At 67.3% G+C, this 54,824-nt stretch carries 56 protein-coding genes and 2 pseudogenes (1 of these 58 running past the window's edge); 31 read left to right on the plus strand and 27 right to left on the minus strand.

The window, feature by feature from the left end:
* Positions 1–198: 198 nt before the first annotated feature.
* Positions 199–663, minus strand: a complete 465-nt coding sequence (locus AMS67_RS17365) for a hypothetical protein (protein ID WP_156316627.1) — start codon at positions 661–663, stop codon at positions 199–201.
* Positions 664–772: 109 nt separating this feature from the next.
* Here AMS67_RS17365 and AMS67_RS11370 point away from each other — a divergent pair, with 109 nt between their 5' ends.
* Positions 773–952, plus strand: a complete 180-nt coding sequence (locus AMS67_RS11370; protein ID WP_156316628.1) for a hypothetical protein — start codon at positions 773–775, stop codon at positions 950–952.
* A 362-nt stretch (positions 953–1,314) separates the two neighbouring features.
* Here AMS67_RS11370 and AMS67_RS11375 read toward each other — a convergent pair whose 3' ends face one another.
* Together AMS67_RS11375 and AMS67_RS11380 are read right to left on the minus strand one after the other, a co-directional pair.
* Positions 1,315–1,950: a hypothetical protein gene (locus tag AMS67_RS11375; protein WP_156316629.1), complete on the minus strand. Its 636-nt coding sequence runs from the start codon at positions 1,948–1,950 to the stop codon at positions 1,315–1,317.
* Between the two features lie 398 nt (positions 1,951–2,348).
* Complete coding sequence (locus AMS67_RS11380) at positions 2,349–2,804, minus strand: hypothetical protein (protein WP_053387500.1); 456 nt, start codon at positions 2,802–2,804, stop codon at positions 2,349–2,351.
* 40 nt (positions 2,805–2,844) lie between these two features.
* On the opposite strand from AMS67_RS11380, the gene AMS67_RS11385 reads away from it, so the two are divergent.
* The 3 genes and pseudogenes from AMS67_RS11385 (at position 2,845) to AMS67_RS11390 (ending at position 4,330) form a co-directional block, all read left to right on the plus strand.
* On the plus strand, positions 2,845–3,378 hold the full coding sequence (locus AMS67_RS11385) for a hypothetical protein (protein ID WP_156316630.1): 534 nt from the start codon (positions 2,845–2,847) through the stop codon (positions 3,376–3,378).
* A gap of 485 nt (positions 3,379–3,863) precedes the next feature.
* Positions 3,864–3,947 (plus strand): annotated as a pseudogene (locus AMS67_RS18255) (hypothetical protein); the annotation flags it as partial.
* A 125-nt stretch (positions 3,948–4,072) separates the two neighbouring features.
* Positions 4,073–4,330: a hypothetical protein gene (locus AMS67_RS11390; protein WP_156316631.1), complete on the plus strand. Its 258-nt coding sequence runs from the start codon at positions 4,073–4,075 to the stop codon at positions 4,328–4,330.
* Between the two features lie 9 nt (positions 4,331–4,339).
* Here AMS67_RS11390 and AMS67_RS11395 read toward each other — a convergent pair whose 3' ends face one another.
* Together AMS67_RS11395 and AMS67_RS11400 are read right to left on the minus strand one after the other, a co-directional pair.
* Entirely contained in the window at positions 4,340–4,879 is a 540-nt protein-coding gene (locus tag AMS67_RS11395; RefSeq protein WP_053387503.1) for a hypothetical protein, read from the minus strand.
* A 36-nt stretch (positions 4,880–4,915) separates the two neighbouring features.
* Complete coding sequence (locus AMS67_RS11400; protein WP_053387504.1) at positions 4,916–5,467, minus strand: hypothetical protein; 552 nt, start codon at positions 5,465–5,467, stop codon at positions 4,916–4,918.
* Positions 5,468–5,657: 190 nt separating this feature from the next.
* Between AMS67_RS11400 and AMS67_RS11405 the strand changes: the two genes are divergently transcribed.
* Both AMS67_RS11405 and AMS67_RS11410 read left to right on the plus strand, forming a co-directional pair.
* Complete coding sequence (locus AMS67_RS11405; RefSeq protein WP_053387505.1) at positions 5,658–5,918, plus strand: hypothetical protein; 261 nt, start codon at positions 5,658–5,660, stop codon at positions 5,916–5,918.
* Between the two features lie 3 nt (positions 5,919–5,921).
* Entirely contained in the window at positions 5,922–6,608 is a 687-nt protein-coding gene (locus AMS67_RS11410) for a terminase large subunit domain-containing protein (RefSeq protein ID WP_053387506.1), read from the plus strand.
* A 261-nt stretch (positions 6,609–6,869) separates the two neighbouring features.
* Here the strand turns inward: AMS67_RS11410 and AMS67_RS11415 are convergent, their stop codons facing one another.
* Genes AMS67_RS11415 through AMS67_RS11435 form a run of 5 tightly spaced genes read right to left on the minus strand, consistent with a single transcriptional unit; the run spans position 6,870 to position 11,044 of the window.
* A complete protein-coding gene (locus tag AMS67_RS11415; RefSeq protein ID WP_053387507.1) occupies positions 6,870–8,351 on the minus strand; it encodes an aldehyde dehydrogenase in 1,482 nt (493 codons plus the stop codon).
* Positions 8,348–9,100 carry an alpha/beta fold hydrolase gene (locus AMS67_RS11420; protein ID WP_053387508.1) on the minus strand — a complete coding sequence of 251 codons (753 nt, stop codon included), beginning with the start codon at positions 9,098–9,100 and terminating at the stop codon, positions 8,348–8,350. The genes AMS67_RS11415 and AMS67_RS11420 overlap by 4 nt, the downstream gene beginning before the upstream one ends.
* Position 9,101: 1 nt before the next feature.
* Positions 9,102–9,671 carry an amino acid synthesis family protein gene (locus AMS67_RS11425; protein ID WP_053387509.1) on the minus strand — a complete coding sequence of 190 codons (570 nt, stop codon included), beginning with the start codon at positions 9,669–9,671 and terminating at the stop codon, positions 9,102–9,104.
* The gene (locus AMS67_RS11430; RefSeq protein ID WP_082305482.1) at positions 9,668–10,351 is read right to left on the minus strand and encodes an amino acid synthesis family protein; all 684 of its coding nucleotides are present in this window, start codon (positions 10,349–10,351) and stop codon (positions 9,668–9,670) included. The genes AMS67_RS11425 and AMS67_RS11430 overlap by 4 nt, the downstream gene beginning before the upstream one ends.
* Before the next feature lie 36 nt (positions 10,352–10,387).
* Positions 10,388–11,044 carry a GntR family transcriptional regulator gene (locus tag AMS67_RS11435; RefSeq protein ID WP_053387510.1) on the minus strand — a complete coding sequence of 219 codons (657 nt, stop codon included), beginning with the start codon at positions 11,042–11,044 and terminating at the stop codon, positions 10,388–10,390.
* A 255-nt stretch (positions 11,045–11,299) separates the two neighbouring features.
* Here AMS67_RS11435 and AMS67_RS11440 point away from each other — a divergent pair, with 255 nt between their 5' ends.
* The 5 genes from AMS67_RS11440 to AMS67_RS11460 all read left to right on the plus strand — a co-directional run bounded on the left by AMS67_RS11440 (position 11,300) and on the right by AMS67_RS11460 (position 16,030).
* Positions 11,300–12,139: an ABC transporter ATP-binding protein gene (locus tag AMS67_RS11440; protein ID WP_075201361.1), complete on the plus strand. Its 840-nt coding sequence runs from the start codon at positions 11,300–11,302 to the stop codon at positions 12,137–12,139.
* The gene (locus AMS67_RS11445) at positions 12,136–12,978 is read left to right on the plus strand and encodes an ABC transporter permease (RefSeq protein ID WP_082305484.1); all 843 of its coding nucleotides are present in this window, start codon (positions 12,136–12,138) and stop codon (positions 12,976–12,978) included. The genes AMS67_RS11440 and AMS67_RS11445 overlap by 4 nt, the downstream gene beginning before the upstream one ends.
* A 49-nt stretch (positions 12,979–13,027) precedes the next feature.
* Entirely contained in the window at positions 13,028–14,059 is a 1,032-nt protein-coding gene (locus AMS67_RS11450; protein WP_053387512.1) for an ABC transporter substrate-binding protein, read from the plus strand.
* The gene (locus AMS67_RS11455) at positions 14,056–15,183 is read left to right on the plus strand and encodes a zinc-binding dehydrogenase (protein ID WP_053387513.1); all 1,128 of its coding nucleotides are present in this window, start codon (positions 14,056–14,058) and stop codon (positions 15,181–15,183) included. Before AMS67_RS11450 ends, AMS67_RS11455 begins: the two co-directional genes overlap by 4 nt.
* A gap of 67 nt (positions 15,184–15,250) precedes the next feature.
* Positions 15,251–16,030 carry an alpha/beta fold hydrolase gene (locus tag AMS67_RS11460; protein WP_053387514.1) on the plus strand — a complete coding sequence of 260 codons (780 nt, stop codon included), beginning with the start codon at positions 15,251–15,253 and terminating at the stop codon, positions 16,028–16,030.
* Between the two features lie 415 nt (positions 16,031–16,445).
* On the opposite strand, the gene AMS67_RS11465 is transcribed toward AMS67_RS11460, so the two are convergent.
* Genes AMS67_RS11465 through AMS67_RS11475 form a run of 3 tightly spaced genes read right to left on the minus strand, consistent with a single transcriptional unit; the run spans position 16,446 to position 20,577 of the window.
* On the minus strand, positions 16,446–18,596 hold the full coding sequence (locus AMS67_RS11465) for an iron ABC transporter permease (RefSeq protein WP_075201357.1): 2,151 nt from the start codon (positions 18,594–18,596) through the stop codon (positions 16,446–16,448).
* 17 nt (positions 18,597–18,613) lie between these two features.
* Positions 18,614–19,672 carry an iron-siderophore ABC transporter substrate-binding protein gene (locus tag AMS67_RS11470; RefSeq protein WP_053387515.1) on the minus strand — a complete coding sequence of 353 codons (1,059 nt, stop codon included), beginning with the start codon at positions 19,670–19,672 and terminating at the stop codon, positions 18,614–18,616.
* Complete coding sequence (locus AMS67_RS11475; protein ID WP_082305485.1) at positions 19,669–20,577, minus strand: ABC transporter ATP-binding protein; 909 nt, start codon at positions 20,575–20,577, stop codon at positions 19,669–19,671. Before AMS67_RS11475 ends, AMS67_RS11470 begins: the two co-directional genes overlap by 4 nt.
* Positions 20,578–20,955: 378 nt before the next feature.
* On the opposite strand from AMS67_RS11475, the gene AMS67_RS11480 reads away from it, so the two are divergent.
* A complete protein-coding gene (locus tag AMS67_RS11480; protein ID WP_053387516.1) occupies positions 20,956–21,351 on the plus strand; it encodes an MmcQ/YjbR family DNA-binding protein in 396 nt (131 codons plus the stop codon).
* Between the two features lie 145 nt (positions 21,352–21,496).
* Positions 21,497–21,871, plus strand: coding sequence for a VOC family protein (locus AMS67_RS11485; RefSeq protein WP_053387517.1), 375 nt, complete (start codon positions 21,497–21,499; stop codon positions 21,869–21,871).
* On the opposite strand, the gene AMS67_RS11490 is transcribed toward AMS67_RS11485, so the two are convergent.
* From AMS67_RS11490 to AMS67_RS11505, 4 genes are all read right to left on the minus strand, one after another.
* Positions 21,852–22,379: a hypothetical protein gene (locus tag AMS67_RS11490; protein WP_053387587.1), complete on the minus strand. Its 528-nt coding sequence runs from the start codon at positions 22,377–22,379 to the stop codon at positions 21,852–21,854. The genes AMS67_RS11485 and AMS67_RS11490 overlap by 20 nt on opposite strands.
* 115 nt (positions 22,380–22,494) lie before the next feature.
* Positions 22,495–24,666 (minus strand): HtaA domain-containing protein, encoded by a 2,172-nt coding sequence (locus tag AMS67_RS11495; RefSeq protein ID WP_053387518.1) that lies wholly within the window; start codon positions 24,664–24,666, stop codon positions 22,495–22,497.
* 334 nt (positions 24,667–25,000) lie between these two features.
* Positions 25,001–25,930 (minus strand): methyltransferase family protein, encoded by a 930-nt coding sequence (locus AMS67_RS11500; protein ID WP_241488063.1) that lies wholly within the window; start codon positions 25,928–25,930, stop codon positions 25,001–25,003.
* Between the two features lie 7 nt (positions 25,931–25,937).
* Positions 25,938–28,487, minus strand: coding sequence for a helix-turn-helix transcriptional regulator (locus AMS67_RS11505; protein ID WP_053387519.1), 2,550 nt, complete (start codon positions 28,485–28,487; stop codon positions 25,938–25,940).
* Positions 28,488–28,772: 285 nt separating this feature from the next.
* Here AMS67_RS11505 and AMS67_RS11510 point away from each other — a divergent pair, with 285 nt between their 5' ends.
* Genes AMS67_RS11510 through AMS67_RS11520 form a run of 3 tightly spaced genes read left to right on the plus strand, consistent with a single transcriptional unit; the run spans position 28,773 to position 31,488 of the window.
* Positions 28,773–29,672, plus strand: a complete 900-nt coding sequence (locus AMS67_RS11510) for an ABC transporter substrate-binding protein (RefSeq protein ID WP_053387520.1) — start codon at positions 28,773–28,775, stop codon at positions 29,670–29,672.
* A gap of 11 nt (positions 29,673–29,683) precedes the next feature.
* Positions 29,684–30,712, plus strand: coding sequence for an amino acid ABC transporter permease (locus AMS67_RS11515; protein WP_053387521.1), 1,029 nt, complete (start codon positions 29,684–29,686; stop codon positions 30,710–30,712).
* On the plus strand, positions 30,709–31,488 hold the full coding sequence (locus tag AMS67_RS11520; RefSeq protein ID WP_053387522.1) for an amino acid ABC transporter ATP-binding protein: 780 nt from the start codon (positions 30,709–30,711) through the stop codon (positions 31,486–31,488). The genes AMS67_RS11515 and AMS67_RS11520 overlap by 4 nt, the downstream gene beginning before the upstream one ends.
* Positions 31,489–31,702: 214 nt before the next feature.
* Here AMS67_RS11520 and tagD read toward each other — a convergent pair whose 3' ends face one another.
* From tagD to AMS67_RS11535, 3 genes are all read right to left on the minus strand, one after another.
* Positions 31,703–32,101 (minus strand): glycerol-3-phosphate cytidylyltransferase, encoded by a 399-nt coding sequence (gene tagD / locus AMS67_RS11525; RefSeq protein ID WP_053387523.1) that lies wholly within the window; start codon positions 32,099–32,101, stop codon positions 31,703–31,705.
* Between the two features lie 67 nt (positions 32,102–32,168).
* Positions 32,169–32,888 carry a GntR family transcriptional regulator gene (locus tag AMS67_RS11530; RefSeq protein WP_053387524.1) on the minus strand — a complete coding sequence of 240 codons (720 nt, stop codon included), beginning with the start codon at positions 32,886–32,888 and terminating at the stop codon, positions 32,169–32,171.
* 27 nt (positions 32,889–32,915) lie between these two features.
* On the minus strand, positions 32,916–33,605 hold the full coding sequence (locus AMS67_RS11535) for a GntR family transcriptional regulator (RefSeq protein ID WP_053387525.1): 690 nt from the start codon (positions 33,603–33,605) through the stop codon (positions 32,916–32,918).
* Between the two features lie 142 nt (positions 33,606–33,747).
* Between AMS67_RS11535 and AMS67_RS11540 the strand changes: the two genes are divergently transcribed.
* From AMS67_RS11540 to AMS67_RS17370, 5 genes are all read left to right on the plus strand, one after another.
* On the plus strand, positions 33,748–34,299 hold the full coding sequence (locus AMS67_RS11540; protein ID WP_053387526.1) for a hypothetical protein: 552 nt from the start codon (positions 33,748–33,750) through the stop codon (positions 34,297–34,299).
* A gap of 68 nt (positions 34,300–34,367) precedes the next feature.
* The gene (locus tag AMS67_RS11545; RefSeq protein WP_053387527.1) at positions 34,368–34,901 is read left to right on the plus strand and encodes a S26 family signal peptidase; all 534 of its coding nucleotides are present in this window, start codon (positions 34,368–34,370) and stop codon (positions 34,899–34,901) included.
* Positions 34,898–35,527: a hypothetical protein gene (locus tag AMS67_RS11550; protein WP_053387528.1), complete on the plus strand. Its 630-nt coding sequence runs from the start codon at positions 34,898–34,900 to the stop codon at positions 35,525–35,527. The genes AMS67_RS11545 and AMS67_RS11550 overlap by 4 nt, the downstream gene beginning before the upstream one ends.
* 127 nt (positions 35,528–35,654) lie before the next feature.
* A complete protein-coding gene (locus AMS67_RS11555; protein WP_162230852.1) occupies positions 35,655–37,688 on the plus strand; it encodes a hypothetical protein in 2,034 nt (677 codons plus the stop codon).
* Positions 37,685–37,849, plus strand: a complete 165-nt coding sequence (locus tag AMS67_RS17370; protein ID WP_156316633.1) for a hypothetical protein — start codon at positions 37,685–37,687, stop codon at positions 37,847–37,849. The genes AMS67_RS11555 and AMS67_RS17370 overlap by 4 nt, the downstream gene beginning before the upstream one ends.
* Positions 37,850–37,914: 65 nt before the next feature.
* Here AMS67_RS17370 and AMS67_RS11560 read toward each other — a convergent pair whose 3' ends face one another.
* Genes AMS67_RS11560 through AMS67_RS11570 form a run of 3 tightly spaced genes read right to left on the minus strand, consistent with a single transcriptional unit; the run spans position 37,915 to position 39,997 of the window.
* On the minus strand, positions 37,915–38,130 hold the full coding sequence (locus tag AMS67_RS11560) for an SCO4848 family membrane protein (RefSeq protein WP_053387530.1): 216 nt from the start codon (positions 38,128–38,130) through the stop codon (positions 37,915–37,917).
* Positions 38,131–38,139: 9 nt separating this feature from the next.
* The gene (locus AMS67_RS11565; protein WP_053387531.1) at positions 38,140–39,327 is read right to left on the minus strand and encodes an MFS transporter; all 1,188 of its coding nucleotides are present in this window, start codon (positions 39,325–39,327) and stop codon (positions 38,140–38,142) included.
* On the minus strand, positions 39,314–39,997 hold the full coding sequence (locus AMS67_RS11570; protein ID WP_053387532.1) for a FadR/GntR family transcriptional regulator: 684 nt from the start codon (positions 39,995–39,997) through the stop codon (positions 39,314–39,316). Before AMS67_RS11570 ends, AMS67_RS11565 begins: the two co-directional genes overlap by 14 nt.
* A 110-nt stretch (positions 39,998–40,107) precedes the next feature.
* Between AMS67_RS11570 and AMS67_RS11575 the strand changes: the two genes are divergently transcribed.
* The 7 genes and pseudogenes from AMS67_RS11575 to AMS67_RS11610 all read left to right on the plus strand — a co-directional run bounded on the left by AMS67_RS11575 (position 40,108) and on the right by AMS67_RS11610 (position 48,011).
* Positions 40,108–41,160 (plus strand): amidohydrolase family protein, encoded by a 1,053-nt coding sequence (locus tag AMS67_RS11575; protein ID WP_053387533.1) that lies wholly within the window; start codon positions 40,108–40,110, stop codon positions 41,158–41,160.
* A gap of 350 nt (positions 41,161–41,510) precedes the next feature.
* Positions 41,511–42,941: pseudogene (locus tag AMS67_RS18020) on the plus strand (ABC transporter substrate-binding protein).
* 4 nt (positions 42,942–42,945) lie between these two features.
* Positions 42,946–43,896, plus strand: a complete 951-nt coding sequence (locus AMS67_RS11590) for an ABC transporter permease (protein ID WP_239684063.1) — start codon at positions 42,946–42,948, stop codon at positions 43,894–43,896.
* On the plus strand, positions 43,893–44,777 hold the full coding sequence (locus AMS67_RS11595; protein WP_082305490.1) for an ABC transporter permease: 885 nt from the start codon (positions 43,893–43,895) through the stop codon (positions 44,775–44,777). The genes AMS67_RS11590 and AMS67_RS11595 overlap by 4 nt, the downstream gene beginning before the upstream one ends.
* The gene (locus AMS67_RS11600; protein WP_241488064.1) at positions 44,774–45,631 is read left to right on the plus strand and encodes an ABC transporter ATP-binding protein; all 858 of its coding nucleotides are present in this window, start codon (positions 44,774–44,776) and stop codon (positions 45,629–45,631) included. The genes AMS67_RS11595 and AMS67_RS11600 overlap by 4 nt, the downstream gene beginning before the upstream one ends.
* Positions 45,628–46,449: an ATP-binding cassette domain-containing protein gene (locus AMS67_RS11605; protein WP_053387536.1), complete on the plus strand. Its 822-nt coding sequence runs from the start codon at positions 45,628–45,630 to the stop codon at positions 46,447–46,449. Before AMS67_RS11600 ends, AMS67_RS11605 begins: the two co-directional genes overlap by 4 nt.
* Positions 46,446–48,011 (plus strand): chlorohydrolase family protein, encoded by a 1,566-nt coding sequence (locus AMS67_RS11610; RefSeq protein WP_241488065.1) that lies wholly within the window; start codon positions 46,446–46,448, stop codon positions 48,009–48,011. Before AMS67_RS11605 ends, AMS67_RS11610 begins: the two co-directional genes overlap by 4 nt.
* 37 nt (positions 48,012–48,048) lie before the next feature.
* On the opposite strand, the gene AMS67_RS11615 is transcribed toward AMS67_RS11610, so the two are convergent.
* Positions 48,049–49,470: an APC family permease gene (locus AMS67_RS11615; RefSeq protein WP_082305491.1), complete on the minus strand. Its 1,422-nt coding sequence runs from the start codon at positions 49,468–49,470 to the stop codon at positions 48,049–48,051.
* A gap of 246 nt (positions 49,471–49,716) precedes the next feature.
* Here AMS67_RS11615 and AMS67_RS11620 point away from each other — a divergent pair, with 246 nt between their 5' ends.
* On the plus strand, positions 49,717–50,400 hold the full coding sequence (locus AMS67_RS11620) for a GntR family transcriptional regulator (protein WP_053387537.1): 684 nt from the start codon (positions 49,717–49,719) through the stop codon (positions 50,398–50,400).
* Between the two features lie 30 nt (positions 50,401–50,430).
* A complete protein-coding gene (locus tag AMS67_RS11625) occupies positions 50,431–50,832 on the plus strand; it encodes an acyl-CoA thioesterase (RefSeq protein ID WP_053387538.1) in 402 nt (133 codons plus the stop codon).
* A 24-nt stretch (positions 50,833–50,856) separates the two neighbouring features.
* Here the strand turns inward: AMS67_RS11625 and AMS67_RS11630 are convergent, their stop codons facing one another.
* From AMS67_RS11630 to AMS67_RS11640, 3 genes are read right to left on the minus strand one after another with little or no spacing between them, the layout of a single operon-like run.
* Positions 50,857–51,300, minus strand: coding sequence for a GNAT family N-acetyltransferase (locus AMS67_RS11630; RefSeq protein ID WP_053387593.1), 444 nt, complete (start codon positions 51,298–51,300; stop codon positions 50,857–50,859).
* 5 nt (positions 51,301–51,305) lie between these two features.
* Positions 51,306–51,641: a cupin domain-containing protein gene (locus AMS67_RS11635; RefSeq protein WP_053387539.1), complete on the minus strand. Its 336-nt coding sequence runs from the start codon at positions 51,639–51,641 to the stop codon at positions 51,306–51,308.
* 57 nt (positions 51,642–51,698) lie between these two features.
* Entirely contained in the window at positions 51,699–52,901 is a 1,203-nt protein-coding gene (locus AMS67_RS11640) for a PucR family transcriptional regulator (RefSeq protein ID WP_082305492.1), read from the minus strand.
* Between the two features lie 176 nt (positions 52,902–53,077).
* Between AMS67_RS11640 and AMS67_RS11645 the strand changes: the two genes are divergently transcribed.
* Positions 53,078–54,824, plus strand: the 5' portion of a protein-coding gene (locus tag AMS67_RS11645) for a hydantoinase/oxoprolinase family protein (protein WP_053387540.1). 296 nt of this gene lie beyond the right edge of the window; the window shows 1,747 of its 2,043 coding nt (coding positions 1–1,747); the start codon lies at positions 53,078–53,080; its stop codon lies beyond the right edge, outside the window.

Consider the following 54,824-nt stretch of genomic DNA (forward strand, 5'->3'; position numbering starts at 1 on the left):
GGTGTTGACCCAGATGGTGCCCGCGTCATGACACCCCGCTTCCGGGCTCACCGTATCCCCCATTTACGACCACCGATCTGGGCGCTCTTGCCCGGTTCGGTTTGACCCCCCCGAGATCATGGCCGACCCGACCCTGATCGACGAAGACACTAACGAGAGAACGCCATGAACGCATCAACAGGGACTCGATTGCAAGGATTAAAGATCCAGGCCATTTCGCTTGCCAATTTCCTGGAATTCGGCGAACGCACGCGACCCTGAGTGCCCGCGGACGAACCATCCCATCAGAGCCTCTTGGGCGGTGCCGATCATTCTTCCTGTGGACTCCGAGCCGAGCGAGTTGGTCGTAGCGTTTGCGATCTTCTCAATGCCTTTCGCATCCCGCTTACTTGCTACCGCCACCAATTTGGCAGCCGCTACCGCCGAATCGACTTGGACACGAGACAACCCGGCGGGCTCTTCGATGTGCAACTTATAAGCGTCACCCCAAGCACGTATCGCTCCGACCAAGGCTTCGCCTTGAGCGGCCCGATTTTCCCTTCGTTGCTGCAGCGTAGACGTCAGCCAAACGCCAAACAAAGCCGACAAAGCACCAATTCCTCCGGCGATCAGAGGCGCGAATGGCTCGAAGGGACTAATCGATTCAACGACGACCAGATGCATGCATGCAATGTATCGCAACGGATTGGAATGCAAAGTGTCATCAAGTGAGGAATCTTGGTCCGGTTGGTTTAAGTGGCATCTTGAGCAGGCGCCGTTTCAGCTCATGCACATGCGCGAACTCGCGGAGCAATTCCTCGCAGCACAGGACACCTCCGCCATGATCGTTTCCGGGTCGAGCGAGAAAGCACGGTTATCGTGCCGGATCGATCCTGCCGACGCCGCCGACCTGCTCTACACGACACTTGTGATCTTCGGGCGGGAGGTCGAAGAGAAGATCGGTGGCGCCTAACCCCGTGCACTTCGTGAACGCATGTGGTCAGGGCGCGATGAGCTGCAGGGCCCACCGGTGTGCACGCCCTCGGAAGCGTTCGCGATGTCGAGCGAGATCATCCAATGGCTGGTCGCATGCTCGCACCAGATCGCGCACGATGGCAATCTGCACGACTCCCCTGATTCCCTCGTCGGCGTCGTGCGCGCCATGCGCGGCCGATATCCACGTGCCGAACCCAAGTTTCGGGCGTACAGCCTCCGACCGTGCCCTGGAGGTGGGGAACAAATGATACGTCCGCGATGGGGTGCAGACGGTCTCGCTGGAGCGACGTGCGACAAATGTGGCGAACGATGGGTCCGATCTTGATTGGAAGCGACACTTTACTTGTCGTCAAAGTATTCGACAAAGAGCTTATTCATGACCTGAATTGTCTCTTCTTGGTCGATAAGGATGGATGGGTCGTGTTGTCGCCTAGCGATGTAGTTAGACAGTGCCGACTTGATGCGATGCATCTCCGCGTTCTGATGTCTAGCGGTGTCAGGTGTTCCCTCAGTTCGCGGACCTACCCAGGCATTTCCGATATACCGGAGTCCATTCGATACGATTTGCGAGGTAATGGGGTCCGGAATCGAAAAGGTCTTCTGTTCCGCTGCGCGGAGTGCGTCACGATTCACTTCGAAATAGTCGTAGCCGCCCACATGAGTCCAGGTGGTTTGCAACACACCAAGAAGCTCAAGCAGCTCCATGGCCTTCTCCCGACCATTGGCATATACCGCGTCGTCACGCGCGATCTCGGATTGCACACGGAGCACTTCAATCGAATGATCACGATCAGCTTGGAGGCGCTCGTCGGCAAGCGTAATTTCACGATCCCTAAAGTCACGCGCTTGCTTACGCGTCCGCGATCCATTGAAAAGAAGGACGACGGCCGAAATGATCGCTGCTCCCAGCGCACCAGCGCCCCCCGCAAAAAGGGCGAGCGTCTTGAGCGTGTTTGGATCGATTTCGAAGTTCACCACCCGAACCTATATCCCACCTAGGCGCCGGCTCAATGCAACACTTATCGAGAAGCGTCACAACGGGTTCGTCGCTCCGTTTGCACAATGTAACGGCGGAGCCGAGAGGGTATGCCGATGTCGTTCGATCAATGGGGACAACGCATAGTCGATGAGCGGGTTATCCTTGCCGAGTGCCGAAAACGTCTCGCAGCAGACCTCGTACGCCAACAGCGGATCCGCTCGCGGGCGGGCGACACGCCGCCGGGCGAGCTTCTTGACCTGCTTTCGATGTCATCCCCTACATCGAGGGCTGAATAAGTGGGCCGGTACACGAAAGTGTCTTGGCCCTTTCTTGTTCCTTCTCCAGGGTGCGCGGCTCACGGCCAGTGAAGCCGCGCACACCAGCGAATCGGACCTTACTTCAATACAGGGTCCCAGATAGTTGGCAAGTCGGCGTCGCTACGCAGCCACGCGTACAAACGATCAATGCCGTCGTTCGCAATGGCGATCGCTTTCGCAGACACCTCGGCGTCACGCACGCTATTCACTAAAACACGAATGAAGTGAACAGCCTCCTGGTTTCCTGTACCCAGAGAGGCGATCAGTCCCGATGCAGCCTGATTGGCTCGTATGTAGTTTCCGCTGGCCCTGCTGCCGGCGTAGTAAGTCAAGGCCTCCATGAAGGAAAAGGCGCGCTCGTTGCGAAGGCGTTCCCATTCAATAGACGCGGCCCACTCTTGGTCTCGGCGGTCCGCACCCCGTCGCAGCCGTTCAACCAAGAGGGGCCCGAACACTGCGGATACGACACCCAGAGCCGCCACCAGTACCGTTGCGGTCGCGCTTATCAACGAAACAAGTCCCACGTCGCTCATGGGCACGAGCGTACTTCAATCACTCCGCTATCTTGTAGCTATGACCGACCCGAATTTTGCCCCAGAGGCGACGCAACCGTTTCGAGAGGCTTCGAGTCGTTCTCCAATGGTGCGCAGCAAGAAGCAAGCACTACTGATATGCCTCTGCCTTGGCATCGTTATCCTCATGAGTGCAATCGTCGGTGGCCTGTTCGCGCTCGATCATTACAACGAGAAACGAGCGCAGGACGTTGAACTCGCACTTATCGAGCGAAAGTATTTGTATACGGATGCGGCTCGGGCGTGCGAAGTGAACATAGAAGCAATCACCATTCTCGATGGAGGCGAAACACTGAGCATCGAGGGTGTCGGATTGGCCAGTGACTACCGACCGACAGTTTCCGGCGAAGGCGTCGTCTGCATGTTGAGCGAGCTTGGTGCTCCCGCCTCTGCAAGTGTGAAGATGGGCAACACGCGGTCACTAGATGGAACTCAAAGCACTTCTTGGGGTGACTACTCCGCCTCATGGACTTTCCACCCCGACGATGGACTTAATCTGTTGATCGAACGAACCAGCGAGCGGCCGCACCTATGACCGAACAAGTCACGACGGCGGCCGAGGTAACGGGCCCCACCTGGGCTATCCTCACCCTAGGAGCGAGACCACCGACATCACTCCCGAAGCCCGCGCCGCCGCACGAGAGAAGTACGGCACCGCCTCCAAGAAGCTCAAGAACAGTGCACTCTCCGCTCTCGGGTGGATCAGTCTCCTGGGCTTAGCCCTCGCGATCATCGGCCTGATCGTCACCACCAATGCCGAAACGATGGTCCCGTCACCGTATGGTCAAACTTCATCGGTGCCGGTATTACCGCAGGCTTCTTCGCACTCGTCGCCTACCTTGCAACCAAGGCAATCATCACGAGCCGCTAACCCGGCCGCACACTAACCCGAAAGGCCCGCATCCACTCCGAATGACGGGCCCATTCTCATATCCGGAAGCAACACCCAGCACACCATGAACGGGAGGACACCCGAACATGGCCAAAAATGCTGCCTGATGGGTCGCTGCCGAAACGCGCGCTCGCGTCGCTGAGCTACACGCTCAGGGGCTCTCTCCTAATGCGATCGCTCAGGCGATCGGCTGCTTGGGTTCGACAGTTTAGGCGCACGCTCGAGCGTGCGGCCTCAAGTTCGATCGGGCCGCGACGAAGGCGGCGACCGAAGTGAAGCTGACTGACCTCGGCGTGCGGCTCTCGTGGAATCGATGATGGATCTCGCTGAGGAGACCATGCGGGCAGTTAAGGGCGGGCAGGTTGAGCTCGTGCAGATTACGCAGGTTGGGAAAATCGTGCGCACGGAGGGTGACGCCGATATGACGGATCGACGAAATGCGATGACGATCGGCGGGATGGCTGTCGACAAGGCGACGAAACTGCTCGACCGCGACTCTGGCCTCGATGGGGCTAACTCGACACTCGACGCACTTGAGGCTGCGGTCGGAGCGGCTGCACGATTACTACTCGACGACGGTCAGACTAGCGAGTGACGCTCGAGGTCAAAGATTGCGTTCAGTCGTTTCGAGCCATGACGGTTCGTTCTCGTAGTGCCATTCGAACACGACTTTCTCTGGATCCCGACGCGCCCAAGCGCTCCACCAACGAATCGCGAAAGCGTCGCCATTCTCGACGCGGTGCGGGAGTACGGGCCCGTCGGTTCGCGTTGCGCTCTCGTCTGGCTCCACGGCGACACGGGTCACAAGAACGTGCTTGCCTGAGCTATTAGTGAACTTCACCGCGTTCTGGTCGATGTACTCGGCTTGAGACCATGCTGGAGGGGCATGAAGCTTGGCCAGTTCCTGAGAGCTCGAAAGAAGGGCGTTCGCCTCCTCTAGCGCGTTCGCCTGCCGGACGGCCGCTGATGCACTTTGTTGCGCCGCGACAACGGCAGCTTCACGAGCCGTCTCTGCGGCGGCTTGCGCCGCTTGTGCTTCCTCGCGTTCGGACACCGCGGTGGCGGCTTGGACCCACGCGAAGATCGCTCCGCCGACGCCACCTACTGCGCCGACGGCAGCGATGATAATCTCTCCGGGATTCATAGGCACCGACTTTACCGTTTGCGCGCATCGCGTCAGTCAGAGGTCAAGGCTGAACCAATCCGAGCCGTCCTCAATATCATCTTTTGTGCGTGAAAGAATCTGCATCGCCTCGAAGTAGGGGCCATCTTTGCCTGCCTGAATGAATCGCACTCTGCCCCTTGGAACGACCTCGAACGGCGGGTTCGGGATATCGAAACCCGATTCAGGTGCTCTGCGTGCCTCTCCTACAAATCCCACGAATCCACCACGCCCTTCGGGGTGGAGACGCATGCCCACGATCGTGACGACCTCATCGGTGAGGTTGATAATTTCGCGGACGTTTACCCCTTCGAATTTGATCCACTCAGGCTCGCTCCACCGCTTAGGTTTGGCGACACTGGCGGAGATCACATTTGCCAGTTCCAGTGCATCTGCCTGCCTTCCCGAATGCTCCGCCGACAGGCTTGCAGAAGAAGAGATCGATTCGAGCGCTTCTGCCGCCGCTTTGGCGTCGTCGGAAGACTCATTGGCCTTCCACCACGCGACTGCCGCACTGCCCGCCGTCGCAACGAAGATCCCGATTTGAATCCAAAGCATCGCCCAGTCCATAAATACAGACGATAGCCGCAAGGAGGAGGGTAGGCGCCTTGCCATCGAACGGCCTCTTCTCACCCGCCCAGATCCGATTCCTCGGATTGTGCTCGAAAGGCCCGATGCACACCATCCTCTCCGGCGCAGTGTCAGCCGGGAAGACTTTCATTAGCCTGGGGCGCTACTGCTCTACATCAAGTACATCCCCATGAGCTGGCAGATCATCCTGATCGGGCGCACACTCGGCACGCTCAACACGAACGTGATGCCGCTCCTCATGAGCGAGCAAATCTTCAGGCGTCTCGCTCGTCAGGTGCGGTACACGCCGGGTGCAAGGGCCGCGACCTTCCTTGGTCGCACGGTCTACCTCTACGGCGCGGGCGATGCGAACGCCGCAACGAAGATCCGAGGCGTGACGGGCGCCGTCGCCTGCGTTGACGAGGCGACGCTGCTCCCCGAGGCGTTCTAGAACATGCTGATCACCCGTCTGCGCGTGCCCGGAGCACGACGGCTCGCCACCACCAACCCGGGATCGCAGAACCATTGGCTGAGCACGAAGTGGATCAAAAAGGGCGGCAAGACGTCGACGGCGCATTGCACGTTCACCATGGACGACAACTCGTCACTTGAGGCCGAGTACATCGCGCTGCAGAAAACATCCTTCTCGGGCGTCTTTTACGACCGGTTCAATCTCGGTAAGTGGGTGGCCGTGGCCGGCGTCGTGTACTGCGAGTCCAACGAACGAAAGCACGTCATCGCGCACGACGACCTCCTGAAGCTCGAGCGGTGCATCTCGTTCGGCATCGATTACGGCACGACGAACACCACGGCGGCAGTGCTGCTCGCCCTCACCCGAGAGCATGTGCCGCGTCTCGTCGTGCCCGGGGGGGGGGGGCAACGCCGAGAACCACCACGGCGTCACACTCCCCGACAACGAACGCTCAAGGCGGCTGCGCGAGTGGATCGACGATTTCGGCGACAAGCTGAAGCACCACCCGCGAGCTTCGTCATCCTCGAGTTCTGGTTCCTCGATCCCCCGGCGGCGTCGATGCGGGCCCAGCTCAGGGCCGACGAACAGGTGACGTGGAAAGCCGACAACAAGCTGCTCGCGGCATCAGCGACGTCGCTAATGGCGCGAGCAGCCCGAGGTCTCGGGTAGATAAACGCCCGGCGGATGCCCGCGACAACGTGCAGGAGGCACAGCATGAAGAACAACACCTCGCAGGTTCAGGGCGTCGAGGCACTGCCCTGTTCGATGATCGGTCGCGCACCTCTCGCTCTCCGCGGCATCCGATTCGCCGAGGGTGGCAGCGGCGGGTTCACCAGCACCAACGACCCCGCCGCCCGCGCTCTTCCCGTGAGGTTGCCGAACGCGTCACATTCGGCAACGCGGAGAGCGGGGGCTGCGGGGAGCGGGGGGCTATCCGCGCATCACGAAGGGGTCGGCGACCGGGCCCTCGTCGGTGTTGATCCACACGCTCTTGAGTCGCGTGTACTCGTGCATCGATTCGAGGCCGTGCTCGATGCCGACGCCCGAGCTCTTGAACCCCTGGCGCGGTGACATCGGCGACATCGCCCGGTAGGTGTTGACCCAGATGGTGCCTGCGTCGAGTCGGCGGGCCAGGCGGTGCGCCCGAGCCAGCTGGTTGGTCCAGATGCCCGCGGCCAGCCCGTATTCGGTGTCGTTCGCGAGGCCGACGAGCTCATCCTCGGATTCGAAGGGGAGGATCGCGGCGACCGGTCCGAAGATCTCCTCGCGCACGACCCGCATGTCGTTGGTCACGTCGGTGAGCACGGTCGGCTCGTAGAAGTATCCGGGCAGTTCGAGCTGCGGACGCCCGCCGCCGGAGTGCACGGTGGCCCCCTCGGATGCGCCCAGTTCGACGTACGAGGCGACCTTGTCGAGCTGGTCGCCGAACGAGAGCGGGCCGAGCTCGGTCTCTGCAGCGAGCGGGTCACCGATGACGATGCTCTGAGCACGTGCGGTCACGCGCTCGAGCAGCTCGTCGTACACGGCCTTGTGCGCGAAGACGCGGCTGCCGGCGATGCAGGTCTGGCCGCCGGCGGCGTAGATGCCGGCGATGACCCCCATCGCCGCGTTTTCGACATTGGCGTCGTCGAACACGATGTTGGGGCTCTTGCCGCCGAGCTCAAGCGTGCAGCCGATGAATCGTGCCGCCGCGGTGGCCGCGATGCGCGATCCGGTCGCGGTCGAACCTGTGAACGAAATCTTCGCGAGCAGCGGGTGATCCACCAGGGGAGCGCCGGCGGCGGCACCGAAACCGGTCACCACATTGAAGACGCCGTCGGGGAACCCGGCCTCGGTCGCGAGCTGTGCGAGGCGCAGCGTGCTGCGCGACGTGTGTTCACTCGGCTTGACGACGACGGTGTTGCCGGCCGCCAGCGCGGGGGCGATCTTCGAGGTGGTCAGGGTGAGCGGCGAGTTCCAGGGCACGATCGCCCCGACCACGCCGAGCGGTTCGCGCTGCGTGTAGTTCAGAATGTCGAGATTCGTCGCCGGAATCTGCGACCCCTGCACTTTGTCGGCGAGACCGGCGTAGTAGTAGTAATACTCGGGGAGTGCGCGCATCTGCCCGCGCATCTCGCGCAGCAGCTTGCCGTTGTCGAGCGATTCCTGCAGCGCGAGCTCGTCGGCGTGCTCTCCGATGAGGTCGCCGAGCTTACGCAGCAGGTGGCCGCGCGCGGTCGCGGTGAGTCGCGACCAGGCATGGCCCTCGAACGCCGCGCGTGCCGAGCGCACGGCGCGGTCGATGTCGGGGGCGGTGCCGGCAGCTGCCTCGTAGAGGGTGTCGAGGGTTGCCGGGTTGGTGCTCGCGAAGTATTCGTCGGTGGCGGGTGCGACGAATGCGCCATCGATGTAGTGCCCGAAGCGTTCGGTCATGGTCGGCTTCCTTCCAAAGGGGTGATGAATGCGAGCAGCCGTTGCGCGAATTCGTGCGGTGCTTCGACGGGCAGCATGTGCCGCGCTCCGGTGACAATCTGCGATGCGCAGTTCGGGATCGCGCGCGCCAGCCGTACCGTCATGTCGGGCGTCGAACCCGGGTCGAGCTCTCCGGTGATGGCGAGCGCGGGTACGCGAATCGCGGGCAGCTCGGGGGCGATCTGCTGGTCGCCGCGCGCGAACACGGTGTAGGCGTGCACGAACGACTCGACATCGTTGCCGAGGAGCGTGTCGCGGGTCGCGGCGATCGTCTGCGGCGCCACCCGCGATCCTGCAGGGAACCACCGCTCGATCGACGCCGAGGCGCTCGCCGAGAAATCGGAAGTGGCCGTCGCGAGCCGGGACTCGACTGCCTCTTGCTCGGCGGGGGTGCGGTCGCAGACCGAACTCACCGCGGTGAGCGAGACGAGACGGTCAGGGGCGAAGCGCGCGATGTGCTGGGCGATGAGTGCCCCGAGCGAGAACCCGACGAGGTGCCCAGCGCCCTCGGGGAGCCGTTCGCGCACATCGTCGGCGAGCGTCTCGAGCGTCTGCGGTGCGCGCAGCGGCGGTCGCTCGCCGTGACCGGGGAGGTCGAGCGCAATCGTGCGGCGACCCGCGGCCTCGAGGAGCGCGACGACCGGCGCCCACATCGTGCGGTCGAGCCCCACGCCGTGCAGCAGCACGATCGGAGCGGCGCCGGTCGGCATGCTACTGCTCGGTCGAGAGGTCGGCGAGTCGCTGCTGCGGGCGACCCTGCGCGGCTCCGGCGAGGGCGATGACGATCTCGCCGGGGTGCGGGGCATCGGCGATGCGCACCTCGACGGTCTGATGGTGCGAGCGGATCGTCGCGTCGGTGAAGTGCTTCAGTGGGATGTCGAACACGATGCCTGCGGCGCCGCGCTTCTCGACCGCAGGAAGTAGCGTCGTCGCGTTCGCGGCGTCGCGGAAGTGATTGCCGAACTTGAGCGTGTGGATCAGTGCCGAGCCGTGCTCGATTTCGCCCTCGAGGCCGACGATCGCGGCCTTGCCGTACGCCTCGAGCGGGGCGTCGAGTGCCGCAATGACTCGGGGCGCCAGCAGCGCGCCGAGATCTGAGGCGACGGCATCGATGCCGGGGGCGAGGTCTGGGACGAAGCCCTGGCCGGCCCAGGGGTTCGGGATCACCGCGGCCACGATGGCGATGCGCGCGACGGGTGACACTGCGCGCCCGCCCTCCTGCGCGATCTCTTCGACGATGGTGATGATCTTGCGGGGGCTCAGGGGGCTCGGCTGGCTCATAGTGCGATCTCCTTCAGGATGTCGGTGGTAATCGGGGTATCGGTGGTGCGGTCGCCGATGCGCGCGTGGGGGCGCGGCCCCGTCGAAGCGACCGCGATGACCGCGATCTCATCGGCGCGCGGCGCATCGGCGAGATGCACCTCCAGCGTTTGGTAGTGGCTGCGGGTCGCCGCGGCGCTCTTGTGCCAGAGCGGCACACGAATGAGCTCTCCGGTGCCCGCGCGGCCGTCGACGAAGCAGAGAATCGACGTGCCCTCGAGTGCCTCGCGCACCAGATTGCCGAAGTAGGCGGTGTGAATCAGTGCGCTGGCGTGTTCGAGTTCACCGGCGGTGCCGACGAACGCCGCTTTGCCGAACGCCTCGACGGCATCGGCGCCGCCCAGAGCTTCGATGAGGCGGTCGCTGAGCAGCTTGGCAAGCAAGGGTGCCGCGAAATTGCTCTTCGCGGCGAGATCCTCCGTGGTTCCGGTTCCCAGCCACGGATTGCGAATCACGGCCGTCGCGCTGGCGCGGAGGATCGGGCGGCCGGCTCGATCCGGCACCTCCTCCGTGGCGACCGTGATCTTGCGCAGGGCGATCGCGCGCGCGATGTCGTCGAATTCGCGCAGCGTTGAGCGATCCGGCAGTGCGGTATCGGGCGCGCGATCGGTGTCGAGCTGCGGTAGGGAGAGAGTGGTCATCGAGATCGATCCAGTCTGTTGAAGGTGGGGAGAAGTTCAGGATTCGTCGAACGCGGCGATCGATGCCGACTGGCTCGACGTGGCGACGTGTCGCCGCGCGGCGAGTTCGGCGAGCAGCGGATCCTTCGCCTGGATGGCGTCGACGATGCCGCTGTGCTCGCCGAGGGAGTTCGCGAGGCGCCCCGGCTGCTGGAGCGTCTGGCGCACGATCCGGTGGTAGGCGAGTTGGTTCATGAGGAGGTCGTAGTGCTCGGCGAGCTTCTGGTTGTCAGCGCCGTCGATCAGCGTCTGGTGGAAGTCGTGCACGAGTTCGGCATACGCTTCGGAATCGCCGCGGCGCACGGCCTCCCGCTCGTCGGCGACGTTGCGGATGAGCTTGCGGAGTTCAGGGACGTCACCGCGCCGGGCGAGCAGGCCCGCGGCCAGCCCCTCGAGGCTCTCCTTGATCTGGAAGAGCTCCACGATCTCGCGCTGCGTGGGTTTGCGCACGAAGGTGCCGACGCGGGGGCGGATCTCGACGAGGCCCTCGATCTGCAGCTGCTTCAGCGCTTCGCGGATCGGAGTGCGACTCACCTGGAACTCCTCTGCCAGGCGGATCTCGGCGAGGAGCGCGCCGGGAGGGAATTCGCCGAGCACGATCCCGGATCGGATGCGATCGAGCACCGTGAGATCCGTCGTCTTCGATGACTGCATGCGTACTCCTTGAGGTGTCGCCACTGACTGACTGCGAGCGCTGTCTTGTATGGCAGCGTACACGATTTGAATCTGTTGTGTGCCACAGCTTGTGGCTACATCGGTATTGTTACGCACAAGTTTCGCGAAAACAAGCCGTTCTGATGTTGACAGTCGTCGAGTCGGTGGCTAATCTCGGTCGAGACATGCATACAACACGTGGGTATGGCGACCTCGGGAGCCCCACGGCGTATCGAGTTCGACGATTGGACAACGGTGACCACAGACACAGCACATTCCGCTCCGCGAGCGACCGTGGAGCTCGCAGACTGCACGATTACGTTCCCCGACCAGGGCTCCGGCGCCTACACCGCAGTGCGCAACGTATCGATCGCGGCCGAACCCGGCAAATTCACGTCCGTCGTCGGCCCGACGGGCTGCGGCAAGTCGACGATCCTCAACATGTCGGCCGGACTGCTCACCCCGTCGACGGGCACGGTGTACGCGCAGGGAGAGCCGCTTCGCGGGCTCAACCGCGACGCCGGCTACCTCTTCCAGCAGGATGCGCTGCTGCCGTGGCGCTCCGCGATCGATAACGTCGCGCTCGCGCTCGACTACCGAGGCGTCTCGAAGAGCGAATCGCGCAAGGAGGCGGCGGAGTGGCTCGAGCGCGTCGGGCTCAAGGGCTTCGAGAAGCGCTACCCCGCTCAGCTCAGCGGCGGCCAGCGCCGCCGCGTCGCCATGGCGCAGATGTGGATCACCAACCCCGGGTTGATCCTCATGGATGAACCGTTCTCAGCGCTCGACGTGCAGACCCGCCTCGTCATGGAGGGGGAACTGCTGAACCTGTGGGGCGCGAGCGGTGCAGCGACGCTCTTCGTCACCCACGATCTCGACGAGGCCGTGGCGCTCTCCGACGAGATCATCGTGCTCAGCGCGGGCCCGGCGAGCACCATCGTCGGTCGCTTCGAAGTGCCGCTCGAGCGCCCGCGCGATCTGTTGGAGATCAAGCGCGACCCGGTGTTCCAGCGCATCTACAGCGAGGTCTGGGACTGCCTCAAGGAAGAAGTCATGAAGACGTACCAGCTGAACCAGCCTGAGGAGGCCGCAGCATGACCACACTCGTAGCCTCCACCGAGGCGATCACCACGAAAGTGACCGAGCCCGTGAACCCGTCAGGGGCGATTCGGTCGCGCAAGCTCCGCATGATCGGGTATCAGGTCGCCCTCGGCGTGCTCTTCATCGGACTCTGGCAGGTCGGCGCGATGACCGGTGTGCTCGACCCGTTCTTCTTCAGCGAACCCAGCGCGGTCTTCGCTCGGATCGTGGAGTGGTTCACGACCGGGTCGATCTACCCGCACCTCCTCGCCACCACGCAGGCAACGCTGCTGGCCTTCGGTATCGGCGTCATCGGCGGTCTCGTGTTCGGCGTGCTCTTCGGGCGCATCGATTTCCTCGCGCAGCTCTTCGACCCGTTCATCAAGATGTTCAACGCGCTGCCCCGACTCGTGCTCGCGCCGATCTTCCTGCTCTGGTTCGGCATCGGCATCTGGTCGAAGGTCGCGCTGGGGTTCACGCTGGTGTTCTTCGTCGTGTTCTTCAACACGCTGGAAGGCATCCGCAGCGTGCCGCGCGTGCTGACGAACAACTCGCGCATGCTCGGCGGATCGCAGTCGCAGCTGCTCACCTCGGTGTACCTGCCGAGCGCGCTGAGCTGGATCTTCTCCAGCCTCCACACCAGCATCGGCTTCGCGATCATCGGTGCGGTCATCGGAGAGTACCTGGGCGCCTTCCGAGGCATCGGGTACGTCATCGCGCAGGCGCAGGGCACCTTCGACACGACGAGCGTGTTCGCCGGCATGGTGACGCTCATGATCTTCGTGCTCATCATCGAGTTCTTCATCACCCGTATCGAGAAGCATCTGCTGCGCTGGCGCAGCGCCGGCACGCACTGATTCCAACACCCCTCTCAACCTCGCACCACCTCACAACTCAGGAGTGAACATGTCAACGACGACGAAGCGACTGCTCTCGGGCGGTCTTCTCGCGGCCGCAACCATCGGACTGATCGGCTGCGCCAGCCCCGGCAACGCGGGCGGAGGCGACGACGGATCGCCGACGCTGATCGCCGTCGCGGGTCTCACCAACCTCCACAACATCCCGCTGGTGCTCGCCGATGAGCTCGGCTACTTCGAGGAGGAGGGCGTCAACGTGGAGCTCTCGGATCTACAGTCGGGCACGAAGGCGCTCGAAGCCGTCGAATCGGGATCGGCGCAGGCCGCGGCCAGCTTCTACGATCACACGCTGCGCATGCAGGCCAAGGGCCGCGACTACACCGCGTTCATCGTGCTCTCGGACAGCCCCGGTGCCGTGCTCGCCGTGCCGCCGGCGAGTGCGAAAGACATCACGAGCGTTGACGACCTCAAGGGGCAGCCGGTCGGCATCGCCGCGCCGGGCTCCGCTGAGGAGGCCTACTTCTCGGAGGCGCTGCAGCGCGCCGACCTGTCGCTGACCGACGTCAGCCTGGTCACCACCGGCACCGGCGCAAGTGCGGTCGCGGCCATGGAGGGCGGCCAGGTCGTCGCGGGGTGGATGTACGAGCCGGCCTTCTCGCAGTTCGAGGCGCGCAACGCGGGCACCGGCACGCTGATCGACACCCGCACCGCCGAGGGCTCGAAGGAGCTGTTCGGTGACGGCGGGTACGCAGCGGAGACGCTGTACACGAAGAACGAGTGGCTCGACGCGAACCCCGAGACGGCGCAGGGCATCGTGAATGCAACGGTGAAGGCGCTGAAGTGGATGCAGGATCACAGCGCCGAGGAGATCACCGAGGCGATGCCGGCGAACCTCGTCGGTGAAGATCCGAAGGCGTACGCCGATGTGCTCTCGAAGAACCTCGAGATCTACACCCAGGATGGCAAGATGCCCGAGAACGGGTACGAAGCGAACGTGCGCCTGCTCGAGTCGTCGCAGGGTCTCAGCGATCTGCGGCCTGAAGAGACGTTCACCAACGAATTCGCGGACAACGCGAAGTGACGTCCACCGCACTCCCCACGAGCACCCGTGCCGCGGTTATCCGCGAGCACGGGGCTCCGCTCTCCCTCGAAACCGTGCCGCTGCCCGAGCGCCTCGACGCCGGGGCGCTTCTCGTAGAGGTGCTCGCCTGTTCCGTGTGCGGCACCGACATTCACGGGTGGCTGGGGCACCTCACGATTCCGGCAGCGCTCCCCACCGTTCCCGGCCACGAAATGGTCGGCAGCATCATCGCGATGGGTGAGGGCGCCGACCGCGACTCCTTCGGTGAAGCGCTGCAGCCGGGCGACCGCGTGATCTGGTCGCACGCGCCGTGCGGATCGTGCGAGGGGTGCGCGACGCATCGCGACTCGGCGCTCTGCGAGCGGCCGCAGATGTACGGGTACCTCAACTGTGAAGAGCAGCCCTACGGCGCGGGTGGATTCGCGGATCACGCCGTCGTGCTGCCCCGTGCGGGCCGGGTGCGCGTGCCCGACGGGGTGTCTGACGAACTCGCGAGCATCGCCGCGTGCGCCGTGCGGTCGGCGGCCAACGCCGTCGAGACCCTGGGCCGCACGAAGCCGAGCGACACCATCGTGGTGCAGGGCAGCGGCCCGATCGGCCTGTTCGCCACGGCAATGCTTTCGCTCGGCAGTTTCCGCGACCTGATCGTCGTGGGCGGCCCGGACGACCGGCTGCGTCTGGCCGAATCGTACGGTGCCACGGCCGTCGTATCGGTCGAGGAGCATGCGACGCCCGAGGGGCGCGAGGCAGCGGTGCTGCGGGCGACCGGTGGCCGTCGCCCCACGAAGCTGCTCGAGATGTCGGGCGGCCGCACCGCGTTCGCGGAGGGGCTGCAGCTCGCAGCGAAGGGTGCCCGCTACGTGCTCATGGGCCAGGTCGCGGGGTGGGATGCCCCGAGCCCGCCCGGCCGCATCACCATGAAGAATCTGCAGGTGCTCGGAGCCTTCTCGGGGGCGATCGACCACTACCGTGAGGCCCTGCTGTTCCTGGAGCAGGCCGCAGATCGATTCGACTTCGGCGCGATCATCTCGAACCGGTACACGCTGGAACAGGTGAACGAGGCGTTCGAGAACATGCGGGCGATGCGCGACACGAAGGCGGTGATCCTGCCCCAACGCGGGTAGTCGCCCTCGCTCATTGCGGCCCCGGCTCATTTCGCCCCCGCTACCCTGAACCGAGAAGGGTGGGCGCATGGCAACCGTGAGCATCAACGGCATCGAACTGTACGAGCAGGTGTCGGGGTCGGGCGAACCCGTCGTGGTGCTCCACGGCGGGTTCTGCTCGCTCGAATCGCTCGCGCCGATCGCCGACGCGCTCGCAGCCGTGGCCCGGGTGCACGCGTACGAGCGGCCGGGCCACGGTCGCACCGCCGACCTGCCGGGCGACTACTCGTACGAGCGCAGCGTCGTCGAGGCGCTCGCCTATCTCGACGCGCACGGACTCGCCGATGCTCACATCGTCGGGTACAGCGACGGGGCGATCATCGGGCTCATGCTCGCCATGGCGCATCCCGGTCGGGTGCGCTCGCTCACCGCGATCAGCGCGAACCTCGATCCGTCGGCGTATGACCGCGATCTGCCCGCGAACGGGCCGGTGCTGCCTGAACTGCCGCGGCCGGTTGCGGTGGGCGATCCGGCGCCGGATCGCATCACCCCCGAGCGCCGCGCCTACGAGCGCCTGTCGCCCGACGGGCCCGAGCACGCCGACGTCGTCTTCGACAAGTGTCTGCGGCTGTGGACCTCTGAGCCTCACATCGCCGCCGCCGAACTCGCCCGCGCGACGTCGCCGACGCTGGTGGTCGGTGGTGACCGCGACACGGTGCGGCCCGCGCACTCGCTGCGCATCGCGGCGAGTCTGCCGAACGCGCGCCTCGCGATCGTGCCGGGAACCACGCACGGGCTCGTCGATCAGAAGCCCGAACTCATCACTGCGCTGATCCTCGACTTCTGGGCCGAGGTCGCGGAGGCCTGAGCGCGGGCACGGTGCCGCCGCGCCCGCCGCCTGCCCGCCGCCTGCCCGCCGCCCCGCGCCTGCCCTGCCCTGCCCTGCCCTGCGCCGCCCTACCGCGAGCGCACCCCTTTTGCGCGAGTGCACATCTATGTGAGGGGTGCTTTCGCGCAAAGGGGGTGCACTCGGGAGAGGGCGCCGTGCTGAGGTGGCGTATCGAGGGTCCCGCGGGAGAGACGGGACGCCGCGCGGGCTGGTGTAGTGCCCAGGACTGATCGTCGCTGACCTCGGCACCTCTGCCTCCCCGCGCGCTCCTCCCGAGTGCACCCCTTTCGCGCGAGTGCACATGTATGTGAGGGGTACTCTCGCGCAATAGGGGTGCGCTCGAGGGGAAATCGCCGCGGGGACGCCGCGCGAGCGCGCGCCCGGCAAGAACCCCCTACGCCGACCGGCGCAGCAGCCACACGAAGTAGGGCGCCCCGATCAGCGCGAGCATGAGCCCGGCGGGCAGCTGCGCGGGCGAGATCAGGGTGCGCCCGAGGGTGTCGGCGACGCAGACGAGCAGTCCGCCGAGCAGCATCGCGACCGGGATGATGCGCGCGTGCCGCGCTCCGACGATCGCGCGGGCGAGGTGCGGGGCGACGAGCCCCACGAATCCGATGACGCCGACGGCGACGACGCTGACGGCGGCGAGCACGGCCGCGATCGCGAGCATGGAGAAGCGCGTCTTCTCGAGCCCGATGCCGAGAATGCGGGGCGTGTCTTCGTCGATGGCGAGCAGGTCGAGGTGGCGGCGCAATCCGATGAGGATCGGCAGCGCGACGATCAGCGCGATCGCTACGGGCAGCACATCGGGCATCGACCGCCCGTAGGTGGTGCCCGAGAGCCAGGTCAGAATGCGGGGGGTGTTCCACGCGTCGGCGCGCAGCAGCAGGAATGTGGTGAGCGCGCTGAGCCCGTACCCGCAGCCGATGCCGATGAGCACGAAGCGGTCGGGCAGCATGCCGCCGCGCCACGACAGCAGTGCGATGAGCGCGAACGTGGCGAGTCCCATGGCAACGGCGAGGGTGATGAGCAGGGGGCGGCCGCCGCCCGACGTGACGGCGATGACCGCGCCGAGGCCGGCGCCCGCGGTGATGCCGAGCAGGCCCGGTTCGGCGAGCGGGTTGCGCACAGTCGACTGCACGACACTGCCCGAGAGGGCGAGCGCGGCGCCGGCGAGCACGGCTGCGGCGACCCGGGGCACGCGCTCGTCGATGGCGCGGGCGACGAGGTCGGGGGCGAGGCCGCGGGCCCAGAGCGCGAGGTCGCCGGTCTGCAGCCACAGGCTGCCCGCGAGCAGGCCGACGACGGCCGCCGCGATGAGCAGCACGGCGACGATCGCGAGGATCACGCCGAGGCGCAGCCGCGTGCGGCGGCCCGGTCGGGCCTGTGGCGGGGTGCGGACGCCGCCGGCGTCGCGCATGCGCAGGGCGAGCACGACGATGACGACGGCGCCGAGCAGCGCGGTGGGAATGCCGGTGGGGACGGAGGTGGCGCCCTCGGCGGTGAGCAAGGCGCGGAGGCCGGCATCGGCGAGCAGGATCAGCAGCGCGCCCAGCAGCCCCGACACCGGAATCAGCAGCAGGTGTCGGGTGACTGGGCGCACGCGTGATGCGATGAGGCGCGCGAGCACGGGGGCGCCGAGCCCGACGAACGCGATCGGCCCGGCGAGCATGACGGCGGTGCTCGTGAGCACGACGGCGCAGACCACGGCGATGAGGCGGGTGGAGCGGATCGGCACGCCGAGCGTCGAGGCGGTGTCGTCGCCGAGCCCAAGCACGTCGAGGCGGCGGGTGAGGAGCATCGCCGCGAGGAGGGCGACGACGATGAGGGGGAGCGCGCGCAGCGAGGCGTCGATGTTGAGCTGCGCCAGTGATCCGGAACCCCAGGCGAAGAGCCCGGTCGTGTTCTCCTTGAACAGGATCAGCAGCATCGCCGTGCCCGCGTCGAGGGCCATCGCGAGCGCCGATCCGGCGAGGATGAGGCGGGTGGTGCTCGCACCGGCGGTGCTGCCGGCGAGCGACAGCACGAGTGCGGCGGCGAGGAGGCCGCCGATGAACGCAACCGATCCCGAGGCCCAGAGCGGCAGCGAGAGCCCGAATGCGGCGACCGCGGAGAGTGCGAAGTACGATCCGGCGGTGACGGCGAGGGTGTCGGGCGAGGCCAACTGGTTGCGGGTGATCGACTGCAGCAGTGCGCCGGCAGCGCCCAGCGCGAACCCGACGGCGACGCCCGCGGCGAGGCGCGGCAGGCGGGAGCCGGTGAGCACATCGCCCACCGGCACGCCGCCGACCGATTCACGGGCACCGCCCGCGTAGCGCACGAGGTCCCAGACCCCGACGCCCGAGGTGCCCTGCGTGAGGTGCCACGCGCCGACCGCCACCACCGCGACGAGCAGCCCGACGAGCACCGCGATCCCGCTGGCACGCCCGCGCAGCCCGAGGTCGCCGGCGGCGTGCGCGTGCGCAGCAGGCGCAGCAGTCGCGCCGGGTGCGGGCCGAGTCGAAGCCGGCGCGGCTGCGGGCGTCGCGGTGCTGGTCGGGGTCATGGTGATCCTGTGCGGCGTTACTTCTGGAGAATGACGTCGACGAACGCGTCGACGGCCTGCTCACCCGACAGCGGGCCGCCGGCGCCCCAGACGCCTGCGGGGAACGCGTGCGCGCGGCCCTCCTTGACGGCGGGCAGCGAGGTCCAGATCGCGCTCTTCTCGAGCTCGGCGGTGTACCCGCCCTCCTCGTCCTTGGAGTAGAAGAGGTTCGCGTCGCCGACGGCGGTGAGGCCCTCGAGGTCGGTCTGCGCGAGGCCGTACGCGGGGTCAACGCCGCCGTTGCCGTAGGCCTTGTCGATGTCGTTCGTCCAGGCCGGGGTGAGCCCGAGCTGCTCGCCGAACGCGGTGAAGAGGGCGCCCTCGCCGTAGGGGCGGATCACGAGGTTGCTGCCCTCGACCCAGCCGTCGAAGAACACGAAGTCCTTCGTGGGCAGGTCGACGGTCGCGACCTCGTCCTTCGCGTCGGCGAGGTGCTGATCGAAATCGGCGAGCACCTGGTCGGCGCGCTCGGTGCGGCCGGTCGCCTCGGCGATCAGCGTGAAGACGTTCTTCATGTTGCCGATCGGATCCTTCGTGTCGGCGCCCACGGTGACGAGCACCGGAACGTCGCTCTCTTTCTCGAGCGTCTTCACGATGTCGGCGTCGGCCTCGAACGCCTCGACCACGATCAGGTCGGGCTTTGCGCCGTACAGCGCGTCGAGGTCGGGCTCGCCGCGGGTGCCGAGGTCGACGACGCCCTCGGGCAGTGTCTCCGCGCTGACCCAGGTGCCGTACCCCTCGGGGTCAGAGACGGCGACCGGCGCCACGCAGAGCGTCAGCGAGTCTTCGATCTGCTGCCACTCGAGCACCGCGACGCGCTTCGCCGGCTGATCGAGCTTCACCGTGCGGCCGACGCCGTCGGTGATCTCGACCGGGCCGGTCGACGTGGTCGTCGTGTCGTTCTGGCACGCCTCCGAGGTGGCCTGCGGCACGTCGCCGCTTCCGGCCTCGACGGTGGTGGTGCCGCAGCCGGCCGCGGTGAACGCGACGGCGGTGACGAGCGCAGCGGCGGCTGCGGTGCGGAGGGAGCGGGTCATGCGGGGGTCCTCTCGGAGGGGTCGGTGGTCTGGTGCGAGATTTCGGAGCCGGGCGCTCGATGCGCGAGCGGTGCGTGGCGCCCGATCGGGTCGATGCGCACGCGGCCGCTGCGCGGGTGCACCTCGACCTCCGCCTCGATGCCGTAGACCTCGCGGAGGTGCTCGGCAGTGAGCACCTCGGCCGGGATCCCTGCGGCGTGCACGCGCCCGGCATGCATCAGAATCAGTTCGTCGGCGACCCGCGCCGCGTGATCGAGGTCGTGCAGCACGATGCCGACCGCGACCCCGGTCTCTTCGACGAGATCGCGCACGAGGTCGAGTGTTTCGATCTGGTAGCGCAGGTCGAGGTGGTTCGTGGGTTCGTCGAGCAGCACGACCCCGGTCTCTTGCGCGACGCAGGCGGCGAGCCAGACGCGCTGCATCTCGCCGCCCGACAGCTCGCCGACGGGTCGCGTCGCCATATCGCGCACGCCCGTCGCGAGCATCGCGTGGTCGATCGCACGGCGATCATCGTCGGTGAGGCCGGCGAACCGGCGGCGGTGCGGGTGGCGCCCGAACGCGACCACTTCGCCGACCGAGAGGCCCTGCGGGGCGGGGCGGGATTGCGAGAAGAGGGTCACTTCGTGCGCGAATGCTCGAGCGGTCAGCAGCGAGACGGGGCGATCTTCGCGGTCGGCGCCGCCGATGGTGACGGCGTCGCGGGGAGCCGGGTGCAGTCGGGCGAGCGCGCGCAGCAGTGTCGATTTGCCGCTGCCGTTGGGGCCGATGAGTGCCGTGGCGCGGCCGGGTTCGAGCGCGATCGAAACGTCGTGCACGACGGCGCGGGCGCCATAGGAGAGGTCGAGCCGTGTGCCGCGCAGTGAGGCGGGCACGCGGGAAGAACCGGTGGGGGCTGCTGGGGGCATGCGGAGTTTCTGGTTCGGCGGGCTCGTGGCGGCGTCTGTTCCTCGGGTGCGCATCACGGTGCACGCGTCGCAGCTGAGGGTAGCCTTGCTTACATCAGATTAGTTCCGGATCGCCGACCTCTGCAATTTCCATGAACCCGCTGACCGGGGTGGAGATGTTGGGGGCAGAGCTCCGCCCCTCGCTGCACCACCTCCCGTCGCGCAGGAGAAATCTGCCCCCGCGGTCATGCCCTGGGCATCTCGCCCGCGCGACGCAATTTCTCCTGCGCGACGAGAGTCGACGAGAGGCGGCGGGCGGCCCGGGCAGAGACGCAGTCGCGGGATCGCCCGGCCCAGATCACCCGCGCGATTGTCGGCGGCATGCGTCACAATCGATGCATGGACGCCCACGAGTTGCAGCAGCGCGCCGCCGCGCGAGCCGATGAATTGCCCGGCGCGGTGCTCGAGCACCCGTTCGGGCCCGATGCCGACGTCTACAAGGTGCACGGCAAGGTCTTCATGCTGATCTCGGCACTGCGCGGCGACGGCATCGTCACGCTGAAGTCGGCCCCGGCCGACGCGAACGTGCTGCGCGAGGCCTACGCCGACATCGCGCCCGGCTACCACATGAACAAGAAGCACTGGATCACGGTGTCGGGCGGTGGGACGCTCGAAGCCGAGCTGCTCGATGATCTCGTCACCGAGTCATATCTGCTCGTTGTCGAGACCCTGCCGAAGCACGCCCGCCCCGTCGACCCGGCGCAGTTCGGGCGCCGCGCAGAAGAGGTGCGCTGACCCGGAGTGGGCAGTACTCTGGCTCTGATGATGACCAGTCAGGCCCACGCGGGCCGCTCCCGGATCGGCGACCTGGTCGCTCCCTGATCCGTGCCCCTCCTGGTGCGAGTGACACTTCACCCACTCGCATCGACCCAGGAGCATCATGACCGCACGTTTCAACCACACCATCATCGCCTCGCGCGATGCGGCCGAAATGGCCGACTTCTACGCGACGCTGCTCGAAGCCGAGCGCGCGCCCGGCTGGGGCCCGTTCCTCAACCTCAGCATCGCCGACGGGGTGCTGCTGCAATTCGCGTCTCCGCCCATGGAGTTTCCGCCGCAGCACTACGCCTACCTGCTCGACGACGCGCACTTCGATCGCGCGTACGACTGGATCTCCGAGTGCGGGCTCGAGCACTGGGCCGACCCGCAGCGTCAGCGAGCCGGCGAGATCAATGATGAGCACGGGGGCCGCGGGGTCTACCTGCTCGACCCGTCGGGGCACTACCTCGAGTTGATCACGCGCCCGTATCTGTAGGGCGAGAGGTTCCCTGTGAGTCGTCGGCTGACACCACCCGGAACACCTCGCTCAAGTGGTCACCGCGCAGAAAGTCGCCGATGCCGATCATGATGAGGCTGAAGATGATCTGCTCGGTGATCATCCATCCGGGGTAGAGCCCGGGAATCGCCGCCATGACGAGCGTGATGACCGGGAAGATCTGCGCGAAGAGTCGCAGGCGGCGGTACGCCCAGTACCAGCCGCGAGCGGCTCGCCAGGCGAAGTAGCAGAGGGTCACGGTCATGGCGAGCACCACGAACGAGCGCATCCACACGGCGAACGGCACGGTGCCACCTGCGGCGGTGATCCACACCGCGGCGACCGCGGCGGCAAGGCCGATCAGCAGCTCGACCACGAGCAGCCAGGTGATCCAGCGGAATGCGCGGCGCGTCTTCGGGTGCGAGAGGCCGGCGGCGGCCACGCGCACACCGGCCTGACGCCCGCCGGCGATGCGGTCGAGACGGAGCAGCAGGGCGTCGAGTGCCATGCCGTCAGCGTACCGAATCGCGCTGACGTCGCAGGGCGATCGGTGCTCGGGGCGCAACGGTCAACATTTGGGGGCAGGATCGGGGTGCGCGGAATGCTCCGCGCACCCCAGACCGTTAGTCCTGCGCGCTTGCGTGCGCGCGGGCGTGCTGCAGGCGGCGCGCACCGAACGCGAGGCCGCCGAGCACGATCAGCGCGGCACCCCCGATAACCCACGGGGTGAGCGACGCGCTGCCGGTGGTCGCGAGACCCGACGCGGTCGCTGCTGCGGGCTGTGCGGCTTCGGTTGCCGAGGAGGCCTCGGCGCTCGAGCCCGCGGCTCCCGACGCGTTCGTGCCCTCGGCGGCGGCCGATCCGGCACCGGCTGATGCCGAGCCGCCGTCGGCACTTGCGCTCGCATCGGCGCCCGCTCCATCAGCTCCCGACTCGGCGGTCGCTCCGCCATCGGCGTCGCCGACCGGTGTCGCCGCCGCGAGAGTGGCGGCGAATGCGAACGGCAGCGGGGGCTTCTCGGCGTCCATCGACGCGCCCGTGGTCAACCACCAGGGCTGCAGCTGGGGGTCGAGCCACTGCACGAAGTCGGCGGGGTACGAGTTGGGGTACGTGCGCGACTCGAGGGTTAGTGCGCGGTCGAAGAAGTCGGGTTGTGCGGTGAGCGCGTACGCATCGCCCTCGCTCGTCACCGACGCGTTCGAGAACGTGGCGAGTGTGACGCGGCGGTAGCCGTCGCTCTGCAGCGCACCGCTGACCTTCCACGAGACGTCGAAGCTCAGCGACCCGGTTCCGTCGGCGTCGATCTGCAGGCGGGGGTTGCCGAGGATCGTCGTCACTTCGGGTGCGAGGGCCGGGTAATGCTGAATGAAGATGCCGCCGTCCCAGACCAGATCCGCGGCTCCGCTCGCGCGGTCGACCCAGCCGGTGCCGTTCGAGAACCCGTAGTCGGTGCCGGTCTTCACCGCGTCGCCGAGTGCGCGCGGGCCCCAGGCCTGCATGTACGTGTTGATCGCCCAGGTGAGTGCACCGTCGGTGGTTGCGCTGGCGCCCGCGGGAGTCGCGCTGGCAGTCGGGGCAGCGGGCCCCTCCCACGGCTCGTTCACCGTCGGCTCCTCGGGGCCGGCCTCCTGGCCGGGGGTGACCTCGCGCTCCGTGACGACGGGGGTGTCGCCGGCCCGCGAGATCTCGCTCAGGCGGTCGGAGTAGGGGTGGCTCGCGAAGATGCGCGACCCGTCGGCGCTGATGCCGAGGCCCCAGGTGTCGGCGTAGGGCGATCCGGTGCCCTGGGTGACGCCCGCGGCGGTGAAGTCGACTGCGGTTTCCGCCGTCCAGGTGTCGGGGCGGATCACCGAGACCGTATTGGTGAAGCCGTCGGTGGTGACGACCTCGTGCGTCGCGGGGTTGACCGCCATCTCGTAGACGTTCTCGCCGACCTCGACGGGAGTGCCGACGAACCGGCCGTCGGCGACGCGCAGGCTCACGACCTTCGTGCGATCCCACGAATCGCTGATGGTCGGGTTGACGGCGATGTGCAGCTCGCCGAGGGTTTCATCCATGGCGAGAGCGGCGGCTCGGCCGCCGACCGGGGTGCCGTCGACGACGAGCGCCGAGACCGGGAACGCGAGCGAATCAACCCACGCGCCGGTGATGGTGCTGTAGCCGGTGATGACCTTTGCGCGGCCCTCGGCGATCCACACCATGTGGTTCGTGGCGTCGTACACCGCGTCCTTGATCAGCGGGTAGCGTTCGGTGCTGATCGCAATGGGGGTCGAGACCTCTCCTGTGTTCGGGTCGACGCGGGTGAGTGCCGTCGAATCGAAGACGTAGACCACGCCGGTGTCGGTGTCTTCGACGAGCCCGCTCGGATATGACGGTGTGCCCGCGAGCTCGCGGGTCTCGAATGTCGGCGACGTGAGGTCGACGATCGCGAGCGTCTGCGACGTGTTGAAGACGACGTAGAGGCGATTGCCGTCAGCGCTGAGCGCGATGTCGGTCGGGTCGCTCTGCGGCAGCGTGATGGTGCTGCCCGACGGGGCGCCCGTGGCGATGTCGAACCAGGTGATCTGGCCCGGGCCAGAGCTCGGATCGACGGTGACGTACACCCGACCGCGGGCGTCGTCGACGACCGCATCACGGCTGGTCTCGCCCACGGTTGCGGTCGTGGTCAGTGAGAACTGGGAGCTGTCAGCGTGCGCTGAAAGCGGGGTGAGGATGAGCGCGAGACCGGCGAGCAGCAGCGCGACGAGCGCTCCCGCCGCGGCGCGCGCGGAGACGGATGGGTGGAAAGCAGGCACAACAAAGCCCCTCAATGGCAGGCGGATACAATTAACAATCCATCATACTTAGGGTTGCCTTGCCTACATCGGCCCAATGTGGGCCGCGCGAGTGTCAAGGGAAATGCATAGACGCGGCCCGGAATGCGAGTCAGGCGCGCAAAACGGATGTGACTCAGGCTGACCTATACAACATCAGATGTATGACGCGCAATCGATCATTTCACATGTTGCGTTCGTACCTTCATAGCTAGGAACCGGTCGTTGTCACCGCATGGTCGGCTCCTTGACTCATGAAGTTCGGCTCCTGTCGGGTGTGCGCCCGCCGGGAGCCGAGCTGTTTCTCCGGCAGATGTCAGTCGCGCGGCAGGCGCGGCACCCAGCAGGCGACGCGGGCCGCGTATGCGTCGAATTCTGCGCCGAACCGGGCGCGCAGGTTGGCTTCTTCGTGCGGTCGCACGACCCAGTTCCAGAACAGCGACCCAGCCACTGCGTAGGCGACGACGAGCCATGATCCGAGAATCAGACCGACGGCGATTCCCTGCACGACTCCCGCGATCGCCATGGGATTGCGTACCCAGCGATACGGGCCGGCGACGACGAGGCGGGTGGCGGTCTCTGCCGGGAGCGGGGTGCCGGCTCCGCGGGTCGACATGGTGAACCCTGACCACAGCCCCAGCGCGCTCGCCACGGTCAGCAGCACGGCGCCGACGATCGGCACGGCGATCGGAACGCCGACGCGCAGCCCCCACCGCGACTCGAGCACCGTGATGATGACGGGGAGCACGAGCAGAAAGCCGCCCCAGAACACGACGATCTGCTGCGCGGTGCGCGCCACGTGCCGACCCGCGGGCGCGGCGGAGGCCTCGCGGAACGCGAACGGGCCGACGAGTACCCATTCGGTGGGGAGGCGACCGCGCCAGACGAGCAGCCCGGCCCCAACACTGCCGGCGGCGGCGAGCACCATCGCGAGCGCGCCCCAACCGGCGAGCCCGGTCGCCGTCGCGTACCCGCACATGCCCGCGGCGACGAGAGCGGTCCAGGGCACGGCGATCCAGATCGCCCACCGCACGCCGCACGCGACCAGCGCCGAGGCGACCACGAACAGGGGAATGTCGAGTGCGGCAGTCAGTGCGGGATCAAGCCCGCCGAGCGTCGCCGTGCATACCGAGGGCAGGCTGGACACGCAGATCCACCATGCGGCGCCCGCAATCGCCTGCACCGCGAAGTACGCGCGGCCGAGTGCGGGTGTGAACATGCGATGCGTCGCCGAGTGCGCCGTCATCGTCGAACTAGACCAGCCCCATCTGGCGCGCACGCGCGAGCGCTTCGGTGCGGCTCGATACCTTCAGCTTTCGGTAGATGCTGCGCGTCTGCGTCTTGATGGTGTTCGACGAGACGTGGAGGTCGCCGGCGATGTCGTCGATCGATCCGCCGCGCGCGAGCTCGACGAGCACGAGCGCTTCGCGCTTCGAAAGCTCCTCGAGCATCACCTCGTCGCCCGCGAACGGGGTGCCCGGGGGCTGGCGCCAGATGTCGGTCGGCACGAGCGAGCGCAGCACGGCGATGTCGCCCGCCGGCAGCCACGACAGCGGCAGCCGGTTGTCGAGTCGATCGAGCGTGAGCAGCGCCTGCGTGGCGAGCGTGGTCGCGAACTCGGCGTTGCCGAGGCGCGCGTGGGTGGCAGCCCGCAGCAGCTGGTGCTGCACCGCTTGAGACGGAAAGAGTTCGGACTCATCGATGGCTTCGAGCTGCGCGAGCGCCTCGTTGGGCTGCGACGAGAGCAGCGCCAGACGGGTGCGCGCCAGCAGCGTCGCCGTGTTGTCGCCATCGTGGGTCAGCGCAGCACGGGCGCGAATCAGGTCGCCGGTGGCCAACAAGAACTCGCCGCGCAGCGATTGCAACTGTTCGGCCCAGCCGTCACTGATCGGGAAGTGCTGGCGCTGCGCGAGCGCGGCGTCGAACTCGTGCAGCCCGCGAGCGGCCTGGTCGGCCATGAGGCGCGTCGCCCCGCGGGTCCACACGATCGCAGGCCAGAGCTCGAATTCGTCGAGGCGATCGATCACGGGCTGCAGGGCGTCGAATGCGGCTTCATGGCGACCGAGGCTCGACGCGCGCATCGCGGTCGCGAGGTGCCACCCGATGCTCTGCAGCGACCCCTGCCAGCCGGGGCGCGAGCTGTCGATGGCGCTCAGCTCGCGCTTGGCCGCGCGCAGGTCGCCGAGGCGGCCGTGCGCGAACGCCAGCACCGCATGCAGGTGCGCTCGGCGCCCCGAGTGCGCGTCGTCGCTCGACTCCGCCGCCAACTCGATGGCCGCGGGAATGCGGGCGGCCAGAATCTCAGTGATGATCACCTGCATGCGCGCGGCGAACATGCCGGATCGCCAGCTCGGCGACCCCATCGGCCCGAGGCGCAAGAACTCCTCGCCGACCTCGGCGGCCTCGGTGTATTCGCGGTTCACCCGCAGGCCGGCGAACCGTGCGAGCAGCAGCAGGCGCCCGGCAGCCCCCTGCACATCCGCAGCGCGCGAGGCGAGGGTCGGCATGCCGATCTGCAAGAGCTCGCGAATGCGCGGCGTCGGAATCGTCGCCGTTTCGCTCAGCGCAACCGCGATCATGATCGGAATCGTGCCCTCGCGAGACATCCGCTCAGGCGATATCGTCTCCGCAATCGTGATCAGTTCTTGTGTGCGGCGGCCGCTGATCTCCGAGTAGTTCCGCACGAAGTGCGGGAAGATGGCACGGTCCATATGGCCGTCGATGAGCAGCTCGAGTATTTCGATCGGATCGGCGAGCTCGTAGAGCTGCTCGAAGGCGAGGCGGCGAATCTCGGCCACGCGATCCTCCGAGAATTCACGCAGTGCGCGAGGGCGCAGCGCCGTGCTCATCAGCGTGTGCAGGCGGAAGGTCTTGCGCCCCGCCGCCATCGCGATGCGGCCGATGCCGGCCTGGTCGAATCGCTCGAACCACGACCATGCGGCGGCACCGCCGAGTTGTTCGGCCAGGCGCTCATCGACCTCGGGGCTCAGTGCCGAGGCGAGTGCGAGGTCGGTGGCGGCGCCGCTCTCGAAGGTTGGGGCGAAGTCCGCGAGCAGGCCTTCGACGCCGCTTGCGACCTCGTCGGTCGACGGTCGACGCGTGCCCCCGCGCGAGAGCTGCTGCATCACCGACAGCGCGAGGCGCACCGCGAGCGGATGCCCTCGGGTCGCGCGGCGCAGGGCCGTGACCTCAGAATCGGTGAGCCGGTAGGGGAGCGAGCGCGCGACCGCCGCGAGCTCGGTCGCGCTGAACGCCAGCTCGTGCGAGCCCAGCACGGTGACGTCAAGGCCGGCGGCAGTCAGGGGAACTTCGAAACGCGTCGTCGACCGTGACGTCGCGAACAGTTGGAGGTGCGGCGATCGGCGCAGCAGCGAGACCAGCTGATCTTGCAGATCGGCGCCGATGAAGTGGAGATCGTCGATCGCGAGCGTGATGGGGAAGGGATCGCGCATCGTGGCGGAGATGACGAGCGAGAGGGCTTCCTGCGGAGGGATGCGCCCACTCATATAGTCGTTGGTCAAGCCGCCGAAGGTTTCTGGGCGGGCCGCAGACAGTGCTTGCAGCATCCGCAGCCAGAAGCTCCGGGGCTCGCTGGCACCCTCGTCGAGTGCGATCCAGGCGACCTGCCGCTCGGCTTGCGTCGGGAGCCACTGCGAGATCAGCTCAGTCTTGCCGGCGCCCTGCTCGGCATTGAGCACGACAATGCGGCCGGCAGCCGCGAGTTGCGAGAGCAGCTCCGCACGCCGCAATTGACCGTTCGCATCGAACGAAGAAACGCCGTCGTCGGCAACGTCTCCCGGCACCGCGCTCTCCTTGTTCCCCCCGTGACCGAACCGGGGCTGTGCGCGAGCACAAGCGCCTTCCGGGTTCAGCCGGCCCTGTGTGGACCCCATGTCAGCTTAACCGGAATGTTATGTCTGGTGCTCGACGTGTTGACGCGGCGGTATTCCGCGGCAGCGCGGTGCCAGCAACAGTCTGTCTCTGGACCGGGGGAGAGACTCTGTCACAGATTCGACACACGAGCGCAGTATGCTCAGGGGCAAGATTCCGCCGGATCACCCGGCGCCTCAATCGACCTGGAGAAATCAATGAAGATTCGTTACGCGCTCCCCGCTCTCGCAGCGGCGGCCCTGCTCACGCTGACCGGTTGCGTCAACAACGCGGAGTCGGAGGGCGGCGGGTCGGGCAGCACCTCGGCTCCGTCGGCCGACATCACCGCAGACGACGCCGCGGTCGCGCTCCTGCCGAAAGACATCAAGGACTCGGGCGAACTGACGATCGGTACCGACGCCGAGTACCCGCCGAACGAATACAAGGATGCCGATGGCAATCCGACCGGCTGGGGCGTGACGCTCGCTGAAGCGGTCTCCGCGAAGCTCGGCCTCGAGCCCAAGTGGGAGATCCTCGGCTTCGACAGCATCATCCCCCGCATCCAAGAGGGCGCGCTCAACATGGGCTCGTCGTCGTTCACCGACAACGTCGAGCGCCAGAAGTCGGTCGACTTCGTCGACTTCCTGAACGCCGGCACGCAGTGGGCATCGGCCAAGGGTGAAGATGTCAACCCGGACGACGCTTGCGGCCTGGTCGTCTCGGTGCAGGCGGGCACCGTGCAAGACACCGATGAGCTGCCCGCGAAGTCGAAGGCCTGCACCGACGCCGGCAAGGAAGCGATCCAGATCTTGCGCTTCGACGGTCAGCCCGAGGTCACCCAGGCCGTCGTCGACGGTCGCGCCGCGGCATTCTCGGCCGACCTGCCCGTGACCGGTGACGCCGTCGCCAAGCTCAGCGACCAGCTGCAGATCACCGGCGAGGTCTTCGACGCCGCACCGTACGGCTTCGCCACGCAGAAGGGCAGCGACACGACCAAAGCCGTGCAGGCGGCGCTGCAGTCGCTCATCGACGATGGCACGTACCTCGACATCCTGAAGGAAGCGGGTATCGAGTCGGGTGCCGTCACCTCCGCCGAGATCAACGCCGGCACGGAGTGATCGCGTAGATCATGACCACCAGCACCACTCCCGGTGCGGGGCAGAGCGCCCCGCACCCCGAGTCGGAGGCCATTGAAGCCATCCGACTCCGGCACCCCTGGCGCACGGTCTTCGCCGTCGTGCTCATCGTGCTCGCCGGGCTCTTCATCTACGACACCGCCGTCAACCGTCCGGTCTACAACTGGGGCGAAGTCGGCAAGTACCTCTTCGACGTGCGCATCGTCGAGGGTGCCTGGTACACGCTGCAACTGACGGTCTACTCGATGATCATCGCGGTCGTGCTCGGCGTCACCGTCGCCGTGATGCGGCAGTCGCCGAACCCGGTCGTCAAAGCCGTCGCCTGGGTCTACCTCTGGCTCTTCCGCGGCACCCCGGTGTACGTGCAGCTCGTCTTCTGGGGCCTGATCCCGACGATCTACAAGTCAATCAGTCTGGGAATCCCGTTCACCGACGCCGTCGCAACGCTGAACACCAAAGACCTGCTGAGCTACTTCACGCTCGCCGTGATCGGCCTGGCACTGAACGAGGCCGCCTACATGGCCGAGATCGTGCGCGCCGGTCTGCTCTCCGTCGACAAGGGGCAAGACGAGGCGGCGACCGCGCTCGGCCTCGGCTGGTGGCACACCATGAGCCGCGTCATTCTGCCGCAGGCCATGCGCGTCATCATCCCGCCGACCGGCAACGAGGTCATCTCGATGCTCAAGACGACCTCGCTCGTGACCGCGGTGCCGTTCACGCTCGACCTCTACGGTCGTGCGCGCGACATCTCGGCGGTCACCTACCAGCCCGTGCCGATGCTGATCTGCGCGTCGATTTGGTACCTGACGGTCACGTCGATCCTGATGGTCGGGCAGTACTTCCTCGAGAAGAAGTTCGCGAAGGGCGTTTCGCAGCGCCCCGACGTGATGAAGCCGACCGTCGAAACCCAGTCGGTGCGCGTCATCGGCCTCACGGACGACACCCACCCGACCTACCCCAGCGCGGGTGGCGGCGAGAACATCGTGCCCCCGCACGAACGACCCGGAGGGGGAGGCGCATGAGCGTCCACGCGACCGATACGCCCATGGTGCTCGCCCAGGGCGTATCGAAGGCATACGGCTCGAACCTCGTGCTCAAGTCGATCTCGCTCGAAGTGCAGCGCGGTGAAGTGCTCTGCCTCGTCGGGCCATCCGGCTCGGGCAAGTCCACGTTCCTGCGCTGCATCAACCACCTCGAAACCGTCAACTCGGGCCGCCTGTCGGTCGATGGCGAACTCGTCGGGTACAAGCAGAAGGGCGACAAGCTCTACGAAATGCACCCGCGCGAAGCGGCAGCGCAGCGCCGCGACATCGGCATGGTGTTTCAGCGCTTCAACCTGTTTCCGCACATGACCGCGCTCGAAAACGTGATGATCGCGCCGACCCTGCTGAAGAAAGGCGACCGCGCGAAGCTGAAGTCGCGCGCGATGGAACTGCTCGCACGCGTCGGGCTCGCCGAGCGCCACGACTACTACCCCGCCCACCTCTCGGGCGGCCAGCAGCAACGCGTCGCCATCGCGCGAGCACTCGCCATGGAACCGAAGCTGATGCTCTTCGACGAGCCCACCTCAGCGCTCGACCCCGAACTCGTCGGCGAAGTGCTCGACGTGATGAAGGGCCTCGCCGAAAGCGGCATGACGATGATCGTCGTGACCCACGAGATGGGCTTCGCCCGCGAAGTCGCCGACAAGCTCGTCTTCATGGACGGCGGCGTCGTCGTCGAAGAAGGCGACCCCACCGAAGTACTCACCAACCCGCAGCGGGAGCGCACCAAAGCGTTCCTCTCGAAGGTGCTGTAGGTCTTCCGCTGCCCTGCAGCGCAGACCGCAAAGCCCGGCTTCGGCGTTCATTGCGATCTCGCGATGTGCCAGTTCGCACATCGCTCGATCTCAAATACGCCGAAGCCGGGCTTTGCGGTCTGCGCTTCCGGGCGGCGTCACCTCACCGCAGCTTCGCTCAGTCGGCGCTCAGGGGTCAGCGTGTGACAAGCGTCTGCGTTTCAGCGTCTGCGCGCTACGCGCCCTCGCCGAGGTCGTTCTTGATCTTCGTCGTTGACACGCCCTCGGTGCGATCGAGGTAGATGACCTCGCAGTAGGGGCGCAAGATCTCGAAACGCTCGTCGCCCTCCCAGTCGCCGCCCATGACCACGGCGTCGATCTCGTACTTCTGCACGTCGCGAATCTTCTGATCCCACGCCTCTTCAGGGATGACGAGGTCGACGTAGCGCACCGCTTCGAGCATGTTCTTGCGCGTCTCGTAGTCGTGGTAGGTCTTCTTGCCCTTGCCGGCGTTGAACTCCTCGGACGATGCGGCGACGACGAGGTAGTCGCCCAGGCCTCGTGCGCGACGCAGCAGACGGATGTGGCCCCAGTGCAGCAGGTCGAACGTTCCGTAGGTCAGAATCCGCTTCATCCCCCCAGTGTACGTTCCGCGGATGTGTCGAGCCGCAGGGGCGCCAGCGCGACAGTTCGCAACCGGGTCAGTTGAGTTCGATCACGCCACTGACGAGGTACGCGTAGAGATCCCGCACAATGTCGGTGCCCTCCAAGCGGTCGCCCTCGCGCACCGCGACCGCCAGCGCGTCGATGGTCGACGCGATCATCCGGGGGTTCCGGGCCGCGAAGAGGTTGCGCACACCGAACGCCAGCGCCGGTCGCTGCGCACGGTGCTGAGCGGCGAGATAGATGTTCTTGGCATACTGCGCCAGCAGGTCGATGAGATCCCAGACGGCCTCGCCGCCGGCGAGCTGGTCGACCTCGGGTTGCGTCCAGATCTCGATCGCTGCGTCGGCTGCGCGACTGAACTCGACGAGTTGCGTGGGGGTGGCGTGCGCGATGCCTTGATCTGCCGCCACGGCGGAGAGGCCGGCCGCTGAGGCCGCGATCGCGACGAACCAGTTCACCGACGGGGAGATCACGGTGCCCGATTTGCCACCGCGCAGTTCGACGAGGTGGCGGCTCTCGAGCACGGTGATGGCCTCTCGGGCGGCCGCAGGGCTCACCTCGAGGTCGGCGGCGATCGACGCGGCGCGAAGCGTCGCTCCGGGGCGGAGATCGCCCGAGAGAATGCGTGCTTGCAGGCGATCGACGGTCGAATCACGACTCGTGCGCCGCACCACGGGCCGGGCCGCGGGCTCGTCGACGGCGTCGAGCAATCGTGCGGAATAGAAGATGTCTCCGCCGCTCCACGAATTCTGCATCGCGCCTCCTGGTGAGTGGTGCCCAGCCTAGTCGCGCTGCAGGGTCGCCGCTGCGGCTCGCAAGGGCAGCACCGAAGCTTGGGTGAACAGGGTCACGATGCGGTCGCGCAGTGCGGCACCGTCCCCGTCCACGACGGCGACGCGCATGTGTTCGAGCTGCTCGCGATTGAACGCGGCGAGCGCGTCGTCGATGGGTCGTGTGAGCACGGTGCGTGTGAGGTGCAGTGCGAGTCGATCGTTCAGCAGGTCGAGAATGACGCGGTTTCCGGCGGCGTCGACGATCAGTGCCCAGAGCGTGAACCACAGTTTGAGTCCGTCGCGCATGGCAGAGCGAGTGAGATCTGAGAGCAGCAGCGCATCGATGCGGTGCAGGATCGCCGTGCGTTGGTCAGGGGTGTACGTCGGGCAGGCGGTGAACGCGCAATATGAGATCAGCGCCGACGCAGACTCCGCGCGGTCTGCTTGGGCAGTGAGATCGACGGGCGCGACACGGGTGAATCGATTTGCCGACATCTCGACGAGGCCGGCATCGACGAGACGAATGATGGCTTCACGAATGGGGGTGCGTGACACGCCGTACTCGTTCTGCAGGTCTTGGTCGCGAATCTCATCGTGCGGTTGCAGCCGGCCCGACACGATCTCCTCCGCGAGGTGCGCGAACACCTGATCGCGAATCAGTGTGCGCGGTCGAAACGGTGTGGGGGACGAGGGCTCCATAGCGCCCACGTTAGCCGCCCGGAAACGAGAGGGCATCAAGTATGTGGAACTGAAATATGAGTACGAGATTCCAAATGTATGCATGCTGATTGCCGAGCGCTCGTCCGATGCAGCTCGCACCCAACAGTCAAAGGAACACCCCATGGCACAGAACACTCGCAAGCGCGCACTCATCGCCGGCGGCATCGCCGCACTGCTCATCGCAGGCGTCTCGACCGGTGGCGCACTCGTCACCCGTGACAGCACGATCTTCGACAACGTCTTCGGCACGGCGAGCGAGGTCCCCCCGACCCCCGCCGAGATGACGGTCACCGGCGACGCGATGTCGAAGGTGTTCACCGCAGCCGTCGACGGCGAGTTCGAGTACGAGAACTACACCGTCACGAACCTGTCTGCAGACAACAGCCTGAAGTTCAACGTCTCTGCGAAGTCGCAGGGTGGCAACGCCGACGTGGCAAAGCTCATGGCGAACCTCGACACCCGCGTGGTCATCGACGGCACCACCATTCCGACCGGCAAGCTCAACAACATGGCGATTCCGGCCGCGAGCCAGCCGACCATCGCGAAGGAAACCGCCAAGAACGTGCGCGTCGAGGTCTTCATCGCCGACGCTGCGGCGTTCCAGGCGGCCAACATCGCTCCCGACACCGAGCTGACCGTCGACTTCCTCTTCGACAGCATCTTCCTGCCGTAATTCCGTCGACGGGCCGGGCGCACTCGCCCGGCCCGTCCGCACGTTCAGACACGAAAGCGAATCGAGCTATGAGCGCACTCATCCATGCCTGGCGCGTCGCCGCCGCACTGGCACTCGCCCTTCTCGTCGCACCTCTGATCTGGACGTGGGGCAGCGGCGATTACTACATGGTCGTCACCGGGGAATCGATGTCGCCGACGTACGCCGTCGGAGACGTGCTCGCGGTGCAGCGCCCGGCGGGCGATGAGTTGATGCGGGATCGCCAGATCGTGGTGGTCTCGACCACTCCGGGCAACAAAGCTGAGCAATACGTGCACCGCGTGATCAGCCACACCGATGAGTCCGCGACACTGCAGGGCGACGGCAACGAGATCGCCGACCCGGCACCGGTCACGCAAGATCTGGTGATGGGCACGCCACGGTTTGCGCTGCAGGGTGTCTGGGCCGATGCATTCCGGTTCATCGAGAGCTGGGGCGGTCGCGTCGTCATCGCGATCACCATGCTTCCCGCCTTCGTCGTCTCGCTTCGCAGGCCGGCCCGTCTCCAGGCTTTCGCAGACACCTCCACTTCTCGCTCAGAACAGGCCACGGTAGGCGCATGATTTCTCCACTTCGCATCTCGGCAGCGGCGCTCAGCGTCGTCTGCATCATCGCAGCCCTGCTGGGCGCATCGGTTGCTCGAGCGACGGCGGATGCCGGTGACTCTTCGGGTTCGGGCCTCACCGTCACCCCGAGTCACGGCCTCTTCGACGTCGAGCTCGCCCCGGGTCAGGTCGAAACACGCATCGCGACCGTCACGAACCTGCAGGGCACGGCGATCCAGTTGCACCTCACCCCTGTCGTCACGGAGCACCAGGGCGACCGGGCGTCGACCGAGCAGGTGCTCTTCGCGGCGAACGCCGACGGCACTTGCCCCGATACGCACGATCTGACGCTGACCGGTGGCGGCTCGATCTCTCATGGTGCCCTGGCCGCAGGTGAGTCCCGCGACGTCTGCATCTCGGTCGAACTGCCGGCCGACGCCACCCCCGCCCCGCCTGGCACGGTGACCGCTGACCTCGTCTTTACGACGATGGCGGGCGGCGACGCGGGTGCCGATGGTCGCGGCGGGCCGTCGCTTGCGCAGACCGGCGGCGTCGCGCCACTCGTGCTGCTCGGCGTCGCCGGGGCCGCACTCCTGACCGGAACCGCGCTCAGCGCACGACGAAAGCAGATCTCCCATGCGTAGCCATGTCCGAAGCATCTGGATGCGCCGCATCCGTACCTCGCGGAGCGTCGCAGCCCGAGCCGTCTGCGGTGTGGTCATCATCGCCGCACTCTGCGCGCCGCACATGACCAGTACCGGTGGTGCGCGCGTGACCGATGAAAGCACCATCTTCGACAATTCCGTGGTGTATCAGCCGAACGCGGTCGCCACGTACTCCGTGTTCGCGGGGAGCACTTTCTCTGGGCAGGCGGGCAACGGCTCGACGTCAGCGGCCACTCCGTTCGGGCAAGTTCAGCCGGAATCGTTCATGCCGCGCGGAACGCAAATCGTCGAGAGAATTCATGAGGTCAACGTCAACCTCGCGCGCACAAGCTCGGGTGAGGTGTATGCCTGGGGGATGAGTTCGGACGGTCAACAAGGGCAGGGCCCTGGCGTGCCTCGTGACGCGGCGATTCGCCCGATGCTCGTCGATTTCTCCGGGACCCGCGCGGCCGGTCAGCCAATCACGGCACTCGCAACCAATGAGAGCGCCGTTTACGCACTGACCGACCGTGGAGATGTCGTCGCTTGGGGGAATGCCGCGAGCGGAAAACTCGGGAATGGGGCTTCGAGCGACATTTTCGCTCCGGTAGACGTGGATCAGTCCGCGATGGGAGCCGTCGATGCCGTGTTCGGGATCTACAAGGGCGTCTGGTTCCGAGCATCTGATGGCAGGATGTGGGGTGTTGGCGACGCCACGATGACGACTGGCATAGAGCACCCGGCTCCCGGCGTTGCAATTGCCACACCGGTCGAGATCACGCACCTGCCGTTCGATGCGGCGCACCTCAAGAAGACTGCCGCCGTAGGCCGGCTCGGCCAGGGGGGATATTGGGGCGGTGCGTTCGCGCTGCTCGATACCGGCGAACTGTATGCGTGGGGGTACGACGATGTCATCTACGGGCACCTCGGTCTGGGGGCGACGCGGAAGGTGTTCACGCCGACGCTGAACCCGACACTTCATGGGATTCCGATCGTCGACATCGCGGCCAACGTGCGCATGGCCACGGGTATGGCACTCGCGGAGAACGGAGACGTCTACACCTGGGGGCGGGGTGACGAAGGACTGCTCGGTTCCGGGACATTCCTTGCCTCAGAGTTTCCGAGGCGCGTCACACTGCCCGCGCCCGCGGTACGCATCAGCATGGGCGTCGCAAATGCTCTCGCACTGCTCGAAGACAACTCGTTGTGGGCGTGGGGCACCGCGATGGATCGGTCTTTTGGTAAGGCAATTGCAAATGGTCAGTACCCCGCTCCGCAGCAGATTCCGACGGATCGGCCCCCGCTGCGCGGCGCAGTCATCATTGAGATTCACACGGGAAGCCCGGCCTCACGGTTGCAGGTAGTGGCGAATGCCGACCCGTCAGTTGCGCCTCAGCGGGGCACGGTGATCCCGAGCGATGCGCCAGCTGCTTCGAACACGGCGCCACTCGCCTTCGACGATGCAACGATCGTGGTCGAAGAGCCGGACGCGCCGCTGACCGTGACGGGTACCGGTGCACCTGGGAGCACGGTCACGATCGACGCCATCGCGATCGAGAGCGATACGCAGGAGTCTGAGTTGCCGCTCGAGGCCGACCCCGCAGCAACCGCTGCCGAGTCGGGGGCACCTGCGGAACCCGAACGAGAAGTGATCGAAGCGCCTGAAGGTGCGTTGCAGTCGGCGTCCGAGCTTATTCGCAAAGCTGACAACGATCTCGAAGAGGCCGACGTGTCAGTAGCGCCGCTCACGCGGCAGCTCGGTGCCGTAGTCGTGGAGGCCGATGGTACCTGGGTGCTCGAACTCCCCACTGGGGTGGATGACGCGGTAGATCAACTCGTGGCGACCACTGCTACAGAACGAGCCGTTGCCGACATCGAACACGCGAGTGCTGCAGCGTCGGAGGACGGATCGGAAACGGCGTGCGACGTGCCGCTGAGCCCGGAAGCGCCCGCGCTGACGCCCGACGAAGGGGCGCGAGCAGATTCCGGGCGCACAGCAGAGGCGGTGAACTGCAGCGACACCGATGCGCGGAGCGAGCCGACGCCAGATGCCCGATCGGCCCTTCCGGGGTCAAGCCCCTGCCCATTGTCAGTGGCCAGGCGTACCCTCGAAATGTGGCCGATGTGCCACGAGGCTCACCTGAACGAGGAGGCACCATGACGCTAACGAACGAGCACCGCACGCCCGATCATGAGTCTGACCCGGCTCACAATGTCGAGGTCGGCCAGGAGTGGACCGACGAGGGCGGCGCATCGCATCTCGGGCCCGCAACGCACACGAAGGCGTCCGACCCCGAGACGATCACCGACGACGAAGAATAGCCTCGGCGAGGCGAGTGCCCGACCGGCAGCAGAGGGGAGCTGCCGGTTGGGCTTCGTCGTGCGGATTACGCGACGAGCACCCAGATGCCCGCGATCGCTGAGACGAGCGCGATGAGCAGCGCGATGCCGATGAGCACCGCGTGCACCTTCAGGAAGGTGGTCGCGCGGCCCTGCTCGTCGCGTGCGCGGGAGTCTTTCGCCACCCGCGTCCAGAATCGCGGCCACACGACCACGTTGTAGAGGGCGTTGATGAGCAGCAGAATTCCTGCGAAGACGGTCATGGCCCCAGTCTAGGCGGCTGCCCCGCGCGAGGCCCGCGCGCTCGTCACACCGAAGATCAGCTCGATGACGGCGACGCCGGCGAGCATCAGCAGCACGGCGGGCCACCCGACGCCGGCCTCGACGAGCAGGCCCGGCACCAGGGGCCCGGCGGCTGCAGCACCGTACCCGATGCCCTGGCTGACCGCGGAGAAGGCGGCCGTCTGCGCCACACTCGGCGCCGTGAAGACGATCAGCGCGATCGAGAGCCCGAAGGCCGAGCTCAGGGCGATGCCGAGCACCGCGATTGCGACCGGCATGAGCGCGACCGGGGCGAACGCGAGCCCGAGCAGTCCGGTGATCGCGAGTGTCGCCGTGACGGTCAGCAGGCCGATGCGCCAGTGCGCGCGCGACGCGAGGCTGGGGGCCGCGAGCGATGCGGGCAGCCCGGCAATACTCATCCATGCGAGCAGCAGTCCGGCCTGCGCCGGGTCGGCACCGCGGTCGACCGCGATCGTGGGCAGCCACGCCGTCAGCGAGAAGTAGATAAGTGCCTGGCAGCCGAAGAACCCGGTCACCGGCCACAGCCCGCGGGCGCGGAAGATCGATTCCCGCGGCGCATCGTGGGCCACGCTCGCGCCGCGTTCACCGCCATCGACGCGCTTGCCGAAGACGAGTGCGAGGCCCAGGGTGACCAGCAGCGGCACCGCCCATGCGGCCAGCGACGGGCCGACTCGATCGCCGAGCGCGTGGAAGAGCGGCACTGAGAGCGCGGCGCCGGTCGCGGCGCTGACGCCGAATGACGTGGTGTAGATCCCGGTCCAGAACCCGCCCCGGGCCGCGAGCGCGTGCCGAATGATCTGCGGCGCGAGAATGCCGAGCAGCGCGATCGAGGCGCCCACGATGACGGTTCCGGCGAAGAGCGTGCCGGGCACGAGCGGGCGCAGCAGGGTCGCGAGCGCGAGCGCGGCGAGCAGTGCGGCGATCGCGCGCGAGAGCCCGAGGCGCGACACGAGCCAGGGGGCAAGCGGTGAGGCGAGGCCGAAGAGCAGCACCGGAATGGCGCTCAGGATCGCAATCGCGGTGTGCGACAGCTCGTAACCGGCGCCGATCTCGCTGAGCAGCGGGGAGACGCTCGTAATCGGGTAGCGAACGCTCAGCCCGACGGCGATCGTGAGTATTCCTGCGGCGACTCCCTGACGGCGGTCAGGGCTGTTCATCGAGCAACTGCTCTTGTTGCGACAGCACCCCGAGGGCGGCGTCGCGGGCCAGATCGGCGTCGCCGGCGGCAATCGCGTGCAGCAGCGCCTCGTGCTGGTCGGCCTGATCGGGGTCGGTGCCGGCGGCCAAGCATGAGGCGTCTGAAATCGACTCGCGCAGCGACGCGTCGAAGCTCGAGTAGATGTCTGAGAGCAGCTGGTTGCCCGAGACGTCAGCGATCGCCAGGTGGAAGGCGACATCGGCTTCGGTGAAGGCCTCGGTGTCGCGGTCTCGAATCGCGTCGCTGCGCTGGGCGAGCAGTGCGGTGAGGCGTTCGACATCGGCGTCGTCGCGAGCGGTCGCGGCCTCCGAGGCAGCGAGCGCGTCGAGTGCGCGTCGCACGCGGATGACCTCGCGGCTGTCGGCGGAGTGCAGGGCGCGGCGTAGGGCGACCTGGGTCGGGTCGGTCGCAATGACGTAGGTGCCGTCGCCCTGGCGGGCCTCGAGCAAGCCGAGCTGCACGAGTGCGCGTACGCCCTCGCGTACGGAGGGGCGGCTGACGCCGAGCGCGACGGTGAGCTCGGCTTCGGAGGGGATGCGGGTGCCGAGCACCCAGCGCCCCTCGCTGATCTCGCGCTTCAGCTCATCGACAACAGTGTCGACCAGGGAGCGCCGTTGAATGTGTCGCACGTGACCATCCTTGCAGATTGCGGGAGTTGTATGGTTATCATATGTCTTACGTTTACCGGACGCCATCCCAGCGGCCGGTTCGAGCGAGATCTTCCGAGAAAGGTTCACCAATGACGGCGACCCCTCCGCCCCTGCTGCGCACCCCCGGCCTCGTCGACGGCCACATCCACCCCGACAAGTCGTCGTGGGGCCGTCCGTGGATGTCACGGCGCCCCGCGAGCACGCTCGCCGAACTCATCGAAAACGACCGCGCGACGCAGTTCGGGTACGACACCTCGGTCGAAGAACGCGCCTTTGCGCTCTTCTCGAACGCGCTCGCGAACGGCACGCTCGCGCTGCGCGCGCACGTGGATGTCGCCTCCGAGCTCGGCACGGCAAACGTCGAGGGCGTTCGCGCCGCAGCGCAGCGGTTGCCCGATCTCACGGTGCAGATCGTCGCCTTTCCGCAGTTCGGTCTGCTCACGAACCCGGGCACGCTCGAGGTCATGGCCGCGTCGCTCGACGCGGGTGCCGACCTGGTCGGCGGCATCGATCCGGGCGGCATCGAGGGAGACCTGCACGGTCACCTCGATGCGGTGTTCGGGCTCGCTGATCGCGCAGGCCGCGACCTCGACATCCACCTGCACGACGGCGGCGAAGACGGGCTCGCGCAGATCCGCGAGATCGCGCGGCGCACCGTCGCCGGTGGCCGCCAGGGTCGCGTCACCATCGGCCATGCGTTCGCGCTGTGCGACGCATCGCTGCCGAGTCTCGGCGAGACCCTCGACCGGGTCGCGGAGGCGGGCATCTGGATCGCGACGTGCGCGCTCGGGCCCGACCCTGTGCCCGATCTCGATCAGTTCGAACGCCACGGCGTGCGCGTCGTCGCCGGGTCCGATGGCGTCCGTGACTCGTGGAGTCCCTTCGGCACCGGCAGCATGGTCGATCGAACGCACCTGCTCGCCTATCGCACCGGTGCGATCACCGACGCCGAGCTCGAACGGGCCTTCCGCATCGCTTCGACGCACGGCGGCGAGATGCTCGGCGTGGCCGAGATCGCCGAGTGGACGCCCGAGAGCGGTACCCGGCTCGAGTTCGCCGCAGAGAACCTGGCGCAGCTGGTGACGGATCGCCCGGCCCCGGTGCGTGTGCTGCGCGACGGGCACGAGGTCGTCGCCCGCTGACCGGCTCGTGGGGTGCTCCGTGACAGCGTCGCTGCGATCCACCCCCGCGTGTACTTTCCCCTGAACCACCCATCACCCTGAACCACCCATCACCACCTGATTCACCCCGCTGGAACAAAGGAGTCCCCGTGACCATCAGACGACCCCTCACGCTGATCGGTGCAGTCGCCGCCGCAGCGCTGACGCTCACCGCATGCTCGGGCGGAGGCGGCGGCAGCGCGGGCGGAGGCCAGGGCAGCGCCGCGTTCGATATCGACGCCGCGAGCCTCGCCACCACGACCGACCCGGGTGCGCAGCCCGTCGACCGCGTGACCTGGAACCTGCCCTACGAACCGCTGTCGCTCGACCCGATGCTGACGTTCAACTACGCCGAGAACACGGTCGATGCGAACCTCTGCGAGGGGCTCACCCGCATCACCCCCGACCTCACCATTGAGAACGCGCTCGCCGAGAAGGTCGAGTCGCCGAACGACACCACGTACGTGTACACCCTGCGCAGCGGGGTGACCTTCTGGGACGGCACGCCGTTGACCGCCTCCGACGTCGTGTTCTCGCTCGGGCGCCAGGTCGGCCCCGACTCGGCGACGTACTGGTCCGACTACTTCAAGAACGTGAGCTCGGTCGAGCAGACCGGCGACAACCAGGTCACCGTGACGCTCTCGCAGCCCGACGCGCTCTTCGAGCAGGGGATGTCGAGTGCGGCCGGCGCCATTGTCTCGAAGGCGGCCGCCGAGTCCGCGGGCGAGCAGTTTGGCACCCCGAAGGGCGGGCTCATGTGCACCGGCCCGTTCTCGCTCGCGAGCTGGGAGCCCGGCAAGGCGATCACGCTCGCGAAGAACGCCGACTACTGGGATGCGAACCTCGTGCCGAAGGTCGAGGAGCTCTCGTTCAGCTTCATCGCTGATGAGTCGACCGCGGTGAACGCACTGCGCACCGGTGACGTCGACGGCCAGTTCTTCTACCTGCCACCAGCCGGGCTCACGCAGCTCGAGAACAGCGATGCGTCGATCACCTTCGGCAAGTCGTATATCTTCTGGTCGCTGCGCGCGATTCAGGAGACGGGCACCTTCTCGAACCCGAAGGTGCGCGAGGCGCTGCTCGCCGCAATCGACACGCAGGCCATCGCCGACGTGGTGTTCCAGGGCGCCGCGATCCCGTCGCCGGTGCTCACCGGGCCCGCCTACTAAGGCGATGACGAGGCCGGCAAGCTGTTCCAGGAGGCGTTCGACAGCTACTCCGTGAAGCCCGACATCGAGAAGGCGAAGTCGTTGCTCGCCGAAGCCGGCGACGTCTCGGCTCCCATCGTGCTCGGCGTGCAGGGCTCCTCGGCCGTGCACGAGCAGACGGCCAACCTGATCCAGGCCGCCGGCGAGGCTATCGGGCTCAAGATCGAGACCAAGGTGATTCCGGTCGAGCAGTTCGGCAACCTCTATTTCGACCCGAAAGCACGCGAGGGCCTCGACGGCTTCTTCACGACCTACTACGGCAACGTGACCGACCCGCTCGACGTGTACACGACGTTCACGCCCGACAGCACCAACAACTTCATCAAGTACGACGGCGCCGCGCAGGAGCTCGACGACGCTCGCAAGACGCTCGACCCGGTCGAGCGCGCGAAGTACACGATCGCCGCGCAGGAGAAGATCACGCGCGACCTGCCGTGGCTGCCGATGGGCGACCTGCCGGTGATCCTGGTGCAGAACAACGGCATCTCGGGGGCGACGGCATCGTCGGCCTACCTCGGCTACCCCTGGGCGGCCACTATCGGAGGCGTGGAGTAGCACCGTGTCGATTCCCTCATTCCTGCTGAGGCGCGCGGGCGGCCTGCTGCTCGTGCTGCTGGTGACCTCGTTCGTGGTCTTCGGCATGATGTACCTCGCCCCGGGGAGCCCGCTGAGCTTCGTGCTTGGCCCCCGGGGCGGCACGGCCGAGCAGATCGCCCGGGTCACCGCGCAGTACCACCTCGACGATCCGTTCTTCGTGCGCTACTTCGCCTGGATCGGTGATGTCGTGCAGGGCAACCTCGGCGACTCGGTGGTTTACCGCCAGCCCGTCGCCGACCTCATCGGCGGTCGCATCGGCACGACGGTGGCGCTCATCGCGCTCGCCACCGTCATCATCGCGGTCGTCGGCATCGGCCTCGGTCTCTTCGCCTCGCTCAAGGGTGGCTGGGCCGATCAGGTCGTCACCACGCTCGCGACGCTCGGCCTCGCGACGCCCGCGTTCGTCGTGGGTGTCGCACTGATCAGCGTGTTCGCGGTGGGGCTCGGTTGGTTCCCCACGAACGGCAGCGGCAGCGGCGGCGTCGACACGCTGTACCACCTGCTGCTGCCGGCGGTCGCGCTGGCGGTGGCGAGCGCGGCGTACCAGGCGCGCATTACCCGCGCTTCGGTGCTCGAGGAGCAGGGCCGCGAGCACGTGCAGACGGCAACGGCCCGCGGTCTGCGCTCCGGCATCATCATTCGGCGGCATATCCTGCGCAACGCCCTGATCCCGATCACCACCGTGCTCGGGCTGACGGTTGCCACGCTCATCGCCGGCGCGGTGGTCATCGAGAACGTGTTCGCGCTCGACGGCCTCGGGTCGCTGCTCGTGCGGGCGATCCTGCAGCGCGACTTCGCGGTCGTGCAGGCCGTGATTCTCGTGCTCGTCGTCGCCTTCGTCGTCATCAACGCGATCGTCGACTTCCTCTACACGATCATCGATCCGCGCATTCAGTTGGGGAGCAAGCAATGACCGCGCCGCGCACCACCCAGATAGCGCTCCGTCGAGCGCGCACCGACGACCCGGGCCGCTTCGCGCTCGCGGGTCGCAAGCTTGGGCCGAGCGGCATCACCGCCGCGATCGTGCTCGCCATCATCGTGCTCGCCGCGCTGCTGGCACCGTGGATCGCCCCCTACGATCCGGATGCTCCCGACCTGTTCGCCGCGCTCAGCGGCCCGAGCGCTCAGCACCTGCTCGGGGCTGATGCCCTCGGCCGCGACCTGCTCTCAAGGCTCATGTACGGCGCGCGCATCACGCTGCTCGGCCCGACCTTCGTGATTCTCATCGCGACCGTCGTCGGCACCGCGCTCGCGCTCGTCGCCGCCTGGAACCGGGGCCGCGTCGACACCGCGATCTCGTGGGTGCTCGACGTGCTCTTCTCGGTGCCGGGCATCGTGTTCGCCCTCATCGCCGTCGCGATCTTCGGGCCGAACCTGCCGACCGTCATCGTCGGCCTCTCGATCGGCTACATTCCCTACGTCGCGCGCGTCGTGCGCGGCGCCGCACTGCGTGAACGCGGCATGCCGTACGTGCAGGCCGTGTGGCTGCAGGGGCAGTCGGGCGTGGGCATCAGCCTGCGCCAGATCTTCCCGAACGTGCAGCCCATCGTGGTCGCCCAGGCAGTGTCGTCGCTCGGCTTCGCCGTGATCGACCTCGCCGCAGTGTCGTTCCTGGGGCTCGGCGTGCAGCCGCCCACGGCCGACCTCGGGCTCATGGTGAAGAGCGGGTTCGATTCGCTGCTGCGCGGCCAACCCCTTGAGGCCATTGCCGCGGGTCTCGCCATCGTCGTCATCGTGTGGGCGATCACCGTGCTCGGTGACCGGCTCGCCTCGAACGCAAGGAGCATCCGATGAGCGCACCGCTGCTCGAGGTCGAAGACCTCCACGCCAGCCTCGTCACGAAGTACCGCCGGCTCGACCTGCTGAACGGGGTCAGTTTCACGCTCGACCGCGGCGAGGCGCTCGGGCTCGTGGGCGAGTCGGGATCGGGTAAATCGCTCACCACCCGCGCGATCACCCGGATGCTCGCCGAGGGCTTCCGCACCACCGGTGCCGTGCGCTTCGACGGGGAGTCGGTGCTCGACATGAAGCGCGAGCGGTTGCGCCGATACCGTGCGAGCGATGTCGGCATGATCTTCCAGGATCCCCGCGCGCACGTGAACCCGGTGCACACGGTGGGCGACTTCCTCACCGAGGCGCTCGTGCGCGACCGCGGCGTGAAGCTCGACGAGGCGAAGTGCCGCGCCGTGCAGCTGCTCGACGAGGTCGGGGTGCGGCATGCCGAGCGCCGCCTCGCGCAGTACCCGCACGAGCTGTCGGGGGGCCTGCTGCAGCGCGTCATGATCGCGAGCGTGCTGCTCGCCGAACCGCAGCTGATCCTCGCCGACGAACCCACAACCGCCCTTGATGTGACGGCGCAGTCCGACGTCATGGCGATCCTCGACGAGCAGCGCAAAGCGCGTGGGCTCTCACTGCTGTTCATCACCCACGACCTCGAACTCGCCAACGCCTGCTGCGATCGACTCGCGGTGATGTACGCGGGCGAGATCGTCGAGCAGGGCGCGCACGTCTACACCGACCCGCAGCACCCGTACACGGTGGAGCTGCTGGGCGCCCGGCCCAGCATCGACGAGCGGCTCGACCGTCTGCCGGTGCTCGAATACAACGTGGAGATCCACGAGGCACTGAAAGCGAAGGCCGACGCATGAGCGCACCCATCATCACCGTCAGCGACCTGCGCAAGGTCTTCCCGGCCCCGCGCGGCACGAAGGGCGAAGACGTGGTCGCCGTCGACGGCGTCTCGTTCGATCTGCTCGCCGACGAGTGCCTCGCGATCGTGGGCGAGTCGGGGTCGGGCAAGACTACCGTCGCCCGCATGATCGTCGGGCTCGAAACTGTCACGTCGGGCACCGTCACGGTCGACGGGCAGGATCGCACCGCCGCTCCCCGCAGCCTCGCCGCCCGCCGGGAGCGCGCTCGCGAGGTGCAGTACGTGTTCCAAGATCCGTATTCGTCGCTCAACGGACGCCAACGCATCGGCGACGTCATCATGTCAAACCTGCGGCTGCACGGGCGCGGGCGGGGCGGCACCGTCAAGCAGCGCGCTCAGGCGATCCTCGACTCGGTGGGCCTGCCGCAGCGCTTCTTCGACCGCTACCCGCGCGAGCTTTCGGGCGGGCAACGGCAGCGCGTCGCCATTGCGCGCGCGCTCGCCGCAGACCCGAAGGTGATCGTGCTCGACGAGGCCGTTGCGGCGCTCGACGTCTCGATCCAGGCGCAGATTCTGAACCTGTTGGCTGACATCAAGGCCGAGCGTCAGGTGAGCTACCTGTTCATCTCGCACGACCTCGCCGTCGTCAATCAGATCTCCGATCGCATGGTCGTCATGGAGAACGGCGTCATCGTCGACCAGGGCGTGACCGCCGAGCTGCTGGCACACCCGACCCACCCCTACACCCGCGCGCTGCGCGCCGCGGTGCCCGGGCCGGGGTGGAAGCCGACGCGTCGCGAGCAGCTCGCCTCGTGAGTGCGGAGCGAGTGCCGAGCGGTGCCGTGCTCGGTGGCGCTGCGCGCAGCAGCGCCGAGCCGACCACGGCGGTGCGGGCCGTGCACGCCATCGTGCACGACGCGGACCGCCCGGGCGGGCCCGGGTTCGTGCTGGTGCGCGACGCGACCGTGCTCGTGCGGAGCGAACACGTTGCCGCCGTCGCGTCCGGCGGCGCCGGGGCCGAACTGGCCGCCGGCGCCGACGAGGTGATCGACCTCGGCGAGAGCCTGCTCATGCCGGGTCTCATCGACCTCGAGGGGCTCGTCGACATCGACCACCTGCTGCTCGATTCGTGGTGGAGCCCGGAGCACGAAGCCCGTTTCGAGTGGTCGGCGGCCTACGCCGAGGCCCCGCGCGAGGTGCTGTCGCCGGCTGACCGCAGTCTGCTGCGGCGGTACGGGCTGGTGCAGCTGATCCTGCACGGCATCACCACCGCGATGCCGATCTCGACCGAGATCCACGGCGCCTGGGCCGAAACCCACGACGATCTGCTCGACACCGCGCGCACCGCGAGTGCGCTCGGGCTGCGCACGTTTCTCGGGCCGTCGTATCGCTCGGGCGTGCATGTGACGCACGCCGACGGGTCGGCCGGCATCCACTGGGACGAGGCGCGCGGAGCGGCCGCGTTCGCCGACGCCGTGCGCTTTCTCGACACCGTCGACGAGCTGGGCGATCCTCTCGTCACCGGGGTGCTCGTGCCCTGCCGCATCGAGACGGTGAGCGACGCACTCCTCGCCGAGACCGGACGCATCGCCGCCGAACGGGGCGTGCTCGTGCGCGCCCACGCGACGCAGGGCCTCGACTCCGAGATCGGCATGCTCGCGCGCGACCGCGGCACGACGCCGCTCGATCTGCTCGACGCCTCGGGGCTGTTGAACGAGCGGCTGATTCTCGCGCACGGGGTCTACCTCGACGTGCACCCCGATGTGCACGGTGAGGATCGCGGCGACCTCGCCCGGCTTGCCGCCGCGGGCGTCTCGATCGCGCACTGCCCGCTGACGAACGCGCGCTATGCCTTCTGGCTTGAGCGGCTCTCACAGTACCTCGACGCCGGGGTGAACGTGGGCCTCGGCACCGACTCGTTTCCGCCCGACCTCGTGCGCGCCATCGACACCGGGGTGCAGCTCGCGAAGGCGCAGCACGACGACCTCGGCCGGGGGATGCTCGCCGAGTACGTCGAGGCGGCGACGCTCGGCGGATCCCGCGCGCTGCATCGCTCCGACCTCGGCCGCATCGCCCCCGGTGCCGCGGCCGACCTCGTCGCCTTCGCGCTCGACGACGTGCGCATGGGGGCGGTCGACGACCCGATCCGCACCCTCGTACTCGCCGGCACCGGGCGCGACGCGACCTTCAGCATGGTCGCGGGGCGCGTGGTGATGCGGGGCGGGCAGATTCCCGGGGTCGACCTGGCCGAGCTGCGACGCGAGGGGCAGCGGGTCTTCGAGCTGCTGCGCGCCGCCTACCCCGAGCGCGATGCGCTGGCCGGGGCGGCGGGGTCGAGCGAGGCTGAGCTGTTTCCGCCGGTGTTCCCGCTGGGGTGAGGCGTCCGCGCGCTGCGCATCGCGCGGACGCCCCGACTCAGTCGCGGTAGGGGAGCGTCGGCATCGTCTCGGTGTCGGCGCCCTCCAGCTGCAGAGCGAGCGGCCCGCCGTGGCGCTTGCGGCGCGCGATGTACACGATCACGCCGATCACCAGCCAGGCGCCGCCGAGTGCGTAGGTGAACGGTGCGAGTGACGTCCACAGCCAGGCGATCGAGACGAAACCGATCACCGGCATGATGAGGTGGCGCACGACACCCCAGCCGCTGCGCAGTCGCATGTCGAAGAACAGCACCTTGATGGTCGCGAGGTTGACCATCGCGAACGCCACCAGAGCGCCGAAGTTGATCATGTAGACGGCCTGGTCGAGCGTGATGAAGAGCGCCACGAGTGCGACGACCGAGACGAGCGTCGCGGCCACGTAGGGCGTGCGGAAGCGGCGGTGCAGCTTCGAGAGCGCGGGTGGCAGAATGCCGTCGCGCCCCATCGCGAAGAGCACTCGGTTTACGCTCATCTGCGCCGCCGCGCCGCACAGCACGATGCCGACGACGTTGACGATGACGAACACGACCATGAGCACATCTCCGCCGGCGCGCTGCATCAGTTCGGTGCCCGCCGCGTCGAGGTTTTCGAGCTGCGTCCAGTCGGGGGCGATGAGGCTGCCGGCGATCGAGAACGCGAGGTAGCCGAGCCCGGCGAACAGGGTTGCGAGCACGATGCCCTTCGGCACGGTGCGGCGAGGATTGGTGGTCTCCTCGGCGAGCGTCGAGACGCCGTCGAACCCGAGGAACGCGAAGGCGACGATTGCGGCAGCGGCGAGGATCGGCGCGATGCCGCCGGAGCCGATCGAGAGCGGCGTGGTGACCGATTCGAGAGTGAGATCGGGGGCGTTGAGCACGGCGAGCACGAGGAACGCGAGAATCACCAGAACCGACGCCGAGATGACGACCGTGTTCATGCGTTTGATCCAGTTCACGCCCACGATGCTGAGCACCGCCACGATGGCGATGCAGATCAGGGTGCCGACCCACGACGGGATCGCGGTGAACAGACTGTTGAAGTAGAGGCCGAACAGCAGGAAGTTGACCATCGGCAGGAAGAGGTAGTCGAGCAGCATCACCCAGCCGGTGAGAAAGCCCGTGACCGAGCCGAAGCCGCGCGTGACATAGGCGTACGCGCCGCCCGTGATCGGCACGTGCGCGGCCATGCGCCCGTAACTGTGGGCGGTGAAGAGCATGATGATGATCGCCGCGACGTAGGCCGCAGGGAGGTGGCCGTCGCTGAGCGCCGTTGCCGGGCCGTAGACCGACACCACCGAGAGCACGCCCATCGAGGTCAGGCCGTAGGCGATCAGTGCGGGAAGGCCGAGCTGGCGCTTCAGTGTGCGCGGGCGGTCGGATCCCGAGCCCGACGGGGCGTCGGGCGTCGAGGGGGCAGACGTGTTCGTTGCGGGTGCGGTCATGCGCAGACTCCTTTGCTCTGGTGAATGACCCAGGTCGGGCGCGAGCCCGATCAGCATGGATTGTATGCCAGAATTGCCGCAACTTCGAATCAATGGGCGAAATTGTGGCGAATTGCGCGTGAGTGAACTAGATTTGGAATACCAAATCGGGCGCAGCGCGGCGTCGCCTACACTGGCCGACGTGCCGCACGATGCGGCGGGAACCCCCGCGTCGCCGCTCCGTGAGCGCAGAACGGATTGATCGAAATGACCACGAACCTCCCCGTTGCGACGGAGCCGAGCGCGACCCACGGCGATCGCGTCTACGCCTGGGTGCGTGATCGCATCATCGACGGTCGCATGCCCACGGGGAGCCGGGTGCGCGAGCGGGAGGTCGCCGAAGAGCTGGGTGTTTCGCGCATCCCGATTCGCGAGGCGCTGCCCAGGCTCGAAGCCGAGGGGTACATCCGCACGCTGCCGCGGCGCGGCGCCATCGTGGCTCCGATGGAACTCGCCGATATCGAGGAGCTGTTCGATGTGCGGGCCTCGCTCGAAGTGCTCGCCGCGCGCTTGGCCGCGATGCGATGCGCCGCGGGGGAGTCGGGTGGCTCGCTGATTGCGGCGCTCGATGCCGCCGAGCGCGCGGTCGACGCCTCCCGAGGTGGGGCGATCGCCGATGCGACCTCTGATTTTCACGACGTCGTCGTCGAGCTGGCGGGCAATCGCCTGCTGCAAGATCTCATGCTGCCGGTGCGGGGTCGGGTGAAGCGGCTCTTTCACATTGCGAGCGAGCGGAATGATCGCGATGTGCATCGCGAGCACCGCGATCTCTGCGATGCCATCGTGCATGGGCAGGTCGAGCGCGCGGCGGCGTTAGCGCTCGCGCACGTGGAGCACAGTCGGGCCGAGACGGTGCCGGTGATCCGCAGCGAGGTCGCCGCAGCTCGGTAAGTGCATCACGCCCGACAGTAGGCTGACCGCATGAGCAGCGACTACCGCCACATCGTCCGCAAGTGGGTCAAGCCCGAAGACCTCAACCAGCACGGCGCCCTGTTCGGTGGCCGGCTGCTGCAGTGGGTTGATGAGGAGGCGGCGATCGTGGCCGTCACGCAGCTCGGCACCATCGATGTCGTGACGAGGCACATGTCGGCGATCGACTTCTCGGCGCGCGCCGATCGCGGCGATCTGCTCGAGCTCGAGTACCGCATCGAAGCGTTCGGGCGCACCTCGATCACGCTGAGCTGCCGCGTCGAGAACGCGGTGACGGGCGCCGAGATTCTGACGCTTGAGCGTATCGTCTTCGTGGCGGTCGACGCCGACGGGGCCCCAGTGGTGCACGGCCGCACTGCGCCCACACCCGGAACCGAGCGCCTGCGCGACTGACGCGCGGCGAGGCGGTGCGTCGCCCTACTCGGCCGGCTTCAGGTCGTAGGTCACCCAGGTGGTCTGATCGGTGACGCGGTCGTAGAGACGACGCGCGGTCCCGTTGCTCTCCGCCGTGATCCAGCGCACCAGCGTGGCGCCCTCGTCGCGCGCGATCTCGGCGAGCCGGTGCAGGATCGCCGTGCCTGCACCCGTTCCGCGCGCTTCGGCGGCGGTGAACAGATCGTCGAGGTAGAGCCCCGTGCCGCCGTCGATCGGCCGCGCGAAGGTGCGGTAGTGGCCGATGCCGATCGGGGTGCCGTCGAGTTCGGCGACGAGGCCGCGGGTCTCGTGCGCCGCGTCGTGTAGCCACTGCCACACACGATCGTAGATGGCGTCGTCGTGCGGCTTGCCGTAGAAATCGCGGTAGCCGCGGTAGAGGGTCTGCCAGGCGTCGCGGTCGCCAGGGGCGATATCGCGCACGATCATGGCGCTCACGCGAGGCGCTCCGTTTCGACGAAGACGATGTCGGCGTCGGATCCGCGGTTCTCGACGCGGTGCACCGCGCCGGCTGGCCGGGTGTAGCTCACGCCGAACTCGAGGTCGGCCTGGATCTCGCTGCCATCGGCGTTGACAACGTGCATGGTGCCGGTGACGAGCGGCACCACGACGTATGGGAAGTCGTGCCGGTGCTCGGGAATCGCGCCGCCGGGGGCGATCGTCCAGCGGGTGACGCGGAACAGCTCGGTCTCAAGCTGCACGTCGCCCCGCGAACCGGAGGCGTCGGCCACGTCGGTCTCGGAGTCTGCGGGCTGCGGCGATTCGGTCATCGGTTCCCCTTCGTTGTGGCGCGCCGGGGTGGGTCGGCGCTGAGTCCCGTCGCCAGCCTACGCCCCGCGCGCGACCTCGGTCCGCTTGCCGATGAGCTCGGGGTGCAGTGCAAGAATCACGTTTGAGAGTGCGAACGCCGAGGTGATCGGCGCACCGAGGGCGCTTTCGACGCGGGCCAGGCGGTATCGCACGGTGTTGGGATGCACGAAGAGTGTTTCGGCCGTCCGGGCGATGTTCTGGTCGGCGGCGAGGTAGGTGGTCAGGGTGTCGAGCAGCTGCGGGGCTGCGATCGGAGCGAGGGTGCGCTCGATGCGGTCGGCGAGCTGGCGGGAATCGACGTGAGACAGCAGCCAGGTGGCGAGGTCGATGCGGTCGATGAGCACCGGGCCGGGCCGTGCAGGATCATCTGCGGCTGCCGCCCACTGCCTGGCGATACTGAGCCCAGTTTCGGCCTCCCGTACCGACTCGGAGATGCGCGACAGCGCGGAGAACGGGGCCGAGGCGCCCACGATGAAGTGCCGCGACGTCTCGGTGATCCACTGCTCGCTCGCCGGCGAATCGGGCACGATGGCGGCGATGGTGGCGGGGGAGTCCATGTCTTGGCGGCGCAGCATCACCAGGAGCGGCAGATCCTCCGATCGCGCCCGTGCAAGGAGGTGGGTGACATGCGCCTCAGTGGCGGAGTCGCTCTCGAGTGGGGCGATTTCAAGGGCCCGAATCGAGGCGTACGCGGGGAACCGGAACTGAGCGAGGCGGCTCCAGAACCGATGTTCGCGCGCCGGCAGCACGCCGTCATGCAGTGCGGCGATGAGCTGCTCATTGTCGCGGCGGTCGCGTTGGGTCGCCCCGTATTGGATGCCGTGCACCGCGCCCAAGAGGCGTTCGGAGGTGTCGAGCAGCAGGGCGCCGATGCGGTCGAGCGTCTCGGACCCGCGGCTCGCGATGGCGATGACGTGCACACCGTCGCGCAGCGCGACGCGGCGGGTGCGCACGGCCCAGCGGCCGATCTCGATGCTGAGTTCGCGGCGATGCGTGGCAGAGACCTCGTTCCAGATGAGTTGCGCTGGCGCTTCGCCGGTGCTCGCGACGAGGGTGCCCTCGAAGTCGTAGATGATGGCGGTGCCCCGGCAGAGGGTGCTGAGTCGCGCGGTGAGCGCGTGCACAGGGTCGGTCGAGGCGACGGCCGAGAGCAGGGCGTTGGTGATGTCGAGCGTGGTGCGGAGGCGCTCGGTCTCCGATGCCGGTTCGGGTGCGTCCATGGGCAGGATCCTCCGAAACTTGTGTGAACGGGAGGTTTCAGCGGCGGCAATCGCCAGATTATTGGAGATTTTACAATCCAATCCCGAGAATGCTGCGATTTCTCCAGTGACCGCTGCGGCTTCCTTCGCGATGGTTGATGCATCCGGAACTCAACGACGAACTCCAGGAGGAGCCCATGAGCAATGTCCGTGTCGCGGTCGATGTCGGAGGCACATTCACCGATGTGTGCATCTTCGACGACGACACCCAGCAGATGCGCGTCACGAAGGTGCCGTCCACACCGAGCGACCCGATGGTCGCCGTGATGCACGGCGTCGAGCGCGGGGAGATCGATCTCTCGGAGGTCGTGCAGTTCTCGCACGGCACCACGGTTGCCACCAACGCGCTCATTACGCGCAATTTCCCTGCCGCCGCGCTGGTCACCACGCGCGGGTTCCGCGACGTGCTCGAGATCCGCGACGGCACGAAGGACGACCTCTGGGACGCATACAACGACGTCTCGGAACCCTACATTCGGAGGCGCGATCGCTTCGAGGTGACCGAGCGCATCGACTACAACGGGCATACGATCACCCCGCTCGACGAGGCGGAGGCGCGCGAGTTGGCCGAGCTGCTGCGTCGCCGCGGCGTGAAGACCGTGGCCGTCTGCTTCCTCAACTCGTACGCGAACCCCGCTCACGAGACCCGCATGCGCGAGATCATCGAGGAGGCGATTCCCGAGGCGACCGTGTCGACCTCAGCCGAGGTGCTCCCAGAGATCTTCGAATACCCCAGGTTCAACACGGCGGTGGCGAACGCAGTGCTCGCACCGCTGGTCTCGGGGTACGTCAACCGTCTTGCTGGCCGGCTCAAGGACGACGGGTACCGCGGCGATCTGCTCCTCCTGCATTCGGGCGGCGGATCCATGACTCCCCGCCTGGTGGAGAAGTTCCCCGTGCGCCTCGCCGCCTCCGGCATCGCCGCGGGCGCGATTTCGGCGAAGCACATCGCGCAGCAGTGCGGGTACGACAACGCGGTGAGTCTCGACATGGGCGGCACCTCGACCGACATCGCACTCGTCGCAGACGGCGAACTGCGTGTGTCCCAGGAATGGCAGGTCGAGTATGGCCACCCGATCATCTTCCCGTCGATCGAGGTGCTGACCATCGGTGCGGGCGGCGGATCCCTCGCGCACATCGACATCGCGGGGTCCCTGCGCAATGGCCCGCAGTCGGCGGGCGCCGATCCCGGCCCCGCCTGCTACGGCACCGGTGGTGAGGAACCCACGAACACCGACGCCAACGTCGTGCTCGGCCGCCTCGGCACCTCGCTCGCCGGGGGCGTGAAGCAGCTCGACCGGGCGCTGTCCGAATCCGCCATCCGACGCGTCATCGCCGAACCGCTCGGCATGGAGCTCGCCGAGGCCGCCCACGCGATCGTCGCCGTCGCGAATGCCAACATGGCCGATGCCGTGCGGCTCGTCTCGATTCGCCGCGGCTACGACCCCCGCGACTTCGCGCTTCTCGCATTCGGCGGCGCGGGGGCGCTGCACGGTGCCGATGTCGCACGCGAGCTCGGGATCCCGACCGTCGTCGTGCCGCCCAGCCCGGGGGTCACGTCGGCCATGGGATGCCTGCTCGTGGATATCCAGCACGACTTCGCTCACATGTACACCGGGCTCGCCTCGGGTGCTGATGAAGAAGGGATCGAGCAGGCGTTCGTCGGTCTCGAGACCGAGGCCACCGCGCGCCTCCGTCACGAGGGCGTCCCCGACGAGGACGGCATGCTGCAGCGCAAGATCTCGATGCGCTACCAGGGGCAGTGGCGCTCCCTGCAGGTGCCGATGGGGTCGGGGCCGGGCGCGCTCGCCCAGGCGGTGCGCACCTTCCACGAGCAGTACGAACGGGAGTTCGCTTTCCGGCAAGACGACGCGCCCGTCGAGG

The organism is Leucobacter japonicus (assembly GCF_001273855.1).
In the GTDB taxonomy this organism is placed as follows: Bacteria; Actinomycetota; Actinomycetes; order Actinomycetales; family Microbacteriaceae; genus Leucobacter; species Leucobacter japonicus.

Excerpts from the sequence above, each read along its gene's own strand:
- AMS67_RS17365 (WP_156316627.1), bottom strand. The coding sequence starts at position 663 with ATGCATCTGGTCGTCGTTGAATCGATTAGTCCCTTCGAGCCATTCGCG.
- AMS67_RS11370 (WP_156316628.1), top strand. The coding sequence starts at position 773 with ATGCGCGAACTCGCGGAGCAATTCCTCGCAGCACAGGACACCTCCGCC.
- AMS67_RS11380 (WP_053387500.1), bottom strand. The coding sequence starts at position 2,804 with ATGAGCGACGTGGGACTTGTTTCGTTGATAAGCGCGACCGCAACGGTA.
- AMS67_RS11385 (WP_156316630.1), top strand. The coding sequence starts at position 2,845 with ATGACCGACCCGAATTTTGCCCCAGAGGCGACGCAACCGTTTCGAGAG.
- AMS67_RS11390 (WP_156316631.1), top strand. The coding sequence starts at position 4,073 with ATGCGGGCAGTTAAGGGCGGGCAGGTTGAGCTCGTGCAGATTACGCAG.
- AMS67_RS11395 (WP_053387503.1), bottom strand. The coding sequence starts at position 4,879 with ATGAATCCCGGAGAGATTATCATCGCTGCCGTCGGCGCAGTAGGTGGC.
- AMS67_RS11400 (WP_053387504.1), bottom strand. The coding sequence starts at position 5,467 with ATGGACTGGGCGATGCTTTGGATTCAAATCGGGATCTTCGTTGCGACG.
- AMS67_RS11405 (WP_053387505.1), top strand. The coding sequence starts at position 5,658 with ATGAGCTGGCAGATCATCCTGATCGGGCGCACACTCGGCACGCTCAAC.
- AMS67_RS11410 (WP_053387506.1), top strand. The coding sequence starts at position 5,922 with ATGCTGATCACCCGTCTGCGCGTGCCCGGAGCACGACGGCTCGCCACC.
- AMS67_RS11415 (WP_053387507.1), bottom strand. The coding sequence starts at position 8,351 with ATGACCGAACGCTTCGGGCACTACATCGATGGCGCATTCGTCGCACCC.
- AMS67_RS11420 (WP_053387508.1), bottom strand. The coding sequence starts at position 9,100 with ATGCCGACCGGCGCCGCTCCGATCGTGCTGCTGCACGGCGTGGGGCTC.
- AMS67_RS11425 (WP_053387509.1), bottom strand. The coding sequence starts at position 9,671 with ATGAGCCAGCCGAGCCCCCTGAGCCCCCGCAAGATCATCACCATCGTC.
- AMS67_RS11430 (WP_082305482.1), bottom strand. The coding sequence starts at position 10,351 with ATGACCACTCTCTCCCTACCGCAGCTCGACACCGATCGCGCGCCCGAT.
- AMS67_RS11435 (WP_053387510.1), bottom strand. The coding sequence starts at position 11,044 with ATGCAGTCATCGAAGACGACGGATCTCACGGTGCTCGATCGCATCCGA.
- AMS67_RS11445 (WP_082305484.1), top strand. The coding sequence starts at position 12,136 with ATGACCACACTCGTAGCCTCCACCGAGGCGATCACCACGAAAGTGACC.
- AMS67_RS11450 (WP_053387512.1), top strand. The coding sequence starts at position 13,028 with ATGTCAACGACGACGAAGCGACTGCTCTCGGGCGGTCTTCTCGCGGCC.
- AMS67_RS11460 (WP_053387514.1), top strand. The coding sequence starts at position 15,251 with ATGGCAACCGTGAGCATCAACGGCATCGAACTGTACGAGCAGGTGTCG.
- AMS67_RS11465 (WP_075201357.1), bottom strand. The coding sequence starts at position 18,596 with ATGACCCCGACCAGCACCGCGACGCCCGCAGCCGCGCCGGCTTCGACT.
- AMS67_RS11470 (WP_053387515.1), bottom strand. The coding sequence starts at position 19,672 with ATGACCCGCTCCCTCCGCACCGCAGCCGCCGCTGCGCTCGTCACCGCC.
- AMS67_RS11475 (WP_082305485.1), bottom strand. The coding sequence starts at position 20,577 with ATGCCCCCAGCAGCCCCCACCGGTTCTTCCCGCGTGCCCGCCTCACTG.
- AMS67_RS11480 (WP_053387516.1), top strand. The coding sequence starts at position 20,956 with ATGGACGCCCACGAGTTGCAGCAGCGCGCCGCCGCGCGAGCCGATGAA.
- AMS67_RS11485 (WP_053387517.1), top strand. The coding sequence starts at position 21,497 with ATGACCGCACGTTTCAACCACACCATCATCGCCTCGCGCGATGCGGCC.
- AMS67_RS11490 (WP_053387587.1), bottom strand. The coding sequence starts at position 22,379 with ATGGCACTCGACGCCCTGCTGCTCCGTCTCGACCGCATCGCCGGCGGG.
- AMS67_RS11500 (WP_241488063.1), bottom strand. The coding sequence starts at position 25,930 with ATGACGGCGCACTCGGCGACGCATCGCATGTTCACACCCGCACTCGGC.
- AMS67_RS11510 (WP_053387520.1), top strand. The coding sequence starts at position 28,773 with ATGAAGATTCGTTACGCGCTCCCCGCTCTCGCAGCGGCGGCCCTGCTC.
- AMS67_RS11515 (WP_053387521.1), top strand. The coding sequence starts at position 29,684 with ATGACCACCAGCACCACTCCCGGTGCGGGGCAGAGCGCCCCGCACCCC.
- AMS67_RS11520 (WP_053387522.1), top strand. The coding sequence starts at position 30,709 with ATGAGCGTCCACGCGACCGATACGCCCATGGTGCTCGCCCAGGGCGTA.
- tagD (WP_053387523.1), bottom strand. The coding sequence starts at position 32,101 with ATGAAGCGGATTCTGACCTACGGAACGTTCGACCTGCTGCACTGGGGC.
- AMS67_RS11530 (WP_053387524.1), bottom strand. The coding sequence starts at position 32,888 with ATGCAGAATTCGTGGAGCGGCGGAGACATCTTCTATTCCGCACGATTG.
- AMS67_RS11535 (WP_053387525.1), bottom strand. The coding sequence starts at position 33,605 with ATGGAGCCCTCGTCCCCCACACCGTTTCGACCGCGCACACTGATTCGC.
- AMS67_RS11540 (WP_053387526.1), top strand. The coding sequence starts at position 33,748 with ATGGCACAGAACACTCGCAAGCGCGCACTCATCGCCGGCGGCATCGCC.
- AMS67_RS11545 (WP_053387527.1), top strand. The coding sequence starts at position 34,368 with ATGAGCGCACTCATCCATGCCTGGCGCGTCGCCGCCGCACTGGCACTC.
- AMS67_RS11550 (WP_053387528.1), top strand. The coding sequence starts at position 34,898 with ATGATTTCTCCACTTCGCATCTCGGCAGCGGCGCTCAGCGTCGTCTGC.
- AMS67_RS17370 (WP_156316633.1), top strand. The coding sequence starts at position 37,685 with ATGACGCTAACGAACGAGCACCGCACGCCCGATCATGAGTCTGACCCG.
- AMS67_RS11560 (WP_053387530.1), bottom strand. The coding sequence starts at position 38,130 with ATGACCGTCTTCGCAGGAATTCTGCTGCTCATCAACGCCCTCTACAAC.
- AMS67_RS11565 (WP_053387531.1), bottom strand. The coding sequence starts at position 39,327 with ATGAACAGCCCTGACCGCCGTCAGGGAGTCGCCGCAGGAATACTCACG.
- AMS67_RS11575 (WP_053387533.1), top strand. The coding sequence starts at position 40,108 with ATGACGGCGACCCCTCCGCCCCTGCTGCGCACCCCCGGCCTCGTCGAC.
- AMS67_RS11595 (WP_082305490.1), top strand. The coding sequence starts at position 43,893 with ATGACCGCGCCGCGCACCACCCAGATAGCGCTCCGTCGAGCGCGCACC.
- AMS67_RS11600 (WP_241488064.1), top strand. The coding sequence starts at position 44,774 with ATGAGCGCACCGCTGCTCGAGGTCGAAGACCTCCACGCCAGCCTCGTC.
- AMS67_RS11605 (WP_053387536.1), top strand. The coding sequence starts at position 45,628 with ATGAGCGCACCCATCATCACCGTCAGCGACCTGCGCAAGGTCTTCCCG.
- AMS67_RS11615 (WP_082305491.1), bottom strand. The coding sequence starts at position 49,470 with ATGACCGCACCCGCAACGAACACGTCTGCCCCCTCGACGCCCGACGCC.
- AMS67_RS11620 (WP_053387537.1), top strand. The coding sequence starts at position 49,717 with ATGACCACGAACCTCCCCGTTGCGACGGAGCCGAGCGCGACCCACGGC.
- AMS67_RS11625 (WP_053387538.1), top strand. The coding sequence starts at position 50,431 with ATGAGCAGCGACTACCGCCACATCGTCCGCAAGTGGGTCAAGCCCGAA.
- AMS67_RS11630 (WP_053387593.1), bottom strand. The coding sequence starts at position 51,300 with ATGATCGTGCGCGATATCGCCCCTGGCGACCGCGACGCCTGGCAGACC.
- AMS67_RS11635 (WP_053387539.1), bottom strand. The coding sequence starts at position 51,641 with ATGACCGAATCGCCGCAGCCCGCAGACTCCGAGACCGACGTGGCCGAC.
- AMS67_RS11640 (WP_082305492.1), bottom strand. The coding sequence starts at position 52,901 with ATGGACGCACCCGAACCGGCATCGGAGACCGAGCGCCTCCGCACCACG.